55 protein-coding genes (1 of these 55 only partly in view) are annotated in these 57671 nt (G+C 54.9%); 21 read left to right on the top strand and 34 right to left on the bottom strand.

The genetic code is table 11. The features are described from left to right. The 10 genes from A3193_RS17400 to A3193_RS17360 all read right to left on the bottom strand — a co-directional run. Nucleotides 1-373 carry the 5' portion of a histidine phosphatase family protein gene (locus tag A3193_RS17400; protein ID WP_069015380.1) on the bottom strand. 200 nt of this gene lie to the left of the window's left edge, so 373 of the gene's 573 nt are visible here — the first part of the coding sequence; the start codon lies at nt 371-373; the stop codon falls past the left edge of the window. A 130-nt stretch (nt 374-503) separates the two neighbouring features. Further along, complete coding sequence (locus A3193_RS17395; RefSeq protein WP_069002993.1) at nt 504-1028, bottom strand: GNAT family N-acetyltransferase; 525 nt, start codon at nt 1026-1028, stop codon at nt 504-506. Further along, the gene (locus A3193_RS20715) at nt 1025-1501 is read right to left on the bottom strand and encodes a hypothetical protein (protein WP_069002994.1); all 477 of its coding nucleotides are present in this window, start codon (nt 1499-1501) and stop codon (nt 1025-1027) included. Before A3193_RS20715 ends, A3193_RS17395 begins: the two co-directional genes overlap by 4 nt. A gap of 73 nt (nt 1502-1574) precedes the next feature. Then, the gene (locus tag A3193_RS17385) at nt 1575-1955 is read right to left on the bottom strand and encodes a VOC family protein (protein WP_069002995.1); all 381 of its coding nucleotides are present in this window, start codon (nt 1953-1955) and stop codon (nt 1575-1577) included. A 146-nt stretch (nt 1956-2101) separates the two neighbouring features. Continuing rightward, on the bottom strand, nt 2102-2842 hold the full coding sequence (locus A3193_RS17380; RefSeq protein ID WP_069015379.1) for a cysteine peptidase family C39 domain-containing protein: 741 nt from the start codon (nt 2840-2842) through the stop codon (nt 2102-2104). 225 nt (nt 2843-3067) lie between these two features. Then, a complete protein-coding gene (locus A3193_RS20175) occupies nt 3068-3304 on the bottom strand; it encodes a hypothetical protein (protein ID WP_071932349.1) in 237 nt (78 codons plus the stop codon). A gap of 90 nt (nt 3305-3394) precedes the next feature. After that, complete coding sequence (locus A3193_RS17375) at nt 3395-4543, bottom strand: peptidoglycan DD-metalloendopeptidase family protein (protein WP_141694799.1); 1149 nt, start codon at nt 4541-4543, stop codon at nt 3395-3397. 165 nt (nt 4544-4708) lie between these two features. Continuing rightward, entirely contained in the window at nt 4709-5782 is a 1074-nt protein-coding gene (locus tag A3193_RS17370; RefSeq protein ID WP_069015377.1) for a glycosyltransferase, read from the bottom strand. Continuing rightward, on the bottom strand, nt 5779-6876 hold the full coding sequence (locus A3193_RS17365) for a glycosyltransferase (protein WP_069002999.1): 1098 nt from the start codon (nt 6874-6876) through the stop codon (nt 5779-5781). The genes A3193_RS17370 and A3193_RS17365 overlap by 4 nt, the downstream gene beginning before the upstream one ends. Next, nucleotides 6873-7940 (bottom strand): glycosyltransferase family 9 protein, encoded by a 1068-nt coding sequence (locus A3193_RS17360; protein ID WP_235615029.1) that lies wholly within the window; start codon nt 7938-7940, stop codon nt 6873-6875. The genes A3193_RS17365 and A3193_RS17360 overlap by 4 nt, the downstream gene beginning before the upstream one ends. Nucleotides 7941-8183: 243 nt before the next feature. Between A3193_RS17360 and A3193_RS17355 the strand changes: the two genes are divergently transcribed. The 5 genes from A3193_RS17355 to A3193_RS17335 all read left to right on the top strand — a co-directional run bounded on the left by A3193_RS17355 (nt 8184) and on the right by A3193_RS17335 (nt 12991). After that, nucleotides 8184-9269: a glycosyltransferase gene (locus A3193_RS17355; protein ID WP_069015376.1), complete on the top strand. Its 1086-nt coding sequence runs from the start codon at nt 8184-8186 to the stop codon at nt 9267-9269. Between the two features lie 139 nt (nt 9270-9408). Further along, on the top strand, nt 9409-10779 hold the full coding sequence (locus A3193_RS17350; protein WP_069003001.1) for an O-antigen ligase family protein: 1371 nt from the start codon (nt 9409-9411) through the stop codon (nt 10777-10779). A gap of 3 nt (nt 10780-10782) precedes the next feature. Then, a complete protein-coding gene (locus tag A3193_RS17345; protein WP_069003002.1) occupies nt 10783-11208 on the top strand; it encodes a GFA family protein in 426 nt (141 codons plus the stop codon). Beyond that, nucleotides 11205-12320, top strand: a complete 1116-nt coding sequence (locus tag A3193_RS17340; protein ID WP_069015375.1) for a glycosyltransferase — start codon at nt 11205-11207, stop codon at nt 12318-12320. The genes A3193_RS17345 and A3193_RS17340 overlap by 4 nt, the downstream gene beginning before the upstream one ends. Nucleotides 12321-12325: 5 nt before the next feature. Then, nucleotides 12326-12991 (top strand): sulfotransferase family 2 domain-containing protein, encoded by a 666-nt coding sequence (locus tag A3193_RS17335; protein WP_069004049.1) that lies wholly within the window; start codon nt 12326-12328, stop codon nt 12989-12991. Nucleotides 12992-13144: 153 nt separating this feature from the next. On the opposite strand, the gene A3193_RS17330 is transcribed toward A3193_RS17335, so the two are convergent. The 5 genes from A3193_RS17330 to A3193_RS17310 all read right to left on the bottom strand — a co-directional run bounded on the left by A3193_RS17330 (nt 13145) and on the right by A3193_RS17310 (nt 19490). Next, nucleotides 13145-15310, bottom strand: coding sequence for a S8 family serine peptidase (locus A3193_RS17330; RefSeq protein ID WP_069015374.1), 2166 nt, complete (start codon nt 15308-15310; stop codon nt 13145-13147). Nucleotides 15311-15313: 3 nt separating this feature from the next. Further along, nucleotides 15314-16003, bottom strand: a complete 690-nt coding sequence (locus A3193_RS17325) for a hypothetical protein (protein ID WP_069015373.1) — start codon at nt 16001-16003, stop codon at nt 15314-15316. A 462-nt stretch (nt 16004-16465) separates the two neighbouring features. Beyond that, the gene (locus A3193_RS17320) at nt 16466-17584 is read right to left on the bottom strand and encodes a glycosyltransferase (RefSeq protein ID WP_069015372.1); all 1119 of its coding nucleotides are present in this window, start codon (nt 17582-17584) and stop codon (nt 16466-16468) included. Next, nucleotides 17577-18722 (bottom strand): glycosyltransferase, encoded by a 1146-nt coding sequence (locus A3193_RS17315; RefSeq protein WP_069015371.1) that lies wholly within the window; start codon nt 18720-18722, stop codon nt 17577-17579. Before A3193_RS17315 ends, A3193_RS17320 begins: the two co-directional genes overlap by 8 nt. Nucleotides 18723-18980: 258 nt before the next feature. After that, nucleotides 18981-19490: an O-acetyl-ADP-ribose deacetylase gene (locus tag A3193_RS17310; RefSeq protein WP_069015370.1), complete on the bottom strand. Its 510-nt coding sequence runs from the start codon at nt 19488-19490 to the stop codon at nt 18981-18983. Nucleotides 19491-19607: 117 nt separating this feature from the next. On the opposite strand from A3193_RS17310, the gene A3193_RS17305 reads away from it, so the two are divergent. After that, nucleotides 19608-19955, top strand: a complete 348-nt coding sequence (locus A3193_RS17305; RefSeq protein WP_069003009.1) for a DUF3301 domain-containing protein — start codon at nt 19608-19610, stop codon at nt 19953-19955. A gap of 1 nt (nt 19956) precedes the next feature. Here A3193_RS17305 and A3193_RS17300 read toward each other — a convergent pair whose 3' ends face one another. From A3193_RS17300 to A3193_RS17275, 6 genes are all read right to left on the bottom strand, one after another. Beyond that, a complete protein-coding gene (locus tag A3193_RS17300) occupies nt 19957-20355 on the bottom strand; it encodes a ClpXP protease specificity-enhancing factor (protein ID WP_305782046.1) in 399 nt (132 codons plus the stop codon). Nucleotides 20356-20558: 203 nt separating this feature from the next. Next, entirely contained in the window at nt 20559-21182 is a 624-nt protein-coding gene (locus A3193_RS17295; protein WP_069003010.1) for a glutathione S-transferase N-terminal domain-containing protein, read from the bottom strand. Between the two features lie 136 nt (nt 21183-21318). Beyond that, entirely contained in the window at nt 21319-22056 is a 738-nt protein-coding gene (locus A3193_RS17290) for a cytochrome c1 (protein ID WP_069003011.1), read from the bottom strand. Then, nucleotides 22053-23294 carry a cytochrome b gene (locus A3193_RS17285; protein ID WP_069003012.1) on the bottom strand — a complete coding sequence of 414 codons (1242 nt, stop codon included), beginning with the start codon at nt 23292-23294 and terminating at the stop codon, nt 22053-22055. Before A3193_RS17285 ends, A3193_RS17290 begins: the two co-directional genes overlap by 4 nt. Next, nucleotides 23291-23890, bottom strand: a complete 600-nt coding sequence (gene petA, locus A3193_RS17280; protein ID WP_069003013.1) for a ubiquinol-cytochrome c reductase iron-sulfur subunit — start codon at nt 23888-23890, stop codon at nt 23291-23293. Before petA ends, A3193_RS17285 begins: the two co-directional genes overlap by 4 nt. A gap of 196 nt (nt 23891-24086) precedes the next feature. Further along, complete coding sequence (locus tag A3193_RS17275; protein WP_069015369.1) at nt 24087-24839, bottom strand: Nif3-like dinuclear metal center hexameric protein; 753 nt, start codon at nt 24837-24839, stop codon at nt 24087-24089. A 162-nt stretch (nt 24840-25001) separates the two neighbouring features. On the opposite strand from A3193_RS17275, the gene A3193_RS17270 reads away from it, so the two are divergent. From A3193_RS17270 to hisC, 6 genes are all read left to right on the top strand, one after another. Continuing rightward, nucleotides 25002-26171 carry a trypsin-like peptidase domain-containing protein gene (locus A3193_RS17270; protein ID WP_083218830.1) on the top strand — a complete coding sequence of 390 codons (1170 nt, stop codon included), beginning with the start codon at nt 25002-25004 and terminating at the stop codon, nt 26169-26171. A 215-nt stretch (nt 26172-26386) separates the two neighbouring features. Further along, the gene (locus A3193_RS17265; protein WP_069003015.1) at nt 26387-27457 is read left to right on the top strand and encodes an adenylate/guanylate cyclase domain-containing protein; all 1071 of its coding nucleotides are present in this window, start codon (nt 26387-26389) and stop codon (nt 27455-27457) included. 265 nt (nt 27458-27722) lie between these two features. Continuing rightward, on the top strand, nt 27723-28982 hold the full coding sequence (gene murA / locus A3193_RS17260; RefSeq protein WP_069003016.1) for a UDP-N-acetylglucosamine 1-carboxyvinyltransferase: 1260 nt from the start codon (nt 27723-27725) through the stop codon (nt 28980-28982). 109 nt (nt 28983-29091) lie between these two features. Next, entirely contained in the window at nt 29092-29730 is a 639-nt protein-coding gene (hisG, locus tag A3193_RS17255) for an ATP phosphoribosyltransferase (RefSeq protein ID WP_069003017.1), read from the top strand. Between the two features lie 88 nt (nt 29731-29818). Next, a complete protein-coding gene (hisD, locus tag A3193_RS17250) occupies nt 29819-31129 on the top strand; it encodes a histidinol dehydrogenase (RefSeq protein ID WP_069003018.1) in 1311 nt (436 codons plus the stop codon). 5 nt (nt 31130-31134) lie between these two features. After that, on the top strand, nt 31135-32190 hold the full coding sequence (gene hisC, locus A3193_RS17245; protein WP_069003019.1) for a histidinol-phosphate transaminase: 1056 nt from the start codon (nt 31135-31137) through the stop codon (nt 32188-32190). 40 nt (nt 32191-32230) lie between these two features. Here hisC and A3193_RS17240 read toward each other — a convergent pair whose 3' ends face one another. Next, a complete protein-coding gene (locus tag A3193_RS17240; protein WP_069003020.1) occupies nt 32231-33109 on the bottom strand; it encodes a fructosamine kinase family protein in 879 nt (292 codons plus the stop codon). A 592-nt stretch (nt 33110-33701) separates the two neighbouring features. On the opposite strand from A3193_RS17240, the gene A3193_RS17235 reads away from it, so the two are divergent. From A3193_RS17235 to A3193_RS17220, 4 genes are all read left to right on the top strand, one after another. Further along, a complete protein-coding gene (locus tag A3193_RS17235) occupies nt 33702-35900 on the top strand; it encodes a primosomal protein N' (protein ID WP_069015368.1) in 2199 nt (732 codons plus the stop codon). Between the two features lie 692 nt (nt 35901-36592). After that, nucleotides 36593-36922, top strand: coding sequence for a hypothetical protein (locus tag A3193_RS17230; protein WP_141694550.1), 330 nt, complete (start codon nt 36593-36595; stop codon nt 36920-36922). A gap of 824 nt (nt 36923-37746) precedes the next feature. Next, entirely contained in the window at nt 37747-38769 is a 1023-nt protein-coding gene (locus A3193_RS17225) for a sulfurtransferase (RefSeq protein WP_069015366.1), read from the top strand. A gap of 8 nt (nt 38770-38777) precedes the next feature. Next, a complete protein-coding gene (locus A3193_RS17220; protein ID WP_069003024.1) occupies nt 38778-39692 on the top strand; it encodes a Tll0287-like domain-containing protein in 915 nt (304 codons plus the stop codon). Between the two features lie 82 nt (nt 39693-39774). Here A3193_RS17220 and phoU read toward each other — a convergent pair whose 3' ends face one another. The 7 genes from phoU to A3193_RS17185 form a co-directional block, all read right to left on the bottom strand. After that, entirely contained in the window at nt 39775-40509 is a 735-nt protein-coding gene (gene phoU, locus A3193_RS17215) for a phosphate signaling complex protein PhoU (RefSeq protein ID WP_069019548.1), read from the bottom strand. Nucleotides 40510-40527: 18 nt separating this feature from the next. Further along, entirely contained in the window at nt 40528-41388 is an 861-nt protein-coding gene (pstB, locus tag A3193_RS17210; RefSeq protein ID WP_069003025.1) for a phosphate ABC transporter ATP-binding protein PstB, read from the bottom strand. A gap of 33 nt (nt 41389-41421) precedes the next feature. Continuing rightward, complete coding sequence (gene pstA, locus A3193_RS17205; protein WP_069003026.1) at nt 41422-42720, bottom strand: phosphate ABC transporter permease PstA; 1299 nt, start codon at nt 42718-42720, stop codon at nt 41422-41424. Beyond that, nucleotides 42713-44095 carry a phosphate ABC transporter permease subunit PstC gene (pstC, locus tag A3193_RS17200; protein ID WP_069003027.1) on the bottom strand — a complete coding sequence of 461 codons (1383 nt, stop codon included), beginning with the start codon at nt 44093-44095 and terminating at the stop codon, nt 42713-42715. The genes pstA and pstC overlap by 8 nt, the downstream gene beginning before the upstream one ends. A 76-nt stretch (nt 44096-44171) precedes the next feature. Continuing rightward, nucleotides 44172-45218 carry a PstS family phosphate ABC transporter substrate-binding protein gene (locus A3193_RS17195; protein ID WP_305782058.1) on the bottom strand — a complete coding sequence of 349 codons (1047 nt, stop codon included), beginning with the start codon at nt 45216-45218 and terminating at the stop codon, nt 44172-44174. A gap of 209 nt (nt 45219-45427) precedes the next feature. Next, nucleotides 45428-46120 carry a phosphate regulon transcriptional regulator PhoB gene (gene phoB / locus A3193_RS17190; protein ID WP_069004057.1) on the bottom strand — a complete coding sequence of 231 codons (693 nt, stop codon included), beginning with the start codon at nt 46118-46120 and terminating at the stop codon, nt 45428-45430. Between the two features lie 160 nt (nt 46121-46280). Then, a complete protein-coding gene (locus A3193_RS17185) occupies nt 46281-46634 on the bottom strand; it encodes a PilZ domain-containing protein (RefSeq protein WP_069004059.1) in 354 nt (117 codons plus the stop codon). A gap of 330 nt (nt 46635-46964) precedes the next feature. Between A3193_RS17185 and argS the strand changes: the two genes are divergently transcribed. Continuing rightward, a complete protein-coding gene (gene argS, locus A3193_RS17180; RefSeq protein WP_414630421.1) occupies nt 46965-48665 on the top strand; it encodes an arginine--tRNA ligase in 1701 nt (566 codons plus the stop codon). Between the two features lie 5 nt (nt 48666-48670). Further along, nucleotides 48671-49258, top strand: coding sequence for an SPOR domain-containing protein (locus A3193_RS17175; RefSeq protein ID WP_069003030.1), 588 nt, complete (start codon nt 48671-48673; stop codon nt 49256-49258). A 61-nt stretch (nt 49259-49319) separates the two neighbouring features. Here A3193_RS17175 and A3193_RS17170 read toward each other — a convergent pair whose 3' ends face one another. The 4 genes from A3193_RS17170 to A3193_RS17155 form a co-directional block, all read right to left on the bottom strand. After that, nucleotides 49320-49553 (bottom strand): FeoC-like transcriptional regulator, encoded by a 234-nt coding sequence (locus A3193_RS17170; RefSeq protein ID WP_083218122.1) that lies wholly within the window; start codon nt 49551-49553, stop codon nt 49320-49322. Then, nucleotides 49553-51907, bottom strand: a complete 2355-nt coding sequence (feoB, locus tag A3193_RS17165) for a Fe(2+) transporter permease subunit FeoB (protein ID WP_069003032.1) — start codon at nt 51905-51907, stop codon at nt 49553-49555. The genes A3193_RS17170 and feoB overlap by 1 nt, the downstream gene beginning before the upstream one ends. A gap of 22 nt (nt 51908-51929) precedes the next feature. After that, nucleotides 51930-52193, bottom strand: coding sequence for a FeoA family protein (locus A3193_RS17160; protein WP_235615028.1), 264 nt, complete (start codon nt 52191-52193; stop codon nt 51930-51932). A 136-nt stretch (nt 52194-52329) separates the two neighbouring features. Next, nucleotides 52330-53055 (bottom strand): class I SAM-dependent methyltransferase, encoded by a 726-nt coding sequence (locus tag A3193_RS17155; protein WP_235615027.1) that lies wholly within the window; start codon nt 53053-53055, stop codon nt 52330-52332. A 64-nt stretch (nt 53056-53119) separates the two neighbouring features. Between A3193_RS17155 and A3193_RS17150 the strand changes: the two genes are divergently transcribed. The 3 genes from A3193_RS17150 (at nt 53120) to A3193_RS17140 (ending at nt 56672) form a co-directional block, all read left to right on the top strand. Continuing rightward, on the top strand, nt 53120-54850 hold the full coding sequence (locus A3193_RS17150) for a chloride channel protein (protein ID WP_235615026.1): 1731 nt from the start codon (nt 53120-53122) through the stop codon (nt 54848-54850). A gap of 93 nt (nt 54851-54943) precedes the next feature. After that, on the top strand, nt 54944-55858 hold the full coding sequence (ppk2, locus tag A3193_RS17145; RefSeq protein ID WP_083218124.1) for a polyphosphate kinase 2: 915 nt from the start codon (nt 54944-54946) through the stop codon (nt 55856-55858). Between the two features lie 151 nt (nt 55859-56009). Then, nucleotides 56010-56672: a methyltransferase family protein gene (locus A3193_RS17140; protein WP_069003033.1), complete on the top strand. Its 663-nt coding sequence runs from the start codon at nt 56010-56012 to the stop codon at nt 56670-56672. A gap of 32 nt (nt 56673-56704) precedes the next feature. Here A3193_RS17140 and A3193_RS20840 read toward each other — a convergent pair whose 3' ends face one another. After that, nucleotides 56705-57562 carry a hypothetical protein gene (locus A3193_RS20840; protein ID WP_069003034.1) on the bottom strand — a complete coding sequence of 286 codons (858 nt, stop codon included), beginning with the start codon at nt 57560-57562 and terminating at the stop codon, nt 56705-56707. Nucleotides 57563-57671 lie beyond the last annotated feature (109 nt).

Genomic DNA, 57671 nt, shown 5'->3' with positions numbered 1-57671 from the left:
ACCTGGCTTTCCGGTATGACTCACTGTTTTTTGAAAACCCCAAAAACCACAGACTTCGCAAAACAATGGCCCATACTTCCAAGGGTAATTTTAGCGAAATTTCGTCAAAGTAAGGCAGGTTCATCTCACGAAAGAGTCGATCTGAAAAATCCACCTGATCCACGCCAAGCGCCTTTGCGGAATCAATGGATCGAGTCAAATCACTGCATACGAAACAGTGGTGATCCATTACCTGCTGAACAGATTCAGCCGGCGGTAAATCGTTGATAGTTGCACTATCATACTCCTTTTCCAGCCGTGCAAATTCACATCCTCTAACACTTCGTTGCCACACGAAATCAGGACTACCATGTCTTAGTAGCGTTATACGCATAACCAATAACCACCAGTTCTATAAACCTCATTCATCCCTGCATCGTAGGAACTCGATGATTCCGGAATTGTGGATTACTGCCGAATACCACCACCTGTCCATCGATCAACAAGCGAGCCTGATGCGCAGACTACCATAGCTCTCGCCTACAGAGAGCCTCCGCACAGCGCACTTTACCCTTAATGGTGCTGACAGTTCCCGGATTCAGTTCCAATACCATCCAGGCCTCCGGATAGTCGATCTGATAGGGAGGCGCAATGCCATGTCCAGCCCGGAAACCAACACGCTGATAATAGTTGGGATCACCAAGAACCAGCACGTAATCGGCCTGTAGTTTCCGTACGCTTTCAATACCCTCTCTGATCAGTGCCGTACCGATACCTGATTTCTGATATGCCTCACCTACAGCCAAAGGAGCCAGAATGACTCCCGAACAATTCAAAGCACCTTCTATGGTCGCAGGACTGAAGAGGATATGCCCCACAACCAGCCCCTCATCCGTAGCCACCAGTGAGATCAGCGGTCTCGCCGTTTCATCCTGAAACAGATCAGCAACCAGCCTGGCCACACTCTCGCCTTCTGTTTCACCAAACACCTGCTTATGCAGCTCAATGATTGCAGCTGCATCTTCATCCGTAGATGCTTTTATTATCACTCTTTTTCAGCCCACTCACGAATCTTGCGTTTGAGTTTTTTCTCGACCTTTTCGCCGATCTCGTCCCACTCACCATCTGGGTCCGTGGGGGCATCCTCGTCTGCCCACTCCTTTAACCTGCGCATCACTTTTTTCTCCACTTTGTCACCAATCTCATCCCACTCTTTATCACTGGCTGCCTCCTGTTTTGTCTTACAGCTGGCATGACAACCACCACCCCAGACCATAATCACACCAAGCAGGAATCCGAAATCGTACCACCCCCCACTGTTATCCAGTTCATAGACAACCACATTGTCATTGAATAGATGGATTACCAGACTGATCACCGAAATCACACCGTGCCAGAGCCCCCAGAAGAATCCCGCCGGATTCTCCACTGTGAACTGGGAGTCTCCCGCCGTACAGGATGCGAGTGTTACAGCCAACAGTAGAACTACAGAGTATCTTAATGGCGTATAGACCTGGTTCATTACAGCCCCCTTACCCTGCTGAATCACTAAAACTCAGTAACCACCAATTAACGTTCTGTTTTCTTTCGTTTATTTACCCTCCCGAGTGAAGGCCGAACATATTGCCTTCGGTATCAATTATGATCGAAACATAACCATACTCTCCAATAGACATCTTGGCCTGATGTATCTGCCCTCCGGCCTTTTCTGCACGTGACTCTTCTGTCGCACAGTCTTCACAGCCGAAATAGACCAACGTGCTGTTACCACCAGCAGAGAATCCCTCCATTTTCACCAGCGCACCGGTTGCGCCATAACGCTCCATATCTGAGGGAAATGACCACATCTCCACTCCTGACCCAGTTGGATCGACGAGTTTTTCCAGGGATATTCCCAACACCGTCTGGTAAAATTTTTTCGCTCGTTCCATATCGTCCACATAGATCTCAAACCAGGTTACCGGATTGTTTTCCATGACATTTCCTCTTGTTCTTTTGAAATGAGTAACAGTTTGATGCCTCTTCTGCTAAAAAGTGTAGACCAATTGAAATAGAGCCATTGGCCAGGATTTGCATCCATATGAATGAGGCAGGCGTGTTGACCCGGTTGTGGACTGGAACGTTAGAGTCTGAAAAAGACAGCACCATCAACGATAGCAAAGTCAGTGCCTCTCTTTAAATGAAATCCTTTTCCGAGCATCAGGTAGCCTTTTGCCTCGACCGGCAATCCCTTCTTGTCACCAACCAGCATCCCGCTATCAATCGTCCGATACTCGACAAATTCGTTTGAAAAGACTCTCCCCGCCCTTGGTGAAGGATCATGTATCACCAGGTGTTCGTTATCTGCTCCAACCAAGGTCACCCAATGACCACCAATTCGCCGATACTGATCCCGCGCCTTCTCATATCGATACCACCCGACATTCAACCAGGCAGCAGACCGGCTGGATATGGCGTTTTTCAGTTTGGTTATTTCGGGACGAACTATCCCTGTCGAATATTTCGCAGGGTGTTTTCTCCAACCTTGATATTCAAGCTTTGAATAACCACCGAACAACTCTTTAGCGATTCTGTTGACACCTCGGAGCACCCCAGTGGTTCCAGTGCCATTTTTCAGACTGGTATTCATATACTCAGAAGAGGCAAGCAACGCGATCAAATCAATCTGCTCCTGAGTATTGCCACTCAAAAGAACAATTGAGTTTGACACAGCGACCGGAGCACAAAACTGCTGTCCGTTACCACTACCGGAAAAGGCAACATCTGTTTGGGTAAAATCGGGAATTTGATTGATATAGGCAAGATCAGCCAGACATGCCAGCGGATAACAATACAACAATATGACCCAGCAGAGTATCTTCATCTTGTTTGCTTGCTGTTACAGCCTGTTAACACTAATCCAATAGCCCCTGATACACAGAATAACCGGCGAAGTGAGAGATAAATCAGTCTTAGATAGGATTGATTGATATAAACTTCATACAGATTCCATTTATTAAAAGTCAACATCCGGTCTTTTTCCAAATCAAGATTATCTATTGATATTGATATCACGCTCCCGAACAAACTCACTTATTGCACTACCATCTTACTCCCCTCCACAACCGCCATCTCCATCACCAAACCCATCCCCAAAACCACCACCACTGCCTCCATCAGCCCGCCGACCGAATCCTGCTTTTAGAACCAACCAGAACCCAAATGCAATGAATGAGAAAAAGAGTGAAATTGGTGCCACAACGCTTCTGAACAGACCATCTGACGACAAATCAATGAAGTACCATGAAATCAGAAAAGAAAGGACTATTGCAATCAGACTCTTCATACACCATCCACGCTATCAATGATGACTGACCACCAGACTCAGCCACTGAATCCAGGCTTGGTAATTCTGAATTCCAGTGTTAAAAACAGTTCATTCACGCCAACAGGCGTAAGGCCAGATCATCTTAGTATCCACAGGCCAAACTTCACCACCTTCAAGGGTGTAAGCGATAGATACACCCTTCCGGTCTTTCGTTAGCGCTTTCATAGAATCAGAGTCCACCGGCATGCTGTTTCGATAAAGCGCATTAGGATCCATCCAATACCCATCTACGGGTATCAAGACGCTGCCAGTATCATAATATTCCGAACGAACCGAATAGAGGATATCGAAATGGAGAGCCGGCCGGCGCGATCTGCCCCGGCAAGGTCTGTTTTTGAGCTCGCAACCGAGCACTCCCGTATTACCTGTCTCGCCCAGGACATCGCCCATCGCTATAGCTTGACCAATTGTCAACCTTGGCAGGGAATCAAAATGCGTATAACGTGAATAGAGATAGAGAGGCAAACCGCTCTGCTCGGGCGTGTGTCTGAGCACAACCTCGATACCGCGTGGATTGCTCCTGTGCGCATCATAAATCGCGATAACTTCACCACTCATCACAGCCAGAATCGGTGTACCAAAGGGCGCTGGCAGATCAATACCACCGTGATAAGCCTGTTTCGGTCTCTTATGGGAGTAGTCCATGGCATAGGTCTCATCGATACCACGGCAGGCTGTACCTTTCGGCCAGACGGGATAGAGGCCTGTAGCAATCAGGCCTTTCTCTTTAAGGTCCTGGGGATCATCAAATTTCGACCTTCTTATCGCGCTGATTGTTTTATTGTCGGGCAGACTCCCGGGATTCACACCCTCAACAGCCTCACCAAAAAAACGCTTCAACTCATTCACATCGAGATAGTTATCACCATCAATATCGATGCGCTTGAAGAGTCGTTTTTTTCGCCACTCTTCATAACTGAGACGATTATCCCCGTTCCGATCCATTTTTTTCAACGCGCCGGCAGCAGACTTAGCCTCTGCAACCAGAGTTGTAAGGGAGAGGGCTGTCAGCAGAAGCATTGAGATCCAAGAATTTGTTTGTGTAGCGATCATTTTCATCTTTATAAATTTGCTCGGGGTGTATTGCGACAGGTGCCTATTTTTCACAATCAGCGTAAGCAGAAGCGTTGGCTGCAGGACAAACAGGATATCAGCGGCGCTTGAATCGAACCGGTATAGCCTCTTGCCATCGATCACGACTCCATACACCTACAGCAAAATCAGCTGCCTTCCCTGCAATCCAGAGCAACAACCATTCAACTTCAGGCACCAGCAAAAACCTTGGCGAATTCACAATCCACAGATCCATCCTAGGGCCTGTTAACACTAATCCAATAGATCCTTGAACTCAAAACATCCATCTCAACGTCCCCTAAGCAGCTTCGAATAAAGCTCCAGATAAGCCTGCATGATCGGCTCTTTGGCAAACTCCTGCCGGGCGCGCTGCAACCCCCTGTCCGCCATCGATCTACGCAAACCCTCATCCTTCAATGCCTGTTCCAAATAGGTTGCCAGTGAGGTTGAATTTTCACATTCGAACAGCAGACCATCCTGACCATGCTGCATAACCTCTCTCGCCCCCATTGAGGCGGAGGTGACAAGGGGTTTGTTGTAACCCCAGGCCTCTATGATGACATTGCCGAAAGGCTCCGCGTTGGTGGAAGGAAAAACAATCAGATCGGCCAATCGATAGTAGGCGTCGGGATTGAGTTGCCAACCTGTCCAGACGATACGTCGATTGATATTGAGCTGTTCTGCCTGCTGATGCAGATCCTGTTTGAGTGGACCATCGCCCAGAATCACTTGCCAGACAGGTCGACCAGCGATCGCCTCTGGCAGTCTGGCCAGAGCATCGAGCAGATAGCGATGACCTTTGAAGGGGACAAATCTACCCGGGGTCATCAATACCCAGGCATCCTCAGGTATGCCCAGTTCAGCTTTCAGGCCTGCCGGGGCTGCTCCCGGTTCAGGCAGTTCAGCGAAATTATAAATGTGGAACACCCGTTGACTGGAAAATCCGGCATCGATCAGATAGTCGCAAATTCCCTTGGTGTTACCGATCCAGGCATCGGCATGGCGGTAACCGTCCACTTTGTAGTAACCACCCAAACGGGCGATATGCACAGCACCACTCTGTTTCGGTAGATGGGTGAGCCGGGTGGCTCTACCCATGTAGGTCTGCACGATCTGTGGCTGGCGCTGTTTGATCAACTGTTTCACTTCGTGTTTCGACAGCGGATCCCAAACAGTGCGCATCCCCAAGGGATGACAACTCAGGCTGGCCCAGTGGTTCCCATCCAGCTCACTGCCTCTGCGCACACAGATCTCTGTGGGATGGCCGAGCTTGTCCAGCTCCAGAGAGAAGCGCTGGAACCAACGCTCTGCCCCACCGAAGGATTTGCTGCCGATGATCTGTAGGCTTTTGATCTCGCTCATGTGGCGTTATCTGTGTTGAGCAAGCCCTGGTAGACGGCCAGATTACCTTCCACCATCTGTTCCACCGAGAAACTTCTGCGCATCTTCTCTCTCCCCGACTCACCCATCTCCCGGCGCAGGGACTCATTGCCCAGCAGTTGCTCCACCGCATCCCCCAGGACTTCCACACTGCCACCGGGAACCAGGCGGCCATTGACACCATCCTCGACCACTTCAGGCATACCACCGGCATCCACCGCCACGATCGGTAACCCGGCACTGGCCGCTTGCAACAAAGAGATTCCCAGCCCTTCCATCAGCGCCGGATGTACCAGCAGATCGAGACAGGGGTAGATCTCTGCCAGATCCTGGCGGAATCCGGCCAACTGTACATGGGATTGCAGGCCACGCCGCACGATCTCATCCCTCAGCTCCTCCTGCAGCGGCCCTTTGCCGAAAATCAACCAGCGAAGATTGGGGTAGCGCTGTATCAGTCTGGGCATCGCCTGCATCAGAAAGCGATGACCCTTGCGACTGATCAACTGAGCGACGGTGGCCATCACCAGGGTATCTTCGGGCAGATTGAATTCCGCTCTGAACCAGCTTTTGTCACAGGACTTCTGATAGGCCTCCACATCCACCGCACTGCGTACACAGGCCAATTTCTCCGCGGCCACCCCCTCTTCGAGCAGCACATCGGCGATCCCCTGGGAGATGGCGATCACCCGGTCGTAAAGCGCGTATTTCAACCTCACCACAGCGGGGGGTTCCGGGTTGTCCACCCGTCGGGAGAGCACGGTTCTGATACCGCTCCAGCGGCCTGCAATACCACCCAGCAGATCGGCACCCCGGCGACTGTGCAGATGCAACAGATCAGGCTCAACCTGACGAATGATCCGGCGCATTCGCCAGATAAATCCAAGATCGAGATCACCCCGCATCGGCACTTCGTAAACCTCAGCCACACTCTCTTTCACTGTACGGCCGATAGCACTGCCGATCGGACAGACCAGATGTGACTCCACCCCATGCTGCTGTAGACCGGCGAGCAGATAGCTGACCTGTTTGGCGCCGCCGTATAGGTGCTGACCTGTCTCCACATGCAGAATTTTCACTGACCGCCTCCGTTGAAACCGGGCAGACGGTCGGCCCGCGCCACGATCTCCGCTGCTGTAATCTCAGCCATGCAATCGAACGAACCATGGCAGGTCGGTTTACGTTTGCAGGGGGAACAGCGGCGGGGATGGTAGATCACTTGCGCGTTCTCATGGGTTGTATCCAGATAGGGTCGGGTGGAACCGAACAGACAGAGGGTCGGCCGGCTCATGGCGATGCCGATGTGCGTCAGACCCGTATCGACACCCACAACCAGTGAGCCTCTGGCAATCACCGCCGCCGCCTGTCGAAGAGTGGTCTCCCCCACCAGATTGATCAATCCCTCGTCTGAGGCTTTGATCTCCGCTGCCGGCTGACGATCTCCCGGACCACCAAGCATCACCACCGGCAATTGCCAGTTCTGCGCTACCTGTTCTAACAACGCTTGCCATGAAGCATTGAACCAGTGTTTCTGTGGCCGGGTGGTAAAGGGACAGATTACCACGAATCCCCGCTTCAGCTGATGCTTTTCGATGAGCTGATCCGCAGAGACCCGATCCTCATCGGAGAGCCCCACATGCATCTCGAACCGATCCACAGGCAGACCCAGCTGCTCTGCCAGATAGAGATACTCGGAACCGATCCGTCTCGGCTCACCCCCCTTCTCCACCGTGGCGGTCATCAGATACTGACTGCCCTCTCTGGAACCCAACCCAATCCGTTGAGCAGCACCGGAGAACCAGGTCAGCAGACCGCTTTTCAACAACCCCTGGACATCCAGGGCCAGCTCGAAGTCCCGCTCCCGTAATGAACGGCGGAAGCTTGCCACCTCCCGCCAGAGGGTCAGCCAGCGGCGCTCTTTCCACAGGGTCTGCCATCTGGCTCTGGGCCAGATCACCACTTCATCCAGCTCCGGATGGTGTTCCAACAGGGCTTTTGATTCCGGCTGCACCAGCCAGCTTATGCGGGCCGCAGGATAGCGTTGTCGCAGGGCGTGGATCAGTGGCGAGGCGAACACGATATCCCCAATCGCACTGAGGCGCACGATCAGAATCGACGGATTGTCATGCTCAGGGATTTTCACATTGGATCCGATGTTGGTTGTTCGTCGACTTCATGGAGCTCTGAGTCTGGCGCGGATTTAATTACAACCGGATATATTACAAGCAGCTTGGGGATTATGTTAGTGTTAACCCTTAATGGAAGTCCTGATTAATCTCTCATTCCGATGAAAACCGGTTTCCCTGTGGATGAATAGCTCGATTCAGACATCTGCCGGGATGAGGATGAATCAATCAGCGCTTCCTTATTTTTATAAATTACATCAATGCTGAACACTGACATACCTGATCTGATCTATCTGGGCCGCAGTCGGCTGCACCGTAACCGTGCCAATCTGATCCAGACCCTGCATACAGTGGCGGCACTGACTGATCTGGGTATCGACACCCGACTCTATCTTCCCCCCTGGCATCGGCCGGTGACCCCGCAGCAACGCTGCGATGAGATGGGCATCACCAGCAAGATCGATGTCCGTGCCAGCCAGTGGCTGCATCGGCGCTGGCCTTTGTCCCTGTTTCCCCGTCTGCATAAACGCATGCTCAGCCGGGCGAAAGCGGTCTATGTGCGCTCTCCCGAATTGAGTCTCGGACTCGCCTCCCAGGGGATCAGACACCATTTCGAGGTGCACACCCTGCAGCCGATGATACAACGAAATCAGCTGTCACAAGTGATCGAGCTGCATCGTCAGGGGATAATCGATCAACTGTTGCCGATCAGCCGCAGTGCGGCAGAGGCGCTGATCGAGGCGGGCGCGGATCCACAGCGGATCCACGTCAGCCCCTCCGGGGTTGAGCTTGAGGCTTTTCAAAGGCAGCCGGAACTCGACAGCCGGGGTCTGGCCAACCCGAGGATCGTCTATCTTGGGCGGATCAGCCGGGACCGGGGGCTGGACATTCTGACCCGACTTGCCCAGGCCAACCTGGGGCAGGTGCTGCTGGTTGGCGACTGCGATGATCCGGTACCCGACCACCCGGCACTGCAGCACCGACCCAGTGTACCCCACCGGGAAGTGGCCAAGCTCTACGGCGAGAGCGAACTGGTGGTGCTACCCTACCAGGCGGATCTGAGCCATGCGGACGGGATCAGCCCAATGAAGCTGTTCGAAGCGATGGCGGCGGGACGGCCGATCATTGCCAGTGATATTCCGCCGTTGCGGGAGATTCTTCAGCCTGGACATAATGCCCTGCTGGCCGATCCGGCCGATCCGGATGCCTGGGTGCAACAGGTGGCGGAATTGAGAGATAATCCGCAGCTGGCCAAGCGAATCGCTCTGCAGGCGCGTGAAGATGTGGCTGCCTACAGTTGGCCGAACCGGGCGGCAGGCATTGCCAGAGCCATCGGTCTCCTATGATATCATTAGCCCGCCGCCTTATTAGGCCATGTTCAGGGCTTCAGACAGGCACGCTTCGGCTGAATATGGCCTATTAAGGCGCCGGATCAAGAATAAGAAAACTATAAGAACGACATAACTATTAGAAACGCAGAAAACCATGTTGCAAGCCCTTAGCCCCTATTTCAAACCGAGCCGTTTAGCCGACTCGAAACTGCAGCAGGCCAGCGATTGGATTGGTGTGCTCGGGCTCTATATCTTCTCGTTTTTCAGCCTGCTGAGTATCGCCGGGGCCAACCTCGGACTGGGGATGATGCTGATCGGCCTGCTCCTCTCGAGTGACGCCTGGCGACGCCTGCCACGGCAGTTTCTGTTCTGGTCCTGTCTGATGATCATCGCCTACATTGTCTACCGGGGCACCGAGGCGATGGCCGAGATTCCACTCGACCACAAGACCCAGGCCAACCAGGCGCGGGACTGGGCACTGCTGTTTCTGTTCTTTATTCCCGCCTGGTGGCTGAGTCAGTCTCCCAGGCGAATCCCGACCGCCCTGGGTTTGATACTGACCGGGTTCACCCTGGGCATTCTCAGCGCATTGGACGGGGACACGCTTGCCCAACTGCTCCAGGGAGAGCGCTCCGGCATGCACTTCGGCAAACCGATCATCTTCGGCTTTGATTGTGCGGCGGTGATCCTTGGATTGATCGTATTGGCGATCTACCGACTCAACCCCCAACTGAAACAGAAGCCAGTCCAGCAGATCGTACTGGTTGTGCTGATCATTCTGGGCATACTCTTCTACACCCAGGGGCTGATCATCAGCCAGTCCCGCGGGGTCTGGCTGGCACTCTTTTTCGCCCTGCCCACCATCTTTCTGACACTCAAGTTCACCCGCCAGAGCAAGAAGCAGCCGAAGGTCTCCCTGCTGATGCCCTTGGCTGCGTTAGGTCTGGTCCTGGCACTGATCCTGGCACTCAACTGGGACACCATTCAGGCCAGGATCTCAACCGAGCAGACCGAGCTGGGCACCGTGGTCAGCCAGGGTCTGGACGAGGCCCCTCTCACCTCATCCACCTATCGCTTGCATCTGTGGGAGTTCGGACTCAACAAATGGCTGGAACGCCCATTTACCGGCTGGGGGCCTGGCACCACCCATGCCCTGGTGGAAGCGGAGAACAACCCCAATCTGAAGGACCACCGGGATATCGGCTTCGACCATCTGCACAACGCCTATCTGGAGGTGGTATTTCAGCTTGGACTGGTGGGTATCATGATCATCGCCCTGATCTGTGGCCTGATGGTCTCGAAAATCATGGAGGCGTTTCGTCGCCAGCGGATTTCGATCTACTTCCTCGCCTTCCTGTTCAGTAACTTCATGTTGATCGCCATCTATAGCCTGACCGACTTTCGCCATCTACACTGGAACTGGCGCTTCTACTGGCTGATAATCGCTGGCTGTGCCTATGCCTTTACCCTGATGACCTTCAGGCCACACCTTGAACGGCAGAACCGAAACCCCCAAGAGGCGTGATCGATGAGTGAAGACCAAACCATTGCCACCGGCCGCTGTCTGTGCGGCGCGGTAAGTTATCAGATCAAGGGAAACCTGGGAATATTTCAATATTGCCACTGCTCCCGTTGCCGCAAATTCACCGGCAGTGCCTTTGCAGCCAACCTGTTTGTCTCACCGAAGCAGTTTGAATGGCTGAGCGGCGAGGCGCTGGTGGGACGCTTCGAACTGAGCGAGGCGAAACACTTTGCCACCGGTTTCTGCAAACAGTGCGGCTCCTCTCTGCCCTGGCGTTCCCAGAGCGGCAAGGCGGTAATCGTGCCTGCCGGTACCCTGGATGAGGATCCGGGTATCCATCCCTCGCAGAATGTCTTCACCACCTCAGCTGCTGACTGGTACGAAGAACCCCATACACTGCCCCATTACGATACCCTGCCCGGCAAGAAATGAGTGACAGCAAGGTATTGCCCCCGGATCTCGCTGTGCTTGTATCACTCTCCGGAGAGGGAGGCGTGGAACGAATGGTGTTGAATCTGGTCAACGCCATCGCTGAACAGGGCACCCGGGTCGACCTGTTGTTGATCAAGACCAGCAGCAAACACCTGGATGCGCTCCACCCTCAAGTGAATCGCATCGATCTTGGCAGCAAGCATACTGCCACCAGCCTATGGCCGCTGCGCCGCTACCTGAAACAGGCCAAACCAGCAGCACTGCTGGCGGCAAAAGACCGTGCCGGTCGCATGGCAGTCATCGCCAGGGCACTGGCCGGCTCTGACAAAACCCGACTGCTGATGCGACTGGGTACCAACCTGACTGCCGCACTGGCGCATAAATCCCCCTGGCGGATGCGCCTGCGACGCCTGCCGATCCGCCTACTCTACCCGCACATCGACCGAATCATCGCCGTATCCGAAGGGGTTCGTCAGGATACCTTGGCGGTTTCCGGAGTCGATCCGCAAAAGGTCAGTGTGGTACGCAACCCGGTGATCACCCCGCAACTGCAGACAGCCGCGCAGGCACCCGTACCTCACCCCTGGCTCGAGGATTCCGGGATACCGGTAATACTGGGCGCCGGACGCCTGACTCTGCAGAAAGATTTTCATACCCTGATCCAGGCCTTTGCCCAGCTGAGAGAGCGGCGCCCCTGCCGCTTGATCATCCTTGGTGACGGACGACAGAAGGCGCCTTTACTGGAACTGGCTGAGAGCCTGGGTGTGACAGCTGACCTGGCCTTCCCCGGTTTCACCTCGAATCCCTACGCCTATATGAAACGGGCGCAGCTGTTTGTACTCTCATCCCGCTGGGAGGGTTCACCGAACGTACTCACCGAGGCGATGGCACTGGGGGTGCCGGTGGTCTCCACCGACTGCCCCAGTGGCCCTAACGAGATTCTGGATCAGGGCCGAATCGCACCGCTTGTCCCGGTTGGCGACCACCTGGCCCTGGCTGAGGCGATGGGGCAAGTGCTCGACTCTCCACCACAGAGCGAGCAGCTGCGTGAGGCTGTCGCGGAATACCGCGCTGAGATCAGCGCCACCCACTATTTAAAACTCATCGGTTGAACACCATGCTGCTTTCCATCAAATACAATTTTCTGTTCGTACACATCGCCAAGACCGGCGGCACCAGTGTCAGATCGGCACTGCAGCCCTTGCGCTGGCGTGACCCCTGGTACTACCCGATGTTTCTCTGCTCCCGCTTCAGCCATCTGAGCGGACACCGCATCGGCACCAAGTTCCCCCGTCACTCAAGGATCGTCGCCGCCAAGGAGTTGTTGCCGGAACAGTTCTTCAACAACCTGTTCAAGTTCGCTATTGTGCGCAACCCCTGGGATCTCCAGGTCAGCTCCTACCATCACATCCGCCGGGAACGCCCCCATCTGATCTCCCATATCGAGGACTTCGACCATTTCATCCGTTGGAAACTCGATCCGGAGCGGCCCTATCAATACCATGTGGACACCTCCATCCAATCCCAGCTCGACTACCTGGTCGACCTGCAGGGGAAGATCCTGGTGGATTTCATCGGCCACTACGAAAACCTGGCGGAAGATTTCAAATCGATCACAACCCAACTCAAGATCGATGGCATCAGTCTGCCCCACAAACGCCGGGCAAAAGATCGCTCAAAGGATTATCGGGAGTACTATACGGACGACCTGGCGGAACTGGTCGGTAACCATTTCAAACGGGACATCGAAGCCTTTGGTTATCATTTCGATCAGGCCAGGTGACTTCGGTTGGGCTGTATTGTAGGTTGAATCCAAAAGCACCGGCTGATGATCAATGCCAGGTTGAAGCCGCCGCCATCATAACCTTCGGACAATCCCGGGCCGAGAGGCTTCCGTCGAGAATCCTCAGCCCGGGAGCCGTTCATCACAGATGCGTTACTGTGGACAGTTCACCGTGTATTCCCATGCGGTGCCACTGGTACCCTCACAGTTGGGAACCACCTCTACCGCGATCACCGACGAGTTGCCCGAGTAGCTGATGGGTACTGTCCTATCCTCACCCACACAACCGCTATCGAACAACAGCTCGCCTTCATAGTGCAAGCGCATGCGATCACGAATGTTGTAGGTTTCGTAGTAGAAATCGAAACTCCCTGAATTCTGACCCAACTCGATCTGACGGGTGTCCGGTGTGTCACCTCCCGCATTCTGGGTACTGCTGCAGGCTTCCGGTTCACCGGTGCCATAAAACTTCAGACGCCAGGACTGTAAGGTACCGCTATCGCCGGTCACCCGATCCCGTACCGTCAAGGTCCATTCACCATCGGCTTCACCCCCAAGGTGTCGGGCACTGCCGAACACCCAGCCACTGAAACTGCTGCAGGTCACCCGAGTGAACAGAGGGAATCCGCTGGAACAGCCACGGGGCTCGCTAAGCACACTCTGTGAGCCATCGGGACCGGTCAGCAGAACTTCGAGATCACCGGGCTCCGTATGGCTGGCGCTGAAGGTGATTTCAACATACTCAATATGGTCGATGCCGCTGTTGGATACGGTAATGGTACTGGTTGTTGTACCCATATCCGCGATCGGTTCATTCGGACTCTCCAGATCCGTCTCATGGGTTCGCTCCTGGCCGAGATTGGTCCAGCTGCGCGCCAGTGCGACAGCCGCCTGAGCATCAGGAACACCAAAACCATACTTGTGATTGAAATGGTAACGGGGATTGGTTCCTGTGGTCAGCCAGCCGGAATCAGAGGCGTGGTTTTTACGTGCACTCTGGGCCAGAATCATGCGCACATCCCGCCAACCCAGATTGGGATTCGCTTCGAGTATCAGGCCAACCACACCGGAGACGACCGGTGCTGCAGCCGATGTCCCACTGAAGCAGGTGTAACTGCGGTTCGACACGTCGGCGGTTCCATCGCTGGAGTCGTTGTAGGGCAATTCGCCGGTTCTATCGGTTGAGAGAACACAATCTGAGCCCGGTGCGCTGACCCACAGATTGGCGCCACTCTCGGAGAAGTCGACCTGTCTACCATCATTGCCGACGGCCCCCACCGCAATCACTCCCCGGTTGTTCACATACCCGTCATGATTGGAATTATCCCCTCTCTCTGCCCCATTGCCTCCGGCAAACACATACACAATGCCTCGACCGAAACGGCCGCTGGCGAGACCGGTCTGGATCGCGGATTCCCATAACGACGGTGGCGACTCAAGCATGCCGGTGCTGTCGAACGAACCCCAACTGTTACTGGATACCGCGTTGTCCACCGCATCACGTGACATGGCGTCGGCTTTATCCGCATCGGTATTGGTGAGGATCGCGTTATAGCCAATCAGACTGGCGCGAGGCGCGACACCACGCACACCCACCCCATTCAAATCCCGAGCCGCAATCAGTCCCGCCACGGCGGTACCGTGGGCGAATGGGTCGGACGCACTGGGTTGCGGTGGCGATGGATCGGTATCGCTGTTTTGATAGTCCCAGCTCTGATCCACCGCCACATTGGCGGCAAGATCTTCATGGCCGATCTCCACACCATCATCAACCACCACGATGCGTACACCGCGGCCCTTGATCCCGTCCACATCCCATACGGGCTCTGCATTGATATCCTCTCCGGCGGTAGCACCACTCTGCCCGGTATTCTTGATGTGCCACTGCTGATCATAGAGCGGGTCACCCTGAGTCAGGGTCAGATAGATCTCGGTATCGGCGTTGATCGTCACCACGCAACTGGTTCCGGCTCCGGAACAACCACCACCGCTCCACTCCTCAACGGCGTTGTCAGGGGCTGGATAGACGTTTAACGTCACACGGCTGCCACTGTCGAATCGCGCCGAGCAAACACTGTCGATTTCACTGCAATTGATACCGCTTGGGGTAGAGATGATGCCACCTTCACCGTCTCCGGTAATATTGATGGTCAGCAGAAAGGTCGTCAGTTGATCGATGATCTCATCTTCCACATCCTCATCATCTTCAACACCGCCGCAAGAACCGAGCAGGCCGGTGGTTAACACCAATAGGAACCCGGCCAGCGGCCCCCACCTGAATCCGTTTGGATTCTGTTTCGATTGAATTGCGATCGTCATGCTCTAACGCCTTGAACTGGGTTTCCACCAATTGGGGGTTGCATTGACAACTTCACCGGACTCCCGCAATTGATTGGCGAGTTCCAGGGCTTCAATCCCTGGTGCGGTACGCAACAGATAGGTGTGAGCACCAATAGGTAAGCGGCGCTCCACTTCAAGGCCTTTGCGAATCAACCAATTATCAATCTGAGGCTTCTCCCAGCTTGGATCGAGGGTCACAATCAGCCCGCCGGGTAGCGCCCTTAACGGCCCTCCCTCAGTGGAAGAGTCGTGAAATACCGGTGAAAGCCTGCCGGCATACTGCTCGGATTTCGCCTGTTGCGTCACGTTTAATGAGTTACCCGACTCGAGCCGCCAGAAGCGCACACTACCTTGAGCCGGAAACGCCGCCACATCCCGCCCGTTGTAGCGCTGGCGCATCACGGATGCGGTGGCATCGGAAGATTCAAACTCCACGATCAGGCTTGGATTGAGCCAGACGGTTCTTGCCTCGTCGCCGTCGTACCAGACATATTGCTGCTGAAGTGTGGCGATGCTCTTGTAGGATTTGTTATTCAGCGTACCGGCCGAGGGTCCGGCACAGGCCGTGGCGATGGTCATGAAAAAAATGATCGGCAGACAACAATCTCGTAGTGCCCGAAGATGTTTCATCTCAACTTCCCCCCATGCCAGATTGATTGCGATGACCTGCATCGCGCTCCCTTCAGGTCAGATCCAGGCTCCCTGGCGACCGAGATACGGCTATTCAGAGAAGCTCTTAGGTGTCTTGGTTGTTTGTTCTCGAACCCAGTGCAGACTTGGATCCTGAAAGCGTGGACCGTTGAAACCGGTCTCTACACATTTAACGGGATTCGATGCAAAACACCCCGTCACTGAACAAATTAAACACTGTACAAAGATGCCAGATAAAAGGATTGAATAAAAGCGGACACCACGCTGGCAAGCGCCAAAACAAGAATAAAAATACTGAATTGATGATACAAGGAAACTGAGGATACGTGATTGAAGGTTCCATCAACTTGGGCAGCTGGATTCAGGCCTGATCCGGAGTGAACGCGGCAAGCCTGGTCAGGCCAACTCGATACATAATCTGTTTGACCACCATGTCGCACTAATTCCGTCGATGTTGACTATCAGCCAACCCAAGCAGCTGGCTTACTCGGCCTGCGGCAACCCTATGGCCTTCAAGTAGCTGGCGACACTTTTCTCCAACATGTAGGGTGCCGCCGCAGCCTGAAGCCGCTCCCTGGGCAATGGATTGTCCAGTTGCCTGGCCATTGCATCGGCCAGGGCGGCCGGATCGCCCGGTGGCGCCAGTGGCTCTCCAGGCAGATCCCCGAGCAGCTCCTCAGGGCCACTCGGGCAACTGGTGGAAGCCACCGGTGTCCCGGCAGCCAGGGCTTCAACCAGCACTGCCCCCAATCCTTCCCATAAAGAGGAGAGCACAAACAGCGCCGAGGCCTTCATGTAGGGGTAGGGGCTGTCCACAAAGCCAGGGAGTGAGACCCGCTGCTCCAGACCCAGCTTTTTTACTTCGGCTTCGAGCCGCTCACGGGCACGCCCTTCACCAACGATCATCAGGCGGCAGTCATATCGATCCTTGAGCCGTGCGAATGCCCGTATCAGGGTGGTAAAGTCTTTTCGGCGGCAGAGCTCTCCCACCCCAAGGATCACTCTCGGTTCACCGGGTTTGAACCAGGGATGATCAAGCGGCTGATTCAGCCGCTGATAAAATCTCGGCGTGATAATCGGGCTGGGCACCACTTCAATTCGTGAGCGCTCAACACCGATGTAGTCGGCAAAATCATCCGCCGCACCCTGAGATGGAACCAGGATGGTATCCGCATGACGATAGAGGTAGCGCATGGAATTACGCTGCACGAAGCGATCGAAGCGACTGCGGCTGGCCAGATTCTTACTCACCGTGGTTCCGCTGCGTACCGCAACCCGGGCACGATTGCCGCTCAGGGCATTGGCCAGCAGGGCGGTACGATTGACCCGGTCCTTGTCTGAGAGCAGTACCTCGGGACGGTTCTGTTTCAGATACCGAATCAGCTCCGGCAGGGCGGGATAGACATGCTTGGCTTTGAACTCCACCACCCGCAGATTCTCCGGCAGAGGGTGATTCAGCTCCGGTCCATGGTTGTGGATCTTCAGCAGGTCGACCTGATAGCCCGCATCGGCCATACCGGGCAGCAGGTTTTTCGCCAGCCGGTCCACGCCACTGTGGCCGGAGGTGGCAAGAAAGCAGGCGATACGGCGGGACTCAACCATCGACCGCCACTGGGGCTGTCAGGCCGAATGCAGCAAGATAGCTTCTGGCGCTTCGCTCCAGGGTGTACTCACTTACCGCCGCCTTAAGCTTTTCAGGATCCGGCGGCTGATTCAGGGTTTGCAGCATCGCCTTGGCCAGACCGTCCACATCCCCCACTTCGACTAACGGCGCCACTTCACCTGCCCGGGTAATCTCAAAGGGACCGGAGGGGCAGTCGGTGCTGACCGAGGGGGTGCCCAGGGCCAGTGCTTCGGTGAGCACGTTGGGGGATCCCTCCCACAGCGAGGAGAGTACAAACAGTCCGGCATGTTTCAGATAGACGTAGGGGTTGTCGACAAAGCCAGCGAGACGAAAATCGTCCTCAATCGCCAACTCCCCGGCGAGCTGTTTCAACTGCGCCTCTTTATTTCCCTGACCAAGAATCATCAGACGACAGGGCTGCTGCTGTCGCACCTGGGCAAAGGCACGCAACAGGGTGGGAAAATCCTTTTGCCGGCGCAATCCGCCGATACCGAGTATCACCGGCGGTTGGCCCTCAGCCAGCCAGGGATCCGGCAGCTCGGCCAGTGACTGTTGATAGAGCTCGGGGGTGATGGTTGGGTTTTTGATCACATTGATCCGCTCCCGGGGGATACCGCTCAACGCCATCACTTCATCCGCAACCCCCTGGGAGACCGCGACCACACCATCGGTCTGGTTGAACAACTTGACCAGATTACGGGTCTTCAGCCAACGCCGCAGCCAGCCCATGCCCCGGGCCTTCATGCGCGAGACCAGAGCCGTGCCCGGGCGCAGGTAGAAGCGTGTCTTGCCACTGTGGTGTTGCCGCGCCTGCATGGCGATCTCGTCATCCCGGGTCTTTGCCGTCAGCAGGATGTCGGGATCGTTCTGCTGCAGATAGTCGAGCAACCTGGGCAGGGAGTCGCTCTGTTTGGCCACCGGAAACTTGATCACCCGAACGTTCTCGGGCAGCAGATGGAGATAGGGGGCATTGCTGTTTTTGATGATGAAATCGACCTTCACCCCGATCAGTGCCAACCCTCTGGCAATATTGACCATCATGCGTTCAACGCCACCGTCACCAAACTTCAGAATAAACAGACAGACGTGAGGAACAGGTTTGGATGAATCGGGCATGGGTTTATCTAATCCGGATAGCGCCATCAGTAGACAACAGTTGCATTAAGACAGCTTAGGCTCGGCCCAAAATGGCAGTGTGTACCATCAATGGGTTTTGGTGGGGCGTGGCCCCACCAGATGCGGCTTAAGATAAGCGCCATTCAGCTTAGGCCTGTCCTGTAAGGAGCGCATGATATCACCTTTCCAATCAAGGCACAGGCAACGTCAGGTTTAGAGCCAGCAAGAGATTCCAAAGCTGGAATCAACCATAAAGACCTATTCCCGAATGCACTGAGCACAGGCGTTTTGATAGAGCTGCGCATCAGCCTCACTGAAACAGCATGCGATAATGCGTTGGAAACGTTCCCGCCAGGCTTGCATCACCGACAGAGCGATCTCAGCCGCCTCGCGCTTGGGATAACCATAGACGCCGGTGCTGATGCCGGGGAAGGCGATCTGCTGCAGCTTATGTTCTGACGCCAGGGCGAGGCTGTTCTCGTAACACTCCCGAAGCAGTTTCGGTTCACCCAGGGTGCCACCCTGCCAAATCGGCCCAACCGTATGAATCACCCATTTTGCGGGCAGATTGTAACCGGGCGTCAATTTCGCCTCACCTACCTGGCAGCCGCCGAGGCTACGGCAGTAGTCGAGCAGCTCCCCACCAGCGGCCCGATGGATGGCGCCATCCACCCCCCCACCACCAAGCAGGGTTGTATTGGCGGCATTGACGATAACATCAACTTCCAGCCGGGTGATGTCTGCCGTTACAATGTGTATCTGACCCATAATCCCTAGTGTAGGCATAACGCCGAGAATGGCCTGATTAAAAAGTAAATGCGCAATCCCTGTGCGGTCGCCAATCAGGTAGAATCCTTATAATCAAGAAGATCACAACACCACCCCATGTCCTATTCAACACTTAATTTACTACTGCTGCTGATGCTGGTTGCCTGGTTCTGGCGAGACAGTCTGAAAGTCAGAGAGGTGGCGATCCGGATCAGCCGCAGCAGCTGTCAAAGCCATGGGGTTCAGTTTCTGGATCAGACGGTGGCACTGCACCGGTTGGGAGTCCGCTGGTTGCGTAGTGGTCCGAAACTACGTCGGGTCTACGCATTTGACTACAGTCTTGAGGGATCGGGGCGCCGCACCGGCTATCTGGTAATGCTGGGCATGCACAATGTGAGTCTGCACATGGATATCCCTCAGCCGCCACAACCCCCAGCCGAACCATCAGAGCAGCAGCAGGATTAAGCTATTTGACAACCTTCAGCGCCGGACGGCTGCTGGGCGGTTTGGGATCCGGATCGTCTTCCGGTTCGCTGTCAGTATCCACTTCCTCTTCCGGAAACAGCATGCCCTGACCATTCTCCTTGGCGTAGATCCCCATCACCGCACCTGGGGGGATGAGTATCTCTTCCTCAGCACCCCTGAAGCGGGCACTGAAGCTGATCCAATCATTCCCCAGCTCCAATCCGAACACAGCAGATGGGTCCACATTCAGAATGATGCGTCCGTTTTCGACGAACTGCATCGGCACAACAGCCCCCTGATACTCCGCATTGACCATCAGATAGGGAGTTTTACCGTTATCCACCAGCCACTCATAGAGGGCACGGATCAGATAGGGGCGATTGGATGTCATCTCTGACATGGTTTAACCTGGAGTCCGCAGATGGACAGGATGAAGTGTGCGCTTGTGGTGGTGCAGGGCAAGGAGTTGCAACGCCGCCACAGGCGTGCAATTCGCCCTGTAGCATGACTCACCCGGCGGGTGATACCTTCTATCGAACACTTATTCATATCACTCTTCAATCTTAGTAGCAGAATGGAGCGGTCAACTGCAGATTCAAGGTTTCAACCACGCATTTCCTGTTCGGCTTCGGAGAGACTCTTGATGAACGACTCTTTCTCAAACAGACGCTTGGAGTATTCATGCAGGCCCTTGGCGCTGGCCGGAATCTCGATGCCCATCTCAGGCAGGCGCCACAACAGCGGTGCGATAGCACAATCCACCAGGGAGAACTCATCGCTCATGAAGAAGGGCTTGGCGCCAAATACCGGCGCGGTGGAGATCAGGCTCTCACGCAGCTCTTTGCGAGCCTTTGCCGCCTCTTTCTTGCCGCTCAGAATGATATCCAGCTGACGATACCAATCCGACTCGACCCGATACATCAGCAAACGCGATGTTGAACGGGAGACAGGATCGACAGGTAACAGGGGCGGATGGGGAAACCGCTCATCCAGGTACTCCATGATGATACGGGACTCGTACAGTTTGAGATCCCGGTCCACCAGGGTTGGAAGGGTTCCGTAGGGATTCAGCTCCATCACCTCTTCAGGCACGTTCAGCGGATCGATATCCTCCACTTCGTAGGTGATGTTTTTTTCCGCCAGCACCATCCTGACCCGGTGGCAGTAGGGGTCCGTCGGATCCGAATAGAGGGTCATCACTGAGCGTTTATTCGCAACTGCTGCCATTTATTGCCTCTCTCCAAAAATTCTGACACGCCATCGACCATTGGATTTTGTGCCGGAATAATAGTTTTTCACATAAAAAAAGGCGCACAGTATAACGCAACTGTGCGCCTTTTTGTCAGCTAAACACCAATGAGTGCTAGTGAACGTCCTTCCAGTACTCCTTTTTGAGCAGGTAGGACATCACAAAGAACACTGCGATGAACAGCAGAACCCAGACACCCAGGCGCTTTCTCTCCATCTGGATCGGCTCACCGATGTAGCTCAGGAAGGCGGTAATATCACGCGCAACCTGATCGAACTCTTCCGCGCTCATGGTGCCTTCGCTGGCGGGTTCCAGGTGATCCAGCACTTCGGTTTCAGTACCGTTGTGGACTTCGGTCTTGTAGACCGCCTTCTGATCACCCTGCAGCTGCCACAGCACATTCGGCATGCCTACATCGGGGAAGACCCGGTTGTTGACACCGAAGGGACGCTTCTCATCGAGGTAGAAGCCACGCAGGTAGGTGTAGAGCCAGTCCACGCCACGGGCACGGGCGATCACACTCAGATCCGGTGGCGGATTACCGAACCACTCGGTACCTTTCTCGGCTGTCATGGCGATGTTCATGGTTTCACCGATCTTGTCGGTGGTGAACATCAGATTATCGATGACCTCCTGCTCGGTCAGACCCAGATCCTTCGCCATACGGTTATAGCGTTGGTACTTGGCCGAGTGACAACTCAGACAGTAGTTCATGAAGTACTTGGCACCGCGCTGCAGGGAGGCCTGATCGCTCAGATCGATGTCCGCGTCGTCCAGCGGCACACCACCACCGGCTGCCAGCCCGAGCATCGGGGTCACGGCTAATAAGAATGCAACAATCAGCTTTTTCATTCGGTCACCCTCTCTGGCACGGGTTTGGTATTGTCCATCTTGCTGTAGATCGGCATCAGCAGGAAGAAGGCGAAGTAGTAGATGGTGCCGATCTGCGCCAACAGCTTGTAGAGGTCAGTGGTCGGTTGAGTACCCAGATAGCCGAGCAGGATGAAGTTGACCACGAAGACCCACAGCATCACTTTATAGAGCGTACCTTTGTAACGAATCGACTTGACCGGGCTGCGATCCAGCCAGGGCATGAAGAACAAGATCAGGATCGAGGCAAACATCGCCACCACACCCGGGAAGGCCGAACCGGCAATCGAGGGCACAGCACGCAGAATCGCGTAGAACGGGGTGAAGTACCACACCGGCGCGATATGCTCAGGCGTCTTCAGCGGGTTGGCCGGTTCGAAGTTCGGATGCTCGATGAAGTAGCCTCCCATCTCCGGCGCGAAGAAGACCACCGCCGCGAAGATGAACAGGAATCCGGCAACCCCGGCAATATCCTTCACCGTGTAGTAGGGGTGGAAGGGAATACCATCGGCAGGCGCTTTGTCAGACCAGCGGTTGCCCTTCGGTCCCTTCTTGATCTCCACACCGTCAGGGTTGTTGGAACCGACTTTGTGAAGCGCAACGATATGGATGAACACCAGTGCGGCCAAGATGAAAGGCAGCAGGAAGTGCAGGGCAAAGAAACGGTTCAGGGTCGCATCGGAGATGACATAGTCACCACGTACCCAGACACCCAGGTCCGGGCCGATCACCGGTACCGCTGAGAACAGGTTGACGATAACCTGGGCGCCCCAGTAGGACATCTGCCCCCAGGGCAGCAGATAACCGAAGAAAGCGGTCGCCATCATCGCCAGGTAGATGATCACACCGATGATCCACAGCAGCTCTCTTGGCTTGCGGTATGAACCGTACATCAGACCACGAAACATATGCAGATAGATCACCACGAAGAAGGCTGAAGCACCGGTTGAGTGCATGTAACGAATCAACCAGCCCCAGTCCACATCACGCATGATGTATTCCACAGAACCGAATGCCAGTTCCGCATCAGGCTTGTAGTTCATCGCCAGCCAGACGCCGGTGAGGATTTGAATAACCAGTACCAGCAGGGCGAGTGAGCCCATGAAGTACCAGAAGTTGAAGTTCTTGGGGGCGTAGTATTGCGCCAGGTGCTCGTTCCAGACCTTGGTCGCCGGATAGCGGTCGTCTATCCAAGTCATAAAATTTTTCATCATACTCATGAGGATGAACCTCCGTCGGCACCGACCAGAATCTTCGTATCAGTGAGATACTGGTAAGGGGGAATTTCCAGGTTTTTCGGTGCAGGCACACCGGCGTAGACACGACCAGCCAGGTCGAATCGCGAACCGTGGCAAGGACAGAAGAAGCCACCTTTCCAATCAGCGCCGAGATCCTCGGGAGCCACTTCAGGACGGTAGGTGGGAGAACACCCCAGATGAGTACAGATACCCACAGCGACAAGATACTTCTCATTGACAGCCCGGGTCGGGTTTTTGCAGTAGTCTGGCTGCTGTCCGGTATCGTCGGAGTTTGGATCGGCCAAAACACCATCCAGTGACGGCAGATCAGTAAGGTTCTTATCGGTACGATGAACGATCCAAACCGGCTTTCCGCGCCATTTCACCCGCATCAGCTGACCCGCTTCGAGCTTGCCGATATCGGCCTCAACCGGCGCACCTGCCGCCTTGGCCTTCTCACTGGGGGCCCAGGCCGCCAGAAATGGATAGATCACGAAACCGGCACCAACCGCTCCGACCGCACTGGTAGCAAGCGTAAGGGTACGCCGCTTCTTTAAATCAACGCCATCTGCGCTCATAACTTTATGGACTCCCCGGATACTGTCATGAGCCTTCGAAGCCGAAACGGCCCCTTCCCAGCCCACATTTTCAGGACATTAGAATATACTTACATAAAACAATGAAAATTAACCGCGCATTCTCCACAATGTGACCATGTTGGTCAAGGCGCATTCACATGGCGAAGATAAATAAAACCGTGTAAAGCCACTCCATTTAAACGGGGTTTTCAATATCGCAAAAGCGCCATTCAAGCTGATGGCGCTCAGCCAGATGGCGTCCCAAGGCCTCAACCCCATAGCGCTCTGTTGCATGGTGGCCCGCCGCAAAATAGTGGATATCGAGCTCCCTGGCCAGGTGCACCGTGGGCTCCGACACCTCACCGGATATATAGGCGTCGAGCCCCAGCGCGGCGGCCTGATCGATATAACCTTGGGCCGCGCCGGTACACCAGCCAAGCCGCTTGATCTGTGGCCGCTCGGCACGGATATGCAGCGGCTCCCTGCCCAGCACCTCGGTCAGCTTGGCATTCAGGGTTTGCGGCGATTGGGGTTGGGCGAACTCGGCCGTCCACACCAGGCCCTGCCCGGCGGTTGAAGCTTCCGCCTGGGGCAGACCCAGATGATTGCCCAATTGACGGTTGTTGCCAAACGCCTCATGGGCATCCAGCGGCAGATGATAGGCGAGCAGGCTGATGCCCTGACGATAGAGAGTGGCAATCCGCTGCCCTTTAATGCCGCGCAGTGGCTGCGGCTCACCCTTCCAGAAATAGCCGTGATGCACCAGCAAGGCATCCGCCCCCCACTCTGCAGCCGCATCGATCAGCGCCTGGCTGGCGGTCACGCCCACCATCAACTTACCAACCGTGGTACCGGCCTCGACCTGGATACCGTTAGGGCAGTAGTCATCGAAGCTATCCGCTGCCAACAATTGGTTACAGTAGTTTTCAAGCGTTATCAGTTCAATCATGTTATGTTTGCCTGCATTTGGGCTCTACTGGGCCTGGCGTGCTCTGCCCATCAAAGTATCGAGCACTATCCAGCGAATTTGAGACTTTTTCTCGGCCATCGACTCAACTTAAACCTTTTTAGAGCTGCCAGAAGTAACGTTTTTACCACACTAGATCATCCGATGCGTATGCAAAGACTGCTATCTCTACTACTCACGGCCTTGACCGCCGGCCTGGCAGGGGCCATCGTTGTCCTGTTCCTGATGCCTGAACGCATGTTATCACCGCAACCGGCAAGCCCACCCGCCGCGACGACCGCCGACCAGCCGAAGATCAACCTGCCCAGAGAGTCCGGGCCGGTATCCTATGCGGACGCAGTCGACCGGGCTGCCCCATCGGTGGTCAATATCTTCTCCACGAAAATCACCACCGAATCCCAGGCAATGCGCTTCAAGGATCCGGTTCTGCAGCACCTGTTCGGCAGCATTCTGCCGGAAAAGACCCGTCAACGTCTGGATACCAGTCTTGGCTCCGGAGTAATCATCACAGAAGACGGTTACATGCTGACCAACCACCATGTGATCGATGGCGCCGACGAGATCAAAGTGGTGCTGGCCAACGGTCAGAGCGTCAGTGTCAGTGTTGTGGGCAGTGACGCGGAATCCGATGTGGCGGTGCTTAAGATCAATAGCGAAGAATCCCTGCAACCGATACCGGTTGGCCACTCCAGCACCCAGCAGGTGGGAGACGTGGTACTCGCCATCGGCAATCCATTCGGTGTGGGACAGACCGTGACCATGGGCATTATCAGCGCCACCGGCAGATCACGACTCGGTATCAGCACCTTCGAGAACTTCATACAAACCGATGCGGCAATCAATCCGGGTAATTCCGGAGGCGCACTGGTAAACGGCCACGGGGAACTGATTGGCATCAACACCGCCATCTTCTCCCAGACCGGCGGCTCCCATGGGATCGGTTTTGCCATCCCCTTCGATCTGGCCCAGGGCATCATGCAACAGCTGATCAGCACCGGACATGTGGTGCGTGGCTGGATCGGCATCCAGGGCCAGGATGTCACCAAAAAGCTGGCTGAGGCTTTCGGCCTGCACATTGAGGACGGCGTCCTGGTGACCGGGGTGCTGGAAAACGGCCCGGCAAGCCAAGCCGGCTTACGGCCGGGTGATGTGATCACCAGCATCAACCAGATCCAACTCAATAACTCCCAGGACCTGATGCAGCATATTGCCGGCCTGCCACCCGGCACCGAGCTGATGATTGGCGGCTGGCGCGGCAGCGACGCCTTCAATCTGAAAACCGTTTCCGGTGAGCGCCCGGTATTCGATGAGTAAATCCGACCTTAGCAGGGGCTGACCAGCCCTTCCCAGGCCCCTATCACCCGATATTCATCGGGTTTCAGATCACGCCTCTCTGGCTATACTGAAACCAAGGCCTGACAACCGATTGCGGCACTTCAGTGGCCACTACATCGAGACCAACGAGGTTCCTCCGAGCGACCGCAGGCAAGGTCTCGGGACAGAGAAGAAATCCAAAAAGGAGCTGTTTCATGAAACAAGCCGAAGAGATCGAAAGAATTATCGATACTGTCGGCAAGACCCTGCAAACCCAGCTCTCGCCGATTGAAAGAAGCCGGCTTCACCAGGCGCTGATCAAATCCCTCGACACCCCAGAGGGAGGGGTTCGTCCGGAAACCAAACAGGTCACCATTCTGCTCTCCGACCTGAGAGGCTTCACCGCACTCTCGGAACACTACCAACCCGATGTCGTCATCGAGATCCTGAATTTCTACTTCTCCCGCATGTGCGAGATCATCTTCCGTTTCGGCGGCACCATCGACAAGTTCATGGGCGACTCCATCATGGCCCTGTTCGGGCTCTCGGAACAGCGGGATGACGATCTGGAGCGGGCCATCGCCTGTGCCGTGGAGATGCAGCGCAGCATGCAGAGCATCAACAGCGAAAACATCCAGCATGGTCACCCGCGGTTGTTCATGGGCATCGGCATCAACACCGGTGAGGTGGTTGCCGGCAACCTGGGATCGGAGCTGCACCACGAGTACACGGTGATCGGTGATGAGGTCAACCTCGCCTCACGCATCGAGGCCTACAGCCTCAGAGGCCAGATTCTGCTCAGCGAGCACTCACGGGAGCTGGCGAAAGAGTTCATTGAGTGTGAAAAACCGAATCAGGTACTGGTCAAGGGTAAGCAGATCCCGGTCAACCTCTACGAGCTGATCTCGACCAATCGCCCACGGTTTCTCGAGGTGCCGCGGGTGGAATCCCGTAAGAGTCCACGCATAGAGGTTGATTTTCCACTAACCTTTCAAACTCTTAAGAATAAAACCGTCTCTGATACAAGTTACGGGGGGCGGGCCATCGACCTGAGCTATTACGGTCTTCAGGCCCGTCTGCCAATTGAACTGCAGACCCTGTCGGACATCCGAATCACACTCTACACCTCAATGATGAGCGAACAGAGCAGCCACATCTATGCAAAGATTCTCGACAATGAGAAGAACGGCGAGGACTGGCTCTGCCGGATGGAGTTTACCGGCATCGACGAAGCGGGGCAGAGCGCCATCAAGCGGTACATCGACCAGGCGGTGAGTCGGCGCTGACCTGTTTGATTAAGTAAGTTTTTTTACAAGTACTCCCGTTTTCCGTCCAATTTCGTTATCATCTCCTGTCTTTTTCGTCAGAAACCCTGAGGTTGGGTGGATTTCAGTCGGACAGTGAGCTTCCACGACTGTCGCTCTCCATACCCAACCTGGTTCTATAAACCGGATTACAGGCCTATACCATAAGATTAAAGATATAGGCGCTGGATCCAGGGCTGATTCAATCTACAGTAGGGCCTGTTAATACTGGCTATCCGGGACAACCATGGATAAATTGATCATTCGCGGGGGTACACCCCTATCGGGGGAGGTACGCATTGCTGGCGCCAAAAACGCAGCACTGCCGATTCTGGCCGCCACCCTGCTGTCGGAATCCTCGATGCGGGTCGGCAACGTACCGCACCTGCAGGACATCACCACGACCATGGAACTGCTCGGCGGCATGGGCGTCAGCCTGATGGTGGACGAAAAGATGGGCATCGAGGTGGATGCCAATACCATCAAGGAGTTCAACGCACCCTACGAACTGGTTAAAACCATGCGTGCATCGATCCTGGTACTGGGACCGATGCTATCCCGCTTCGGCCAGGCCGATGTCTCCCTGCCCGGTGGCTGTGCAATCGGATCCCGACCGGTGAATCTGCACATCGACGGCCTGCGGGCGATGGGTGCCGACATCGATGTGGAGAACGGCTACATACGCTCCCGCTGCAAGCGACTGCACGGAGCCCGTATCGTGATGGACATGGTGACTGTGACCGGCACGGAGAACCTGATGATGGCCGCCGCCCTGGCGAAAGGCACCAGCCTGATCGAGAATGCCGCACGGGAACCGGAAGTGGTCGATCTGGCCGAGTGCCTCAATCTGATGGGCGCCAAGATCAGCGGCGCCGGTTCACCCATCATCACCATCGAGGGCGTCGACAGTCTGCAGGGCACTGAATACAACGTACTGCCCGACCGGATCGAAACCGGCACCTTCCTGGTCGCCGCCGCCATCTCCAGAGGCAATATCAAAGTGCGCGACACCCGCCCCGAGCTGGTGGATTCGGTACTGCAGAAACTGCGCGAGGCCGGAGCGGTGATCGAGACCGGTGAGGACTGGATCAGCCTCGACATGCAGGGCAACCGTCCACAGGCCGTGGATGTCTATACTGCCCCCTACCCGGCATTCCCGACCGACATGCAGGCCCAGTTCACGGCACTGAATTCAGTGGCGGAAGGGGTGGGCATTGTCACCGAAACCATCTTTGAAAACCGCTTCATGCACGTCCATGAACTGCAGCGCATGGGCGCCCAGATCAAACTCGAAGGCAATACGGCGATCTGCACCGGCTCGGAAAAACTGACCGGCGCCCCGGTGATGGCCACCGACCTGCGCGCCTCCGCCAGCCTGGTGCTGGCCGGACTGATCGCTGAAGGTGAGACTCTGGTCGACCGGATCTACCATATCGACCGGGGATACCAGAACATCGAAGAGAAGCTGGCCGGCCTGGGAGGCGAAATACGGCGGATCCCCAGTTAATACCCAGGAAAACCGGGTAGCGGTGGAATAATCGCCCTTTCCCGGATTCCATACGCTTCGTCATTTGTTATCCTTGCAGCTTCCAAGCTGTGCTAACCCTGAACCAATCATGAAATTTGACGCACCCATTACCATCGCCCTGTCGAAAGGCCGCATCTTCAACCAGAGTCTGCCGCTGCTGGCCCATGCCGGGATCGAGCCGGCCGACGACCCGGAGAAGAGCCGCAAGCTGATTCTCGATACCAATCATGAACAGGTCAAACTAGTGATCATTCGCGCCACCGACGTACCCACCTATGTGGAGTATGGCGCTGCGGATCTCGGCATCGCCGGTAAGGATGTGCTGCTCGAGCATGGGGGTGAGGGGCTCTACGAACCTCTGGATCTTAATATCGCCCGCTGCCGGATGATGACTGCCGGTTACCCTGACGCGGTGGAGCAGAAAGGACGTCTGCGGGTGGCCACCAAGTATGTCAAAAGCGCGCAACGCTATTTTGCCGCCAGAGGTGAACAGGTCGAGATCATCAAGCTCTATGGCTCGATGGAGCTGGCGCCCATCGTCGGTCTGGCGGATATCATTGTCGACCTGGTAGAGAGCGGCAATACATTGAAGGCGAATGGACTGGTACCGCTTGAGCATATCGCCGATATCAGCTCCAGACTGGTGGTCAACAAAGCCTCCTGGAAGATGAAGCACGGCCTGATCATGCAGCTGATCGAAGCCTTCCGCGAAGCGGTTAAGAAATAGCCCCAGCCAATCCGCTATTATGGACGGGCGGATTCACTGAAACTCCGGTCTCCCGAAGAGCCGGACCATCCATTTAGAGAACTTGAAGATGAGCGACATACGCAAACTGTCGACCAGTGACGGCGACTTCCAGCAGCAACTCGACGCCCTACTCGCCTGGGAATCGGTCTCCGATACTGCTGTCAACGATACGGTCAACCAGATCATTCAGGATATTCGCCAACGGGGCAATGAGGCGCTGCTGGAATTCACCCATCGCTTCGATCGCTGGCAGGCAAACAGCGCTGATGATCTGCAGATTCCACTGAGTCGACTGCAACAGGCCTGGGAGACAATTCCCGAGTCGCAGCAGCAGGCGTTGCAGGTCTCAGCCGATCGGATCCGTGCCTATGCACAACGTCAGCTGATGGACTCCTGGTCCTACACCGAGGCGGACGGCACACTGCTGGGTCAACAGGTGACCGCGCTGGACCGGGTTGGATTGTATGTGCCTGGCGGCAAGGCTGCCTATCCATCATCGGTGCTGATGAACGCCATCCCCGCCAAGGTTGCCGGGGTCGATGAGCTGATCATGGTGGTCCCCACCCCGGACGGGGAACTCAACGAACTGGTATTGGCAGCCGCTCACGTCTCCGCAGTTGACAAGGTATTTGCCGTGGGTGGCGCCCAGGCTGTGGCGGCATTGGCTTATGGTACAGAAACCGTACCACCGGTGGATAAAATCGTCGGCCCGGGAAATATCTATGTGGCAACCGCCAAACGGGCGGTATTCGGTCAGGTCGGTATCGACATGGTGGCCGGCCCCTCTGAAATCCTCATCGTCTGTGATGGTGAAACCGATCCGGACTGGATCGCCATGGATCTCTTCTCCCAGGCGGAACATGATGAAGACGCCCAATCGATCCTGCTCTGTCCCGATGGTGACTACCTGAAACAGGTGGAATCCAGTATCGACCGACTGCTGCCGACCATGGAGCGTCAGGAGATCATCGCCACCGCACTGCGGGTGCGTGGTGCGCTGATCGAGGTCAAGGATATGCAGGAAGCGGTGAGCGTGGCCAACCACATCGCCCCTGAGCATCTGGAGCTCTCGGTGGCCAACCCGCAGGAGATGGTCAAAAGCATCCATCACGCTGGTGCCATCTTTATGGGCCGACACACCGCCGAAGCCATGGGTGACTACTGTGCCGGGCCCAACCATGTGCTGCCCACATCCCGCACGGCGAGATTCTCCTCGCCTTTGGGCGTCTACGACTTCCAGAAGCGTTCCAGCCTGATCATGGCCTCCCCGGATGGCGCGGACACGCTGGCACGAACCTCTTCTGTGATGGCGCGCGGCGAGGGGCTGACCGCCCATGCCCGCTCGGCCGAGTACCGTTTCAAGGCTGACAAGGATTAATCAGCATGAACCCCTACTGGAGCCCGGGCATCGACAAGCTCTCCCCCTATGTTCCGGGGGAGCAGCCCAAGCTTGCGCAACTGGTCAAACTGAATACCAACGAAAACCCCTATGCCCCCTCACCCAAAGTGATCGAGGCGATCCGTGAAGAGGCGGGGGAGAACCTGCGGCGCTACCCTCAGGCTGACTCCGCCGAACTGAGACAGGTAGTGGCGGACTATTATGGTCTGCAACCCGACCAGGTATTTGTCGGCAATGGTTCCGATGAGGTGCTTGCCCACACCTTCTTCGCCCTGTTCCAGCAGCCGAAGCCACTGCTGTTTCCCGACATCAGCTACAGCTTCTACCCGGTCTACTGCGGTATCTACAACATCGACTACCGCACCATCCCCCTGCGGGATGACTTCTCCATCGGCATTGAAGATTATCAGTTGGAAAACGGCGGTATCATCTTCCCCAATCCGAATGCCCCTACCGGGCGGTTATTGGCGCTATCCAGCATCGAACAACTGCTGAAGGCTAATCGCGACTCTGCCGTGGTGGTAGACGAGGCCTACATCGATTTCGGAGGCCAGAGTGCAGCCTCGCTGATCAACCGCTATCCCAACCTGCTGGTGGTGCAGACCCTGTCCAAATCCCGCTCCCTGGCCGGTCTGAGGATTGGCCTGGCGATGGGGGATGTGGGCCTGATCGAAGGTCTGATCCGAGTCAAAGACAGCTTCAACTCCTATCCGATGGATCGTATCGGTGCCAAAGCGGCGATCGCCTCATTCAAGGATGAGGACTATTTTCAGCAGATCCGTCAACAGATCATCAACTCCCGGGACGCCCTCACCGATGCACTGACCAAGCTGGGTTTCCAGGTGCTGCCGTCTGCAGCCAACTTCGTCTTTGCCACTCACCCCGGGCATCAGGCAGAGACCATCTCAGCCAAACTGCGGGAACAGGGCGTCATCGTTCGCCACTTCAAACAGCCCCGTATCAAAGAGTTTCTACGCATCACCATCGGCACAGCGGAAGAGAACCAAAGACTGCTCGAAGTACTGCAGCAGATCATCTGAGCAATATTGAGTCCGCAAATGAACTCTTCGAGTCGGATGGTCAGACTTCAGCCAGCAACCGATCGATCATCCCCTCCGCCTGACTGAGATAACCGCCACCGAACAGGTTCAGGTGGTTGAGAATGTGGTAGAGGTTGTACAACACCTTACGGGTGGAGTAACCCGGCGACAGGGGCCAGCTCTCCCGATAGGCATCGTAGAAACGGTTGCCGAATCCACCAAACAGCTCGGTCATCGCCAGATCCGCCTCCCGATCGCCAAAATAGACCGCCGGATCGTAGATCACCGGCTGCCCCACCCGGTCATAGGCCAGATTGCCACTCCACAGATCGCCATGCAGGATCGACGGTATCGGCTGGTGGTCCAACAACAGATGAAAATGATCGAGCAGCCGCTCACCCCGTCGCTGCAGACTTCCCCGGTATCCGTTCTCTCCGGCCAGCTGCAACTGAAAACCAAGACGCTGCTCACGCCAGAACTCGACCCAGTCATCCTCTCTCCGGTTCGGCTGATGGGTTGAACCGATGGTATTGTCCCGGTGCCATCCGAAATAGGGCTGCTCCAGCTGATGCATGGCTGCCAGCATGCGTCCGGCAATCTCCGCACCATCCCGACTGCCGTGCCCCATCTCCAGAAACTCCATCACCAGATAGGATTGATCTCCACTCACACCACTGCAAACCGGCCTGGGTACTCGAATGGTATCGGTAGCGGCCAGGGCCTGGAGCCCCTCGGACTCCGCCTCGAACATATCCAACAAGCTACTTCGATTGAGCTTGACGAAATAGCTCCGTTCACCATCGGTCAGACGCACCCCGGTATTAATGCATCCACCACCGATCATTTTAGGCTCTAACGGATTGAATGGAGCGTCAGTAGAGTGAGCAATATGTTGCGCGATAATCTGCCAATCATTCATGCCAAATCCCCCTATCCTGCGGATCAAACCCCGCCCTTTCACGCCTCTGGCAGTCAGTGCTTATTCACAATGTGCTAATGTTGCATCACAACATACAAGGCTTTGCGAATTTTATTACTATTAGAAGTGATTAATATACTATAACTACTTGTTAATTATAGTGTTAGTCAAACTGTTAAAAAAATAGTCAAATTAACAGTAATCCAACAAACACAAGGCCTTGGACCCTCTATTCCATAAATGTCCACAAAGTTATCCACAGCACTTGTGGAAAAAGTCGTGCCTTAAAACAGTGCATTTCACCACCTCTTTGATAACAACATTTTATACCCCAATAACAGCAGCCTAATCCACTCTCCGATCAACACACCACAACCCCACAGAGAGCTCTGGTGATTGCAATCGAACGATGCACCATGCAGAGTGGCCGGTGGCATGGCAGACCGAGATGGTACAGCAACCATTTCAAACGGTAACAGAGTCGTTCACTGATGTAGAATAAGCACACATCGCTCACTCCACCTTGCTGGAAAATAAAGCAGCCCCCGGCAGGGCTGATTGGATTAGTGTTAACAGACCCTGAAGTCTCGTGATGGAATCGGATACCATATTAAAAATAGCGCTCGCCGGCCCCCTTCGCGGCTTCTTTGACTACCTTCCTCCTGAAGACAACGTCACCACGCTCACCCCCGGATGCCGATTTGAGATACCTTTTGGCCGCAGCAGCCGTGTTGGCATACTGATCTCAACCAACAACAAGTCTTCAGTTCCGGCCGGTAAACTGAAACGGGCACTGTCTCAACTCGACCAGGCTCCGCTGCTTCAGCCTTCAGACCTGCGTCTGCTGAAGTGGGCGGCTGATTATTATGAACACCCATTGGGCGATGTGATATTTCATGCCCTGCCGGTGAACCTGAGAAAAAAGCCGACCGCATCCAAAGCCAGCCCTCCTGGCCTGCGACTCACCCAGGCGGGTGAGGCCGTCGATGCAGAGAGTCTCTCCAGGGCACCCAAGCAGCGCAGCGTAATCCTTGCGCTTCAACACCATCCACAGGGTCTGGCCAAAAGCAAGCTTGCGGAGGATCATGACCTCTCCCCTGCGGTACTGCGCAGTCTGCTGGATAAAGGTCTGGTTACCCCCTGCGAACTGCCACCCCAAACACTCCCCAGCGAAGCGGCTTATCAGCTCAACCCACAACAGCAGCAGGCGGTAGACCGTGTTCGCGAAAATCTGGATGGGTTTCAGGCCTTTCTGCTCAACGGGGTAACCGGCAGCGGCAAAACCGAAGTCTATCTGCACCTGGTCGCCGATGTTCTGGCCCAGGGACGGCAGGCATTGATCCTGGTTCCGGAGATCGGCCTGACCCCGCAACTGCTGCAGCGTTTCCAACAGCGCATGGGGCATGAGGTTGCCGTGCTGCACTCCGCACTGGCGGATGGAGAGCGGGAAAAGATCTGGCACGCAATGCGTCAGATGCGGCAGCATATCCTCATTGGAACCCGTTCTGCCGTGTTTACTCCAATGCCCAGCCTGGGTCTGATCATTGTCGACGAGGAGCATGACCTCTCCTACAAACAGCAGGAGGGATTTCGTTACAACGCCCGGGATATCTCACTGGTTCGCGCACAGCAGATCGGCTGCCCGGTGGTACTGGGCTCCGCAACCCCGTCGCTGGAGTCGTTGAGAAACGCCCAGGAGGGCCGTTACCGCCAGCTGGACCTACCGAAACGGGCCGCCGATGCCAGCATGCCCAGCCTTGCACTGATCGACATTCGCAATGGCCATCTCAAAGGGGGACTCTCTCCCGCCCTGCTGAAACATCTTGAACAGACCCTGCAGGCGGGTGAGCAGGCGATGTTGTTTCTCAACCGTCGCGGTTACGCCCCGATGCTGACCTGTCATGCCTGCGGCTGGCTGACAGACTGTCCCCGATGTGACGCACGCATGACCCATCATCGCCAGCAGAAACTGCTCTGGTGTCACCATTGCGGTCACCAGCAGAGAGAGCCAGTGGCATGTCCCAGCTGTGGCAGCCCCGATCTGCGCCCGCTCGGTCAGGGTACGGAACGGGTTGAAGAGATCCTACGCCAACACTTTCCTAAATATCCCCTGGCACGAATCGACAGGGACTCCACCAGCCGCAAGGGAAGCCTGGAAAAATTATTGAAACAGGTCCATTCAGGCAGCATCCCGCTGCTGATCGGTACCCAGATGATCGCCAAAGGACACCATTTTCCCTCGGTTACACTGGTGGCCATCCTGGATGTGGATCAGGGGCTGTTTGGCGCTGATTTCAGAGCTTCTGAAAGGATGGCTCAGCTGATACTGCAGGTGGCCGGCCGGGCTGGGCGGGCCGAACGCCCGGGACGAGTGCTGATCCAGACCCGTCATCCCGACCATCCGTTGATGCAGCTGCTGACCCAACAGGGTTATGCGGCTTTTGCCAAGCTGGCAATGCAGGAGCGGCAAATGGCTATGTTACCCCCCTATGCCCATCAGGTTCTGATTCGCGCAGAAGCGAATCGATCGGATTATCCTGAGCTGTTTCTTAAACAGTTGTTAGAAGGCTGTCAGAAACTCCAGCACGCTGCTGAACTTGAGTTCTGGGGACCTGTCCCCGCCCCCATGGAACGACGAGCCGGCAAGACCAGAGCCCACCTGCTGATTCAATCAAACCAGCGTCTGCCGCTGCATCGTTGGCTGTCGGAAGCAATTGAGATATTCGCGACACTACCCCATGCTCGTAAGGTACGCTGGTCTGTCGATGTCGATCCACAAGAGATGTTGTAATCTCATTGCTGGGATCAAGATCGATTATAAAAGTAGTGATCGTTGTTGTTATAGCAGAGAGCAAACCTGACACCTCGTCTTCATTACGACAAGCCAACCTATGAAAAACAGCAATAAAGACGTCATAACTCAACAACGTTTTTTCTAACCAAGCCGCTACCTTCCATCAAAATAAACACTGAAATAAAAAACTGACAAGTGAATTGCTTCGCACTATTTCCACCGGACAGATAAAGCGCAACACACCAGGGTCTGCCAACACTATCCTTTCACTTGTCGACTGCGATGCAAATCGAAAAGCATAAGCTGTCGTTAAGCTAGGATATTAAATAATTATATGTTATTAAAAAGATCTTACGATTCGAGTAAGCGTAAAGTTAGGTTTTCAATTTATATTTAAAACCTGTTTTATTAAACATCAACAGATATATAGCAGGCCGCATCACAGTCTGATTGGTGACTTATGAAAGCAAACTACCTTCCACTTAGCGAGATTATTAGCCAAGAGCAACTCCACTGGCTATCTCTATATCGTCAGCAGCGAACAACACTCAGCCACATTCGGCCTTGACAAGGGGCGTATCGTCTCCCTCCAATGCAGACTGCGTACCGGCGGTAAAGCCATACCAATGATCGCAAATATCAAGCATGGATCCTGTCGATTCGAGCAGAGTATAAGCCTGATAAAAAAGATGCAGCTTGAAGATAACGAAACCATCTTCAACCAGATCCTCTCCATTCATGAACAGATGGTTCAAGCCGAGCCCGAACAACCGCAAGCCTTCGTCATACCCAACACCGACGACAGTCGCCCGATACTGCTCTCCACTCAACAGAGATCCGAAATCGAAAACAGTCTACCGGAAGAGATTGGCCCGATGGGAAGTTTCATTATGGATACAATTGAACAATGCAAAGAATTTGATTCAATCAAAGATGTCATCAATGATGAGATCGACCAGCCCGATATCGCACAGTCACTTCTATTCAAGATCGATAAGATCATCAGCCAATCTGTGTGACTGACTGCAAGCAAAGCACGGTACAGCTTGAACCATCAAACAGCGCTTGAGAAATTGTATAGATTCAGACCACCAGAAACGCTTTCTTAGACCCGCCTCATAATCATCAAAAACAACAAACCAATCCGATTCAACACGAGCTCACTATCAGCTGCACCGAATGAAACAAACAGGCAAGCTTTATAACACCATTTAGTTATAGTTATTGCTTCTGTTATTTTATTTGGTTTAGATTACCCTGGCTTTATTAGGGATGTGAAGGATCACTGAACATCAACACACAACCTTGGATTCATTTAATAAGGAACTGATACGCATCAGTTTGTTGGTGATTCGATGGAGTATTGGCGTTACCGGTTACTGAAACCGCCAATCAGTCTTAACAGACTGTTCTGCTCACGGCTATCCGTAGACAGTCAGAATCAAGACAGGATCACTGGCCCGAAAATCCGGATAATCCAGTGTACCGTGCTGTTAATCCTGCAGGCGATCAACTTAACCCAGCCATCCAACACACTCTTCCGGTCACACCGGCCAATCCATTTGCACAGACCATCCTATCGCTACAGAAGCATTCGGAGCAGGCCGAATACCACTTCAGCAGACACCCCGATAAGTCCATCAACACAACGAAAGATGACAAACCCTTACAACATGGAAGGGAGCAATAGAGAAGCACCAGGACTCAAGCAGAAACACCAACCTTTAAACCCAATTCTCAACTTGTAATAAACACCATCAAATTCTCACACCAATCAATAAGCAACACTATTTTTGAGATTACCCATTCAGATTATTTAAAAGTATTTAATGAGGAGAAACCAATGAAGCTGTACAGGATTTTATTGCCCCTAATATTTACCGCCGCCATTCTGATCGGAAACGCATCCGCTGCACAACTGCCCGGCTCAATCGTGGACACCCAATGGCTGGCCAAGAATCTCCAAGAGGTTCAAGTCATCGATGTACGTTCCAACAAACCAACTTTCACTACCCAGCCTGTGTTTGAGCTACAGGAAAAAGCGAATCGGGAAGTACTGACACAGGCTGGTGGACATATTGAAAACGCCATTCTGCTGCCCTATAAATCGATTCGCGGTGAACGTCAGGTTGATGGTCAGAAGGTAAAATATCTTCTGCCGGAAAAAGATGACTTCGAAAAACTCATGCAAACAGCCGGATTGCACTCCGGCAAACCGATTATCATCGTTTCCACCGGCATGACTCCGAAGCGGGTAAACGAAGCACTGCGGCTATTCTGGCAATTGAAGTACTTTGGTGAAGACAATGTAGCCGTACTGGATGGCGGGCTGGCAGCTTGGCTCAACGATGGACACAAGGTGGTCACCACTGAAGGATCCGCCACTCCGGGTAACTGGAAGGCCACTGCAACCCGCACTGAACTGATCGCCACTCCGAATGACGTCTCTAACGCCGAAGCCAATGTACAACTGGTCGATGCCCGTGGAACAGAACAATTCTACGGCATCAACAAGCGCGATTATGTCTCGGCTTTCGGTCATATCAGAGGCGCTAAAATGCTCCCTACCGAAGTGCTGTTCCGTAAAGACCGCGATGCAATCAAATTCTACTCCCCGGAGGCCTACCGTTCGATCCTGGAGATCAGCGGGATCGAAGCCGACCAACCGACCATTTTCTACTGCAATAGCGGTCATCTTGCCGCCGGTCCCTGGTTTATCGAGCATGAACTTGTCGGCAACAGTATGGCACGCCTGTTCGATGGTTCGATGCACCAGTGGACCCTGCAGAACCGTCCGGTTAAAACAGTGATGCTTGAACCGCTTCCGGCAACCTGTAAGTCAGGTCTGAGCAAACCAGGCTGCTGATAAGTCCAATGAGTCTTGCGTCCCGGGAAACAACAAAAACAGGATCTGTTTCAACTGCTTTTTATAGAGGGCTTTTTATCATCTATCTGGTCAGTATTTTAATTGCCATACCGACCATCTATTTCATCACCAAGGATGAACTCTATTCTCAAGCTGACAAGGAACTCAAGCTCATGGTCGACGTGGTCCGCTCAGCACGCTCTATCGTCAGGGAGCGGACCAGACCCCACTTCCTACCCCAGGGGGTTTTCTTTCCTCCCGTGGTCTCATCCACGGTCATGGCAAAGGAGCTGGCAACTCAGTTCAAAAAACTGCAACCCAGCTACCTGATCCGAATGGTGAGTGACAATCCACTCAATAAGGACAACTACCCACAAGGGCTTGAACTCAAAGTCCTGGAGATGTTGCGCTACGGTAACCCGGATGACGGTCTTGTCATGACCGGTGAGATCCAGGGTAACCAATACCTGATCTCCGCGGCTGCAACAAAAGTCAGTGATGGTTGCCTGATCTGTCATGGTTCAGCGAAAACAGCACCGCAGGAGATCGTTGATCGTTACGGCACAAATTCCGGATACGCTTGGAAGACCGGCACGATCATCGGCGCCAGCCTGGTCGGCGTACCCCTGGCCGATCTCAACTCCGCCGTTCTGAAACGATTTCTGATTGTCATCGTAACAATCACTGTACTCTTTGCAATCGTTCTACTGGTGCTTATCCGGGTTGTACAGCAGAAGATCATTCAACCCATACAGGAGATCACAGAGATCGCCAAAGAGGTCAGCCTTGGGCGTAGCAATCAACCGTTTTACTCAGAAAGAGATGATGAGATTGGTGCATTGACCCGCTCATTCGAACTGATGCGCCGTAGTGTCAACATTGCTGCAAAAAAGATCAGCAAACTCTCTCAAGGCAATAAGTGAACCTGGTATAACGAATTCCCATCCCTCTAGAAGATCGTGAGGGATGGGACATTATGAGGGGAGTGTTGTCTGTTGGTGGCGCCTATTCAGCCACTCGGCTGGCTTCAATCTCAGCGGTAATCGCATGAATGTCCTCGTGCCGAACATCTTTTCCAGTGACCAGAAAAATCACAAAGCCACCGATATTCTTGGCGTGACCGCCAATCCGCTCCAGGGCACGCAGCGCCAGTACGATATCCACAACAGAGCCTACATTGCGTGAATCTTCCATGATAAAGGTTGAAAGACGACGCAGACTTCCTCTGAAATCCTCGTAGAGCTTTTTGTCCATCTCAATCACTTCCATCGCCTTGTCCAGATCAAGCTCGGTAAAGGCCACCAGACTCAGCCCCAGCATCTCATCGACATACTCCGACATGTCGTAGATGTCATGCAGAATCTCTTTGCTGGGAGGATTTTTCCCGTTGTCATAGAAATGGATGGTGAGGTTAGCGATCTTACGCGCTTCATCCCCCACCCGCTCCAGGTCCGAGATGGTCTTCTGTACGGTCAGGATGTCGCGAAGGTCCTTTGCCATCGGCTGACGCTTAGCGATCAAGCGGATAATCTCTTCATCCGCCTGTACATCGATTTCATTCAGTTTACGATCACGGTCGATCACATGGCCGGCCGCCTTCGGATCTTCATCCTTCAGAGTCTGCACCGCCCTGCGCAGTTGGTCCTGCCCCATGGTACCCATATCCAGCACCAGCTTATTCAGATGGTTAAGCTCTGCGCTGTAGGCCTTCACGATATGTCCGTTTGTCATGTCATTCATTGCAGATCCGCCCTCGCGTTAGCCGAAACGGCCGGTGATGTAGTCTTCAGTCAGTTTGTGTCTGGGTGAGGTAAAGATCTGATCGGTCTCCCCCACTTCGATCAATTTACCCAAATGAAAATAGGCGGTACGTTGACTGACACGAGCAGCCTGCTGCATGGAGTGGGTGACAATTGCGATGGTAAAGTTCTCTCGCAACTCATCGATCAACTCCTCGATTTTTGCCGTAGCAATCGGGTCGAGTGCGGAACAGGGCTCATCCATCAGAATGACTTCAGGACTGACTGCAATCGCGCGGGCAATGCAGAGCCGCTGCTGTTGACCACCGGAGAGACCGGTACCCGGCTGATCGAGGCGATCCTTGGCCTCTTCCCACAGACCGGCTCTCTGCAGTGAACTCTCTACGATCGAATCCAGGTGCTCTTTGTTATCACTCAGACCATGAATCTTCGGACCATAGGCGATGTTGTCATAGATCGACTTGGGAAAGGGGTTGGGTTTCTGGAACACCATACCGACACTGGCGCGCAGTGGAACCACATCCAAACCACCATCATAGATATCCTGCTCATCCATCTTTATCTGACCGGTTACCCTGCAGACATCAATGGTGTCATTCATCCGATTCAGGCAACGCAGAAAGGTTGATTTACCACAACCGGAAGGGCCAATCATGGAGATCACCTGGTTCTTGCCGATGTCCAGACTGACATCGAAAATCGCCTGCTTTTCACCATAATAGACATTGACGTTACGGCAGGTCATACGTGGATCATCAACATAGATCTCACCGACGGTGGCATCCGTACTCTGCACTGTTCCCGCAGCAGCTTCGGTTTCTTCTGCTAAACCTGGCGTTGCGGTACTTGTCTCATTCATTACTTGTTCCACAATTTCCTCACTTACGCCAGTCTACCAACGGCGCTCAAATTTCTTTCTCAGCCAGACCGCCAGCAGATTCATGCTGATGAGAAAGGCCAGCAGTATCATAATCGCTGCGGATGTACGTTCGACGAAGGCACGCTCCGGACTGTCTGCCCACAGATAGATCTGTACAGGCAGGACAGCTGACGGATCCATCACGCTACCCGGCACATCTACGATAAACGCCACCATACCGATCATCAGTAGTGGTGCGGTCTCACCCAAAGCCTGCGCCATGCCGATGATCGTGCCGGTCAACATACCCGGTAGCGCCAATGGCACTACATGATGAGTTATGGTCTGCATCGGAGAAGCGCCAACACCCAGCGCGGCCTCTCTGATCGAAGGGGGTACCGACTTAAGTGCGGCTCGACTGGCGATAATGATGGTCGGCAAGGTCATCAATGCCAATACCAGACCACCAACCAGGGGTACCGATCTGGGCAGACCGAAGAAGTTGATGAAGACCGCCAGACCCAATAGACCGAATACGATGGAAGGTACAGCAGCAAGATTGTTAATGTTCACCTCGATGATATCGGTCCAGCGGTTTTTGGGAGCAAACTCCTCCAAATAGACCGCTGCGGCAACACCTACCGGAAAGGCGAGGGTCAAACATATCAGCAAGGTAAAGAACGAACCATAGGCAGCACCTTTGATACCAGACAGTTCAGGCTCTCTGGAATCACCGGCTGTGAAAAAGGTGGTATTGAACCTTTTCTCTACCCGGTCCTGCTCCTGTAAATCATGGATCCAGGCCAGTTGATTATCCTTGATGCGGCGATCGCTCTCGGGTAAGCGCAGGTCGATATGACCTTTGATCAGCATGTCGAAATCATCGTCAGCCACTACCCAGACTTCCTGTTTGGTGCCGATCAGTTCCGGGTTATTCATCACCGCATCCCGGATCTCATATGTGGCGCCGCTACTGATCAGACCATACAGCACCTTTTTCTCTCGGCGATTGGTCACATCAGGAAACATCTGCCGCATCGAGGCTTTGATCAATCCACCATAGTTGGCTCTTGAAAGCAGCTCCGGATCGGTCTCCCCAATCGGCGCAATCATCTCCGGATCATAAAACACATCCAGCTTCACGTAGGTCTGCTGAAACGCGGTGTAACCGTTAGAGATAATCGTGATAAACAGAAAAGAGACAAATACCAGGCCCAGCATGATTGCACCCAAACCTAGCCACTTAAAATGCCTCTCCTGACGATAACGGCGATCCAGTCCCTTCTGCACCCGATCCATGGTTTTTTTATGTTGTTGCTGCTGATTATTCATACTGTTCCCGATACTTACGTACGATGTGCAGTGCGATCATGTTGAGCGCCAAGGTGATGACAAAGAGCACCAGCGCCAGGGCGAAGGCGGCCAGAGTCTTGGCGCTGTCGAATTCCTGATCCCCGACCAACAGAGTAACGATCTGTACGGTTACTGTTGTCACCGCCTCCAAGGGATTCGCGGTAAGGTTGGCGGAGAGGCCGGCGGCCATGACCACGATCATGGTCTCACCGATGGCACGGGAAACTGCCAGCAATACACCACCCACGATACCCGGCAGTGCGGCCGGTATGATGACATTACGGATGGTTTCGGAACGGGTGGCGCCCAGGCCATAGGAGCCGTCACGCATTGCTTGTGGGACAGCGTTGATTACATCGTCGGAAAGAGAGGATACGAATGGGATGATCATGATACCCATTACAACGCCTGCAGCCAGAGCCGACTCAGAGGAGACAGTCAAGCCGATGTCGGTCCCCAGATCCCGGAAGAACGGGGCCACGGTCAGCGCCGCGAAGAATCCATATACAACGGTGGGAATACCAGCCAACACTTCCAGCACCGGCTTGGCCAGGGTACGGAAATGTTTACTGGCATACTCCGCCATGTAGATCGCCGACATCAGGCCGATGGGTACGGCGACAATCATCGCAATCAGGGTGATCAGCATGGTGCCCGCGAACAGAGGCACAGAGCCGAACACGCCGGATGATCCAACCTGATCAGGTCTTATGGCGGTCTGCGGCGACCACTCCAGACCGAACAAAAATTCTGTAACTGGGATTTGCTGAAAGAACCTGACAGATTCAAACAGCACTGAAAGCACGATACCTACGGTCGTGAATATCGCCAGGGTTGAACTTGAAAGCAGAAAGAAATTAATCGCTTTTTCAACCCGGTTTCGCGCCCTCTGTTCACGCGTGATGGTGCGTTGCGCCCATAGGCCAGCCAGTATCGCCACACTCAGCGCAACCACGAAAAGCGCCATATGGCTGATGCTCATCAGACTGGTGTAGTGATCTGCCGCCTGCTGCATGGTTTGATCAACTGTCGAGGAGACAATATCACCTTGTGACAGATTTCGAACATCGTTTAGAACAAGATCAAGGCGCTCAGGGGGCAGGTTCTGAACCTCTTGCGGAAGCGATTCGACCACCATACCGGTGACCACAGACTCTTCGAAGGATAACCAAAACGCCAATAGAATCAGTGCCGGAATGCCACACCACATGGCGGTCTGCATTCCATAGTAAGAGGGTAGTGAATGAAGATCGCGAACCTTTCCCCCAACAAGAGTGAGAGAGCGTTTGCGCCCGAAGTAATAGGCCAGCGACATCAGGCCCAATAGCAGAATAATCAGTGTGGATGTATGCATCTTTCTTACTACCCAGAAAAAAGCGGCTACTTGTGTTTCACAAGCAGCCGCTTCTTGCAGCCAAAGCTTCAGCCCATTAGAGCTTCAGAGGTTTCATCGCTTCGATGTCGCTCTTGAAAGCTTTACGCTCTTCAGTAGGCATCGGGATCAGGCCCTTGTCAGCCAGATAGCCCTCTTCGCCCCAGGCTTTATCACTGCTGAACTCAGCCAGATATTCAGTGATACCGGGGATTTTGCCCATGTGTGCTTTCTTCACGTAGAAGTAGAGCGGACGGGAAACCGGATAGCTGCCATCGGCAATCAGTTCGAAAGTCGGGGCAACGCCGTCGATCAGGGAACCCTGAACCTTGTCGGAGTTCTGATCCAGGAAGCTGTAACCGAATACGCCCAGGGCGCCTTTGTTGGCTTCCAGTTTCTGAACGATCAGGTTGTCGTTCTCACCGGCTTCGATGTATTTGCCGTCTTCACGAACGGTGTGGCAGAGAGCCTTGTAAGCTTTCTTGTCCTTCTTCTTCATGGCTTTGATCCAATCGATCTTCTTACAGCCACCTTCCATTGCCAGCTCAGCGAAAGCGTCACGGGTACCGGAAGTGGGAGGAGGACCCAGTACTTCGATTGCCATGTCAGGCAGATCTTTGTTCACGTCTTTCCAGGTCATGTAAGGGTTGGCAACCAGTTTGCCGCTCATGGGATCCTTAGGATCCGGAACCTCTTTGGCCAGAGCCAGGAAGATGTCCTTACGGGTCACTTTGAACTGAGGAGCCTTCTTGGAGTTGGCCAGGGCGATACCGTCGTAGCCGACTTTGACTTCGATGATGTCGTTGATGCCGTTGCCAGCGCAGCGCTCAACTTCAGATTTCTTGATGCGACGGGAAGCGTTGGTGATGTCAGGATGTTCGACACCGACACCGGCGCAGAAGAGTTTCAAACCACCGCCGGAACCGGTTGATTCGATCTTCGGGGTTTTGAACTTGCTGGTTTTGCCGAACTGCTCAGCAACCACGGTAGCAAATGGGTATACGGTAGAGGAACCGACTACGCTGATGTAGTCGCGGGCTGAGGCCATGCCCACAAAACCGGTCAGCGAAATCGCGACCGCTGCTGAAATCAGCTTCTTCATAATATTTCTCTCCTTCCGAGAATTTAGTCAACCAAAAAACATTTGACGTTTTATTAGGTTCGCAGAGCATAGGCCTGCAAGATGAATACTGGATGAGATTTAGATGACAGTTTTGTTACAGTTATAAGAACCTCTGCCACATTCCATTGAATCGCAATCGGCCTCAGTAGATCAGGACGCGACATCCTTGACTTAGTCGTCTTGCTGAAACACTAAAGCTTGTCGGAAAAACGGTAGCCCGCACCCCGAACAGTCTGCAGCAGCTTCTCTTTACCAGAGGGTTCCAGCGCCTTGCGCAGACGCCGGATATGCACATCGACGGTACGCTCTTCGATATAGACGTTGGTTCCCCAGACCCGGTCAAGCAACTGACTGCGTGAGAAGACCCGCTCCCGGTGGGTCATGAAGTAGTGCAGCAGGCGGAACTCTGTCGGACCCAGTTCGATCACATCCTCATCCGAGGTGACACGATGGCTGACCGGGTCGAGTTGCAGACCGCCGCAGTCCAGCACTTCCCCGGCCAGCAGGGGTGATACCCGGCGCAGAATGGAGCGGATTCGGGCCAGCAGTTCCCGTGCGGAGAAAGGCTTGGTGACATAGTCTTCGGCACCGATATCCAGCCCGGTGACCTTGTCGTTCTCCTCGCCTTTAGCCGTGAGCATGATGATCGGTATCGACTCGGTCTCCCGATCTTTTTTCAAGCGACCGGCGAGTTCGACACCACTCATCCCAGGCAGCATCCAATCCAGCAGAATCAGATCGGGACGGGACTTTTTGATCTGACTGATCGCCTGGGTCGCATCTTCAGCGAAATCCGCCTGAAAACCATCCTGCTCGAGGATGAAACGCAGCATCTCGCCAACCGCTGGTTCGTCGTCTACTGCAAGTATTCTTGGGATTGTCATCTCCGTGTCCATAGGCTGCCAATATTTAGCGCCTTATTAAACAGGAGGTTTGTTACATGGAGATGACAATGGACCAGCGGTTTCCATCAGACACTCCATGTGATTGTGACCGGGTTGGGATCCTGGTTATTAGAGCCTGTTAACGCTGATCCAATAGGCCCTAAGGGTGAACATCCACAGGGGTGGGCTGAGGTACGGCGGCAACTCTTCTAAGATCAGAAGCTTCCGCAATCACCGACTCATAGAGCTCTGCCTGGGGTTTCCAGAACATCACCCCGACACCATCTTGCTGGGTGTGGGTGACCACCCCCATGATCGACCACTGCCGACCACCACGGAACAGCTCCAATTCCACCAGCGACCCGGTCAGCATGGTCAGGCTTTCGGTACGCAGGTAGATCCCCTGCATGGAGCAGTTCACCGCTTTTGCCGGAAGCAACCGCTGTTTTCTGTAGCGGATATAGACCTCGCCATCCATCGGATAGCGTTTACTGTATCGTTTCTCGACTGGCATTTTCTTTTCCTTGGTATCTTCGTGAACCAAGTGTAGGTAGCCAATATGACTAACGTGTGACCAGAGGATGAAGCCTTTCTGACCTGAAATCATTACATTTTTCAGCTCAAACCGGGCCTGCCATCACGGCTTTTACCCGGAGTTAACGCCAGATTCAGCAATTTTTTCGACAATGTCTCGAAATGCAACAAATTCTCCGGAATCTCCCACGAACAGGCCAATTCCTGGTATCCTTGCCCGCCTCTGAAAGTGGTAAATCCGACATCTGAAATGAAGAAGCAAATCGAGCAATTGGTAGTCACGGCGCTGCAGCAACTCGCCGCCCAGGACATGATACCGTCCGATTCCCTGACGGCGCCCAAAATCGAACGGGCAAGAGACAGCAAGCATGGTGACTTCGCCACCAATGCGGCGCTGGTGCTGGCCAAACCGGCGGGCAAAAACCCCCGAGAGCTGGCGCAGGCGATCATCGATGCCCTGCCCGCCTCCGAGCTGGTGGAAAAGTGCGATATCGCCGGACCCGGATTTATCAATTTCACACTCTCATCAACGGCTTATCACACTCTGATCCCCACCATCATCAACCAGGCCGATCGCTATGGACGGAGCGACCTGGGAGCAGGCAAAAAGGTTCAGGTCGAATATGTTTCAGCCAATCCCACCGGTCCCCTGCATGTGGGGCATGGTCGGGGAGCGGCCTATGGTTCGGTGGTCGCCGACCTGCTCGAAGCGGTGGGCTATCAGGTACACCGGGAGTATTACGTCAACGACGCAGGGCGGCAGATGGATATTCTCGCCACCTCGGTCTGGCTGCGCTACCTGGAACTGTGTGACGAGAGCCTGACCTTTCCCGCCAACGGCTACAAAGGGGACTATGTGTGGGATATCGCCGCCACCCTGCACCGGGACCATGGCGAGGATTACAAAGTTGCGGCGGAGACCCTGTTTGAGGGAGTACCCGCCGACGAGCCCGACGGTGGTGACAAAGAGGCCCATATCGACGGCCTGATCCAGCAGGCGAAAAAGCTGCTGGGAGACAACCGCTACCGGTTCGTCTTCGAGCTGGGCCTGAACACCATACTCGACGATATCCGCGACGATCTCTCCCTGTTCGGGGTCAACTACGAGGAGTGGTACTCCGAACGCAGTCTAATGGAGTCCGGCGCGGTGAACCAGGTGATCGAACGCCTGCGTGGCAGCGGACACCTGTATGAAAAAGGTGGCGCGCTCTGGTTCCGCTCGACCGATTTCGGTGATGAAAAAGACCGGGTGGTGGTAAGGGACAATGGCCAGACCACCTACTTCGCTTCGGATATCGCCTACCACCTGGACAAACTGCAACGCGGTTTCGAACGGGTCATCGATGTCTGGGGTGCCGACCACCACGGCTATGTGCCGAGGGTCAAGGCGGCGCTGCAGGCGCTGGGTGAGGATGCGGACAAGCTCGATGTACTGCTGGTGCAGTTCGCCATTCTCTACCGTGGCGGTGAGAAGATGCAGATGTCGACCCGATCCGGTGAGTTCGTCACCCTGCGGGAGCTGCGCAAAGAGGTTGGCGCCGATGCGGCCCGCTTTTTCTATGTGATGCGCAAATGTGAGCAGCACATGGATTTCGATCTGGATCTGGCCAAATCCCAGTCCAACGACAATCCGGTCTACTACGTGCAATATGCCCACGCCAGGATCTGCAGTGTGCTGCAGCAGGCGGCCGAGCAGCAGATCACCATCGCCAGCGACGCCAATGCGATCGATTACGCCTGCCTCGTCGAACCCCAGGAAGAGGCCCTGCTGACCAACCTGGCAAAATACCCGGAAGCACTGGAGCTCTCCGCCCTGAGTGAAGAGCCACACCAGTTGACCCACTATCTGCGTGACCTGGCCACCGACTTCCATACCTATTACAACGCCCACAAGTTCCTGGTGGAGGATGCCAAACTGCGCGATGCCCGCCTGCAGCTGATCCTCGCGACCCGCCAGGTGATTCGTAACGGCCTGGGACTGCTGGGTGTCTCCGCACCTGAGAAGATGTAACTGACGTGGCGGACTACAAACACCGAGCAGGGAGCAAGAAAAAGCGCCCCACCAGTTGCAGTCACGGGTTGTTCTTTTTCGGCGGTCTGGTGGCCGGGCTGTTTCTGGCGGGATTGGCCTGGCTGCAGTTGGGTCAGCAGCTCAGAAGTCACGAAATCCCCGGCATTGCCACCAAACCACAACAGAGCCGGGAACCGCAACAGACGGCCCCAAAACCCAACTTCGAATTCTATACCATCCTGCCGGAAATGGAGGTGGTGATTCCGGATGAGGAGATCGTCACCCCCGAACCAACAGCCACACCGCGCAGACCCAGCCCAAGCGAGAATCGCCAAGTGAGCCGTGAGCGCAGCAACGGGGGTTATATCCTGCAGATGGGTTCATTCAGAAAGCACCAGGATGCGGATCGCCTCAAGGCAAGACTGGCCCTGATCGGTATCGAAGCTGAGATTCAGCGGGTGAGCATCAACAACCGGGATACCTACCACCGGGTGCGCAGTGGTCCCTACCGGTCACAGTCGCAACTCAACAGCGCCCGTAAACTGGCCAAGCAAAACGGCATTACCAGTCTGGTGATCAAGCTGAAAGAGTAAGATTTGATAATCTGCGAATAAAGGCAAATCGCGCTAGGCTGGATGTTGGGTTATTCCACGCTCAGGAGGAACGCTTTCCACCACGCCACACATAGAGCTCCATTGACGAGGGATCGCAACGGTTACAGCTGCTGCCACACTCCGCCTTCACCTTGCGTCGCTCAACCCGGCCTTTACGCTCCCACTGTTCGAGCATGCCCCGCACCGCATCCGAATCCGCGTCCAGATGCCGGGAGATATCGGCAAGGGACGCCTCACCACGCTGCTGCAAATAATCGCGAATCGCTGACAGCATCAGGCTTCCACCTCGGTGTTGCTCTGATCTCGCAGCGACCAGAATCTCAACCCGGCGATGGTGGCCACCAGCATGCCGATCAGAACAATCACCCAGAACAGCCCGCTGTCAGGATGACTGTCATAGGTGGAGAGCTGATAGAAGAGGCTGGCGCTGATATAGGCGACGCCTGTCGACCAGGCGACGACGAAGGCGGCCCATTTCGCACCGGCCTCCCGGCGGATCGCGCCGATGGTTGCCACACAGGGTGAGTAGAGCAGTATGAACAGAAGATAGGCGAAGGCCCCGGCCTGGCCATCGAAACGGGCGGCCATGGCGCCGAAGACCCCCACATTGATCTCCTGCGCTTCAGCCGCCGCTTGCTGATTGGAGATATCCCCCACATCCATTGCCAGAGGATCGGTGACCAAGTCCTTCACGCCCAGCAGATTCTCCGGTACGCTGGCCGCTGCCTCACGGATGGCTCGCCAGAAGTCGAACGCATCGTGTTGCGGTGTAATGCCCGCCTCATCATTGGCCAGATTGGTATAGAGTGCATCCAGGGTACCCACTACGGTCTCCTTGGCCAATATCCCGGTAAACACCCCAACCGTCGCCGGCCAGTTATCCTCGGAGATGCCCATCGGCGAGAGCACCGGGGTTACCGCCTTGCTCACCGCACTGAGCACCGAATGCTCCGTATCCTCATTGCCGAAGCTGCCGTCTGTACCGATTGAGTTGAGGGTGTTGATCACCAGCACCATCAGCACTATCACCTGCCCCGCCTCTTTGATGAAGAGCTTCACCCGGTCCCAGGTACGCAGCATCACCCCGCGCAGGGTCGGCATGTGGTAGTGGGGCAGCTCCATCATGAAACCCGAGCTCTCACCGGAGAGCAGGGTCTTCTTCATGATCAGTCCGGTCAATATGGCCACCATGATGCCGATCAGATAGAGACCGAAGACCAGGTTCTGACCACTCTCTGGAAAGAAGGCCGCAGCAAACAACACATAGACCGGCAGGCGGGCGCCACAGGACATGAACGGGTTCATCAGGATGGTCAGTTTTCGCTCCCGCTCACTCTCCAGAGTTCGGGTCGCCATCACCGCCGGCACGTTACAGCCGAAGCCGACGATCATCGGCACGAAGGCCTTGCCGGGAAGTCCGATGGAGCGCATGAAGCGGTCCATGACAAAGGCGGCGCGGGCCATGTAACCGGAATCCTCCACCACCGAGAGAAACAGATAGAGAGCGGTGATGATGGGAATGAAGGTGGCCACTACCTGGATGCCACCACCAGCACCATCCGCCAGCAGCACCACCAGCCAGTCCGGCAATCCCCAGCTGTTCAGCAGGCGGCCGAAACCATCGACAAACAGCGCGCCGGCAACCCCATCGAAAAAGTCGATGAAGGCGCCGCCGATGTTGATGGCGAACATGAACATCAGATACATCACCGCAAGAAAGATGGGAATACCGAAGAGGCGACTGAGCACCAGCTTGTCGATCCGGTCACTGACCGTCTTTTCCAGCCGGCCATGGTTACGGGTGGCGATCTGGGCAATCGCATGGGCATGGCTGAAGCGGGAGTCGGCGATGTGAATATCGAGCTCCTCGTCCACCCGGTCCTCGATCATTTTGCCCCAATGCCGGATCCGTTCATGCAACAAATCATCGGCATAGTTGAGGGCGAACTCATCCCCCTCCAGCATCTTCAGCAGCAACCAGCGACGTTGAGAATGGTAACGACTCTCCGGCAGTTGCAAGCCACTCTCCAGATCGGTGATCGCCTGCTCAACCACCTCATCCTGGGCCAACGGAAAACCGCCCTTGACCCGCTCAGCGGCCAGATCCTGAATCGTGCCTTTGAGCTTGGTGACCCCCTCACCACTGACCGCCACAATGGGTATCACCTGGCAGCCTAGCTCTTCGCTGAGACGCTGAATATCGATCTCAAGACCGCGCTTGCGCGCCACATCCATCATGTTCAAGGCGAGGATCAGGGGCACTCCCATCTCCAGCATCTGCACGGTGAAATAGAGATTCCGCTCCAGATTGGAGGCATCCACCACATTGACGATCAGATCCGCCTCACCGGAGAGCAGATAGTCACGGGTAACCTTCTCATCCTGGGAGGATGCATCGAGAGAGTAGATACCGGGTAGATCGACAGCATTCACCTCGTCACTGTCGATGGTGAACTGACCCTCCTTGCGATCAACCGTGACCCCAGGCCAGTTACCGGTACGCTGACGGATACCGGTGAGGATATTGAACAGGGCTGTTTTGCCGCAGTTGGGATTACCGGCCAGGGCAATGGTCAGGATGCCCGAATTGGGTCTACTACTAGATGATTCGGTGTCGTGGCAGGCCATTTCGCGTTACTGGATCCTTGGATTAAACCGTTTTGTCGACCGGGCTGAGCAGCAGCTTCTCCGCCACACCGGCGCCCAAAGCCACCCGACTGCCCTGACAAGCCACAACCACACCGCTCCCACGACGTTGCAGCAATTCGATTTCAGAACCCGTTCGCAGGCCAAGACTGAGCAGCCGGTGGACCAAAAGCCGACCACCCTTTACCCGTTTGATTGCGGCTCGGCTGCCGACCGGCAAATCAGACAGTTTCACCAGATCGTCTGAGAGGGTAGATTTCAAAGCCACTTGTCCTGCAGAGAGTGTTCAGCCATCAAATGTTAATGATTCTCATTAGAGCAGGGTTCCCACTGCTATGCAACGATCTTTTTAAAGTAATTGCCGATTAACTAATAGACACGTACTCAATCCCAGTCCAGTCGCACTATCGCGGCTGCTTTCTCAACAGGTCAATTCGATGGGGTTTGAGAAAATGGGCCCCGTCATCACCCAGGTGCTCACTGAAGGCCTGCCTGATCTGCTGGTATCTTTGCTGATCCAGATCCAGCCTGGTATGGGTCACCTTGAGAAAACGGGATTCAAACACCTCCCAGCTCTCGTAACAGCCGGGCACATTGAGAAACAGCTGTTGCTGCAGGGTCATATCATCCCGTTCCGCCAAACGGCAGATCGCGTTAAATGCCGCTTGCCGCACCTGTTTCTCATCATGGATGAGGCTCATCAGGGCATTGAATTCACCACTGTAGACCGGCTCGGAGAAGTAGGCATAACCACCGGGTTTGAGCACCCGTGCTATTTCATCCATCGCCTGCACCATCAGATCGGTGGGTACATGGTGGAGAGATTTCAACATCCAGACCGCATCCAGACTCTCGTCCGGCTCGCTGATCGACTCCGCCCCCTCAAGCCGGAACTCGAGATTGCCAATCGACTCCTGCAGGTTCTTCCGGTGTTGAATAGTGTCCACCTCGGTGGCGATGAAACGGGAATCGGGATAGCGCCGGGCCAGGGTTTTTGTCAGCCAGGCAGCGCCGCAACCCAGCTCGATTCCGCGCATCCCATCGAACCGCAGAAGCTGCTCCATGAGGTCCAGTTCCTGACCTGTGACATAGGCTTCAGGCCGATCAAGAACCATTTGATTTGCTGACATTTTATGACTGCTCCAGTATCTTATTCTGTTTCGCAGTCCATTCTACGCTATAGGTTTCCACAACGTGTTACTCGATGGGATAGTTAATTGGTTCGACCGTCTGCGACTGCAGCTCTCCCGTCATGACGCGCTGTTGATTCTGTCGGTCATTGGACTGCTGTGCGGCTTCCTTGCCGGTATGGTGATCGTGCTGTTTCGCCTGCTGGTGGAGTCGATCCAGGCATCCATGCTGCCTGGCGGCCAGGTGGAGAACTATGAAGCCCTGCCGCCGCTGGTCCAGTTCGCCCTGCCGATTGTCGGCGGACTGCTGCTGGGACTGATGTTCGTGCGCTTCTCCAAGGGACTCCATGTGCTGGGTATCGCGCGGGTCATGGAACGTCTGATCTACCACCAGGGACACCTCTCCCTGCGCGGCTTGCTGCTGCAGTTTTTCGGCGCCGCAATCGCCATCATTACCGGCCATTCGGTGGGTAGAGAGGGCCCCCATGTATTTCTCGGTGCTGCCAGCGGTTCGCTGCTTGGCCAATATCTATCCCTGCCCAACAACAGCATTCGCATCCTGGTCGGTTGTGGCACGGCGGCCGGCATCTCCGCCTCTTTCGACACCCCGCTGGCCGGGGTGATCTTTGCCCTGGAAGTGGTGATGATGGAGTACACCCTGATCAGTTTCATACCGATCATGCTGGCTGCCGTCAGCGCCAACAGCCTCTCCCTGATGATGTTCGAGGGAGAGCGGGTATTCGACCTGGAGATCATCCAGCTCGGCTCGCTGCACGAACTGGCCTTCATCCTGATGCTGGGACTGGCCGCCGGCACTGTCTCAGCCGCCTATGTTCAACTGATCGAATTCATCTCCGACAAGAGCCAGAAAATGAGTATCTGGCTACGCAACCTGAGCGCTGGTGTGCTGGTCGGTCTGTGTGCGCTGGTCGCCCCCCAGGTGATGGGCATCGGCTATGACACGGTCAATCAGATCTTACTGGGTGAAATCGGATTGAGCCTGCTTGTGCTTTTGGTGGTGGCGAAACTGATCGCCACCGCAGCGAGTATCGGACTGGGCATCCCGGGCGGCACCATCGGCCCTGCCCTGTTCATCGGCGCGGCACTCGGCGGGGTGTTTGCCCCGCTTCCCTCACTGCTGCTCGACGGGCCGGTCTCCGACCCTGGCGTCTATGCCCTGATCGGTATGGGTGCGGTGATGGGGGCCGCACTGCAGGCGCCGCTGGCGGCCCTGGCCACGGTGATTGAATTGACCCACAATCCGGAGATCATCATGCCCGGTATGCTGGCAATCGTGGTGGCCAGCCTGGTCAGCAGCGAGGTGTTCGGCAAATCCTCCATGTTTCACACCCTGCTGGAAGCCACCGGATTGAACTACCATACCGATCCGGTGATGCAGTCCCTGCGCCGAACCGGGGCGGCTGAATTCATGAACCGCAGCTTTGTTCAGCTCGATGCAAGCCTGAGTCGGGATGCGGCCAAGATGGCGCTCAACCAGAAGCCTGAATGGGTGCTGATCAATGGCCCTGATGACGAGCTGGCCCTGATGCCCAGCGTGGAACTTTTGCGCAACCTGGAACTGCAGGACGATGCAGAGATCGATCTGCTGAAAATCCCGGCAACCCGCTACCAGATGTCGCCCATCCGTATGCAGTCCACCCTGCAGGAGGCACTGGAAATATTGGACAACAGCAGTGCGGAAGCACTCTATATCGAATGGTTTGATGAGGCCCACTATTGGCGTATTCAAGGCATCCTGACCCGTGCTCAGATCGAATCCGCCTATCGCTTTTGAAAACTCATGATAATGATCAAAAAAACACCAACATCTTGCGCCGAAAAAGCATAAGATATTACTAATTTTTTAAACGACGTAGAGAGGGGGCATATGAACGACACCATCAGTAACCCGGACACTATCCTCGTTGATGAGCAGCCAGTAAGGCTTGATGAACTGCTGGCGGACTATCACAAGCTGAAAGCTGACGCCGAAGAGGAGAGGAAGCAGGAGAAAAAGGCGGTCAGACGTTTCAAGCGGGAGGAGGAGCTGAAACCGTACCAGGCTGAACTGATCAAGATGCAGCAGTATCTGGAGAAGACCCGCACCCGTATGATCATCCTCTTCGAAGGACGGGACGCAGCCGGCAAAGGCGGCACCATCCGACGAGTCACCCGCTACATGAACGAAAAGCACTACCGGGTGGTGGCCCTGGGCAAACCCACAGATGAACAGAAGACCCAGTGGTTCTTTCAGAAATATGTCACCCAATGCCCACGTGGCGGCGAAGTGGTGCTGTTCGACCGCAGCTGGTACAACCGGGCCGTGGTTGAACCGATCTTCGGATTTTGCAGTGATGAAGAGTATGAGAATTTCATGATCGGCTGCCCCGGATTTGAAAAGGATCTGGTTCGACAGGGCACCATTCTGGTGAAACTCTACTTCTCAGTCACCAAAGAGGAGCAGGCGAGACGATTCGAGAGGCGCAAGAACGACCCATTGCGCCAATGGAAACTGTCTGAGATCGACGTCCAGGCCCAGGACAGATGGGACGATTTCACTCAGCAGAAGTATGAGATGTTGAAACGCACCAACACCACTCACGCACCCTGGACGACTATCCGCTCAAACGACAAACACAAGGCCCGACTCAACGCCATGCGGGTGATACTCAATTCAGTGCCATACGAACGCCTCAATCCTGACCTGGATTTTGTACCGGATCCAACTGTGGTGATCTCCGGTTCCAGAGATTTGGAACTGATGGAGGCTCAACTTCTGCAGCAAGGTAAATTCGTCGGCTGATCCCTTGTAACGCCGGGTTTCGGCCCGGCGCTGTTTCAGCAACCTGTTCTGAGACAATTGAGTTCCACTTCGGCAGGGATTCTCCTCTGCCGAGTCATAGGCTAAATTTGTCATATCACATGGCCTGCGGTCAGGAACCCTATCGACTCTGATGAACCAAAACACCTACCTGATCCTGCTGGCTCTGCTGTGGCTTGGTTACTTCCTGATTCACTCCACTCTGGCTTCGCTGACCCTCAAGCAGTGGCTGGCCAGCCGCTTTCCCCGGATAACCCCCTGGTACCGAATTCTTTTCAATCTGCTGGCAACCGTTCTGCTGATCCCGCCACTGATCATGGCCTGGATGCTACGCAGTGAACCGCTCTGGATGTGGCAGGGAATCTGGTCCCTGTTGGCATACGCATTGATGCTGCTGGCCTGCCTGGGATTTGTCTGGTCTCTGCGTTTTTATGATGGGCAGGAGTTCCTCGGATTCAGCCAGCTGGCACGGCGACAGCAAATGGTGGCCGATCAGGAACAGCTGCACATATCCCCCATGCATCGGTATGTGCGTCACCCCTGGTATAGCCTCGGGTTGCTGCTTGTCTGGACTCAGGATATGGACCCAGCCCGACTGGTCTCGGCAATCTCAATCACCCTCTATCTGTGGCTGGGTTCCAGACTGGAGGAGCAAAAACTGGTGGTTTTTCATGGTGAGACCTACCGACAGTACCGGCAAAAGGTTCCCGGATTGATACCCAGGCCCTGGCGCTACCTTTCCGAATCAGAGGCCCATGAACTGCAGAATCGATCGCCAATTAAAAAGGGGGCATAAGCCCCCTCTCAGGTTCACCGAACAACGGATTATCAGTAGCTGGGATCCCAGAAATTACCCTGACCATACGGTGCAGGACCATAGCCATATCCGGGATATCGGGGGGCGCTCATCGCTCCAGGATTCCCATAGGGTCCCTGGCAGCCGTGACCGCAGGCTTGGCCCTGCCCCGGTCCCATGCCGTGACCCCGCCCCATTCCAGGCCCCATACCCATATGTCTTTTGTGCATGGCATGGCAGGCGGCACGCTCTTCATCGGTCATCCCTTCAATCACTGCCTGGTGTTTAGCCCACTCTTCTGCCATCGCCTTTTGGCGAGCTACCCATGGTGGTGTTTCAGGCATTTCAACACCCTGCTGCTGCGCCTGTTCCCGCATCTTCTGATAGCGCTCCTGACGATAGGCGTCACGCTCCTCAGGACTCATATTCATCATCTTCTCATGGTGCTGACGACGCTCATCCGCCGATGGTCTGTTGGTTTCCATCTGCGACAGATGCCAGGGCGGATGGGCCGGCAGCATCACACCAGCCTCTTCCGCACGACTGCGCAGCTCCTGATAGCGGCTCTCCCGCTCCTTCCAGCGTTGCGCATAAACGCTGTCCGCTTCGGTTGCAGCCTGAGCCTCCGCAACCGGCTCTGACGGCATGCTGGCCTCAGCTGCGGGTTCAGCCGCCTGATCTCCAGCAGCCGCTTCACTCTGATCCGATTCCGGCACAGCCGCCGCTGCGGCTTCTGCCATTTGTGCATCAGCAGAGACAATCGGAGCCAGCCCGGTGGCAGCAGCTTCTGCCATCTCAGCCGTCTCCCCGGCGGCCTCTTCTGCATTGATTACGGCACTGAAGGGCAGCAGAGAAGCCACCATCAGAGTCAAGAGTTTTTTCTTATACATGCTCAGATCTCCTTCGATGATCCAGATTGGGATAAGGGGATTAAACCGACAACCGGACAGCCGCTGACCAGCCTGCTCCCCCAGGCTGATTCACGTCCAATCAGGGCAG

This window comes from Candidatus Thiodiazotropha endoloripes, from assembly GCF_001708965.1.
GTDB classification, from domain to species: domain Bacteria; phylum Pseudomonadota; class Gammaproteobacteria; order Chromatiales; family Chromatiaceae; genus Thiodiazotropha; species Thiodiazotropha endoloripes.
Note: the sequence above shows the minus strand (reverse complement) of the source record. Positions and strands in the feature narration are given on the sequence as shown.

Excerpts from the sequence above, each read along its gene's own strand:
- A3193_RS17370 (WP_069015377.1), bottom strand. The coding sequence starts at position 5,782 with ATGAGCGAGATCAAAAGCCTACAGATCATCGGCAGCAAATCCTTCGGT.
- A3193_RS17335 (WP_069004049.1), top strand. The coding sequence starts at position 12,326 with ATGCTGCTTTCCATCAAATACAATTTTCTGTTCGTACACATCGCCAAG.
- A3193_RS17350 (WP_069003001.1), top strand. The coding sequence starts at position 9,409 with ATGTTGCAAGCCCTTAGCCCCTATTTCAAACCGAGCCGTTTAGCCGAC.
- hisD (WP_069003018.1), top strand. The coding sequence starts at position 29,819 with ATGAGCGACATACGCAAACTGTCGACCAGTGACGGCGACTTCCAGCAG.
- pstB (WP_069003025.1), bottom strand. The coding sequence starts at position 41,388 with ATGAATGAGACAAGTACCGCAACGCCAGGTTTAGCAGAAGAAACCGAA.
- A3193_RS20715 (WP_069002994.1), bottom strand. The coding sequence starts at position 1,501 with ATGAACCAGGTCTATACGCCATTAAGATACTCTGTAGTTCTACTGTTG.
- A3193_RS17275 (WP_069015369.1), bottom strand. The coding sequence starts at position 24,839 with ATGATTGAACTGATAACGCTTGAAAACTACTGTAACCAATTGTTGGCA.
- A3193_RS17325 (WP_069015373.1), bottom strand. The coding sequence starts at position 16,003 with ATGCAGGTCATCGCAATCAATCTGGCATGGGGGGAAGTTGAGATGAAA.
- A3193_RS17330 (WP_069015374.1), bottom strand. The coding sequence starts at position 15,310 with ATGACGATCGCAATTCAATCGAAACAGAATCCAAACGGATTCAGGTGG.
- A3193_RS17385 (WP_069002995.1), bottom strand. The coding sequence starts at position 1,955 with ATGGAAAACAATCCGGTAACCTGGTTTGAGATCTATGTGGACGATATG.
- A3193_RS17315 (WP_069015371.1), bottom strand. The coding sequence starts at position 18,722 with ATGCCCGATTCATCCAAACCTGTTCCTCACGTCTGTCTGTTTATTCTG.
- A3193_RS17140 (WP_069003033.1), top strand. The coding sequence starts at position 56,010 with ATGAACCAAAACACCTACCTGATCCTGCTGGCTCTGCTGTGGCTTGGT.
- A3193_RS17185 (WP_069004059.1), bottom strand. The coding sequence starts at position 46,634 with ATGCCAGTCGAGAAACGATACAGTAAACGCTATCCGATGGATGGCGAG.
- A3193_RS17225 (WP_069015366.1), top strand. The coding sequence starts at position 37,747 with ATGAAGCTGTACAGGATTTTATTGCCCCTAATATTTACCGCCGCCATT.
- pstC (WP_069003027.1), bottom strand. The coding sequence starts at position 44,095 with ATGCATACATCCACACTGATTATTCTGCTATTGGGCCTGATGTCGCTG.
- A3193_RS17155 (WP_235615027.1), bottom strand. The coding sequence starts at position 53,055 with ATGTCAGCAAATCAAATGGTTCTTGATCGGCCTGAAGCCTATGTCACA.
- ppk2 (WP_083218124.1), top strand. The coding sequence starts at position 54,944 with ATGAACGACACCATCAGTAACCCGGACACTATCCTCGTTGATGAGCAG.
- A3193_RS17285 (WP_069003012.1), bottom strand. The coding sequence starts at position 23,294 with ATGAGTATGATGAAAAATTTTATGACTTGGATAGACGACCGCTATCCG.
- argS (WP_414630421.1), top strand. The coding sequence starts at position 46,965 with ATGATACCGTCCGATTCCCTGACGGCGCCCAAAATCGAACGGGCAAGA.
- A3193_RS17235 (WP_069015368.1), top strand. The coding sequence starts at position 33,702 with ATGGAATCGGATACCATATTAAAAATAGCGCTCGCCGGCCCCCTTCGC.
- A3193_RS20840 (WP_069003034.1), bottom strand. The coding sequence starts at position 57,562 with ATGTATAAGAAAAAACTCTTGACTCTGATGGTGGCTTCTCTGCTGCCC.
- A3193_RS17380 (WP_069015379.1), bottom strand. The coding sequence starts at position 2,842 with ATGAAGATACTCTGCTGGGTCATATTGTTGTATTGTTATCCGCTGGCA.
- murA (WP_069003016.1), top strand. The coding sequence starts at position 27,723 with ATGGATAAATTGATCATTCGCGGGGGTACACCCCTATCGGGGGAGGTA.
- A3193_RS17355 (WP_069015376.1), top strand. The coding sequence starts at position 8,184 with ATGCTGAACACTGACATACCTGATCTGATCTATCTGGGCCGCAGTCGG.
- A3193_RS17340 (WP_069015375.1), top strand. The coding sequence starts at position 11,205 with ATGAGTGACAGCAAGGTATTGCCCCCGGATCTCGCTGTGCTTGTATCA.
- A3193_RS17320 (WP_069015372.1), bottom strand. The coding sequence starts at position 17,584 with ATGGTTGAGTCCCGCCGTATCGCCTGCTTTCTTGCCACCTCCGGCCAC.
- phoU (WP_069019548.1), bottom strand. The coding sequence starts at position 40,509 with ATGAATGACATGACAAACGGACATATCGTGAAGGCCTACAGCGCAGAG.
- A3193_RS17230 (WP_141694550.1), top strand. The coding sequence starts at position 36,593 with ATGCAGCTTGAAGATAACGAAACCATCTTCAACCAGATCCTCTCCATT.
- A3193_RS17345 (WP_069003002.1), top strand. The coding sequence starts at position 10,783 with ATGAGTGAAGACCAAACCATTGCCACCGGCCGCTGTCTGTGCGGCGCG.
- A3193_RS17240 (WP_069003020.1), bottom strand. The coding sequence starts at position 33,109 with ATGAATGATTGGCAGATTATCGCGCAACATATTGCTCACTCTACTGAC.
- A3193_RS17290 (WP_069003011.1), bottom strand. The coding sequence starts at position 22,056 with ATGAAAAAGCTGATTGTTGCATTCTTATTAGCCGTGACCCCGATGCTC.
- pstA (WP_069003026.1), bottom strand. The coding sequence starts at position 42,720 with ATGAATAATCAGCAGCAACAACATAAAAAAACCATGGATCGGGTGCAG.
- A3193_RS17300 (WP_305782046.1), bottom strand. The coding sequence starts at position 20,355 with ATGTCAGAGATGACATCCAATCGCCCCTATCTGATCCGTGCCCTCTAT.
- A3193_RS17265 (WP_069003015.1), top strand. The coding sequence starts at position 26,387 with ATGAAACAAGCCGAAGAGATCGAAAGAATTATCGATACTGTCGGCAAG.
- phoB (WP_069004057.1), bottom strand. The coding sequence starts at position 46,120 with ATGACAATCCCAAGAATACTTGCAGTAGACGACGAACCAGCGGTTGGC.
- A3193_RS17220 (WP_069003024.1), top strand. The coding sequence starts at position 38,778 with ATGAGTCTTGCGTCCCGGGAAACAACAAAAACAGGATCTGTTTCAACT.
- feoB (WP_069003032.1), bottom strand. The coding sequence starts at position 51,907 with ATGGCCTGCCACGACACCGAATCATCTAGTAGTAGACCCAATTCGGGC.
- A3193_RS17270 (WP_083218830.1), top strand. The coding sequence starts at position 25,002 with ATGCGTATGCAAAGACTGCTATCTCTACTACTCACGGCCTTGACCGCC.
- petA (WP_069003013.1), bottom strand. The coding sequence starts at position 23,890 with ATGAGCGCAGATGGCGTTGATTTAAAGAAGCGGCGTACCCTTACGCTT.
- A3193_RS17295 (WP_069003010.1), bottom strand. The coding sequence starts at position 21,182 with ATGGCAGCAGTTGCGAATAAACGCTCAGTGATGACCCTCTATTCGGAT.
- A3193_RS20175 (WP_071932349.1), bottom strand. The coding sequence starts at position 3,304 with ATGAAGAGTCTGATTGCAATAGTCCTTTCTTTTCTGATTTCATGGTAC.
- A3193_RS17310 (WP_069015370.1), bottom strand. The coding sequence starts at position 19,490 with ATGGGTCAGATACACATTGTAACGGCAGACATCACCCGGCTGGAAGTT.
- A3193_RS17305 (WP_069003009.1), top strand. The coding sequence starts at position 19,608 with ATGTCCTATTCAACACTTAATTTACTACTGCTGCTGATGCTGGTTGCC.
- A3193_RS17170 (WP_083218122.1), bottom strand. The coding sequence starts at position 49,553 with ATGCTGTCAGCGATTCGCGATTATTTGCAGCAGCGTGGTGAGGCGTCC.
- hisC (WP_069003019.1), top strand. The coding sequence starts at position 31,135 with ATGAACCCCTACTGGAGCCCGGGCATCGACAAGCTCTCCCCCTATGTT.
- hisG (WP_069003017.1), top strand. The coding sequence starts at position 29,092 with ATGAAATTTGACGCACCCATTACCATCGCCCTGTCGAAAGGCCGCATC.